46 protein-coding genes (2 of these 46 running past the window's edge) are annotated in these 57,671 nt (G+C 67.2%); 24 read left to right on the top strand and 22 right to left on the bottom strand.

Features of this window, described 5'->3' with window-relative positions; genetic code table 11:
* The 3 genes in view from ACFPUZ_RS05350 to ACFPUZ_RS05340 are tightly spaced (at most 41 nt apart) and all read right to left on the bottom strand, a layout consistent with a single transcriptional unit that may run on beyond the window.
* Positions 1-608: the 5' end (the start) of a tripartite tricarboxylate transporter permease gene (locus ACFPUZ_RS05350; RefSeq protein ID WP_377000617.1), read on the bottom strand. It extends 1,009 nt beyond the left edge of the window; 608 of the gene's 1,617 nt are visible here — the first part of the coding sequence; it begins with the start codon at positions 606-608; the stop codon falls past the left edge of the window.
* Entirely contained in the window at positions 608-1,228 is a 621-nt protein-coding gene (locus tag ACFPUZ_RS05345) for a tripartite tricarboxylate transporter TctB family protein (RefSeq protein ID WP_377000615.1), read from the bottom strand. Before ACFPUZ_RS05345 ends, ACFPUZ_RS05350 begins: the two co-directional genes overlap by 1 nt.
* Before the next feature lie 41 nt (positions 1,229-1,269).
* Positions 1,270-2,250, bottom strand: coding sequence for a Bug family tripartite tricarboxylate transporter substrate binding protein (locus ACFPUZ_RS05340; RefSeq protein ID WP_377000614.1), 981 nt, complete (start codon positions 2,248-2,250; stop codon positions 1,270-1,272).
* Positions 2,251-2,485: 235 nt separating this feature from the next.
* On the opposite strand from ACFPUZ_RS05340, the gene tcuA reads away from it, so the two are divergent.
* On the top strand, positions 2,486-3,970 hold the full coding sequence (gene tcuA, locus ACFPUZ_RS05335; RefSeq protein ID WP_377000612.1) for an FAD-dependent tricarballylate dehydrogenase TcuA: 1,485 nt from the start codon (positions 2,486-2,488) through the stop codon (positions 3,968-3,970).
* A 64-nt stretch (positions 3,971-4,034) separates the two neighbouring features.
* Positions 4,035-4,700 carry a GntR family transcriptional regulator gene (locus tag ACFPUZ_RS05330; RefSeq protein ID WP_377000610.1) on the top strand — a complete coding sequence of 222 codons (666 nt, stop codon included), beginning with the start codon at positions 4,035-4,037 and terminating at the stop codon, positions 4,698-4,700.
* Between the two features lie 67 nt (positions 4,701-4,767).
* Here the strand turns inward: ACFPUZ_RS05330 and ACFPUZ_RS05325 are convergent, their stop codons facing one another.
* The 4 genes from ACFPUZ_RS05325 to ACFPUZ_RS05310 form a co-directional block, all read right to left on the bottom strand.
* Positions 4,768-12,819, bottom strand: coding sequence for an SdrD B-like domain-containing protein (locus ACFPUZ_RS05325; RefSeq protein ID WP_377000608.1), 8,052 nt, complete (start codon positions 12,817-12,819; stop codon positions 4,768-4,770).
* A gap of 347 nt (positions 12,820-13,166) precedes the next feature.
* A complete protein-coding gene (locus tag ACFPUZ_RS05320) occupies positions 13,167-14,687 on the bottom strand; it encodes a multicopper oxidase family protein (RefSeq protein ID WP_377000607.1) in 1,521 nt (506 codons plus the stop codon).
* Positions 14,684-15,685 (bottom strand): isopenicillin N synthase family dioxygenase, encoded by a 1,002-nt coding sequence (locus ACFPUZ_RS05315; RefSeq protein WP_377000605.1) that lies wholly within the window; start codon positions 15,683-15,685, stop codon positions 14,684-14,686. The genes ACFPUZ_RS05320 and ACFPUZ_RS05315 overlap by 4 nt, the downstream gene beginning before the upstream one ends.
* Positions 15,686-15,758: 73 nt before the next feature.
* Positions 15,759-16,586 (bottom strand): MetQ/NlpA family ABC transporter substrate-binding protein, encoded by an 828-nt coding sequence (locus tag ACFPUZ_RS05310; RefSeq protein ID WP_377000603.1) that lies wholly within the window; start codon positions 16,584-16,586, stop codon positions 15,759-15,761.
* A 93-nt stretch (positions 16,587-16,679) separates the two neighbouring features.
* On the opposite strand from ACFPUZ_RS05310, the gene ACFPUZ_RS05305 reads away from it, so the two are divergent.
* From ACFPUZ_RS05305 to ACFPUZ_RS05295, 3 genes are all read left to right on the top strand, one after another.
* Entirely contained in the window at positions 16,680-17,903 is a 1,224-nt protein-coding gene (locus ACFPUZ_RS05305; RefSeq protein WP_377000602.1) for an MFS transporter, read from the top strand.
* A gap of 209 nt (positions 17,904-18,112) precedes the next feature.
* Positions 18,113-19,585, top strand: coding sequence for a bifunctional UDP-N-acetylglucosamine diphosphorylase/glucosamine-1-phosphate N-acetyltransferase GlmU (glmU, locus tag ACFPUZ_RS05300; RefSeq protein WP_377000600.1), 1,473 nt, complete (start codon positions 18,113-18,115; stop codon positions 19,583-19,585).
* 10 nt (positions 19,586-19,595) lie between these two features.
* A complete protein-coding gene (locus ACFPUZ_RS05295) occupies positions 19,596-20,573 on the top strand; it encodes a ribose-phosphate diphosphokinase (protein WP_377000598.1) in 978 nt (325 codons plus the stop codon).
* 34 nt (positions 20,574-20,607) lie between these two features.
* On the opposite strand, the gene ACFPUZ_RS05290 is transcribed toward ACFPUZ_RS05295, so the two are convergent.
* Positions 20,608-21,729: an MFS transporter gene (locus ACFPUZ_RS05290; RefSeq protein WP_377000596.1), complete on the bottom strand. Its 1,122-nt coding sequence runs from the start codon at positions 21,727-21,729 to the stop codon at positions 20,608-20,610.
* Between the two features lie 18 nt (positions 21,730-21,747).
* On the opposite strand from ACFPUZ_RS05290, the gene ACFPUZ_RS05285 reads away from it, so the two are divergent.
* The 4 genes from ACFPUZ_RS05285 (at position 21,748) to pth (ACFPUZ_RS05270) (ending at position 24,171) form a co-directional block, all read left to right on the top strand.
* Entirely contained in the window at positions 21,748-22,362 is a 615-nt protein-coding gene (locus ACFPUZ_RS05285; RefSeq protein WP_377000594.1) for a DNA alkylation repair protein, read from the top strand.
* Positions 22,363-22,384: 22 nt separating this feature from the next.
* Positions 22,385-22,765, top strand: a complete 381-nt coding sequence (locus ACFPUZ_RS05280; protein WP_377000592.1) for a hypothetical protein — start codon at positions 22,385-22,387, stop codon at positions 22,763-22,765.
* Positions 22,766-22,927: 162 nt separating this feature from the next.
* Positions 22,928-23,554: a 50S ribosomal protein L25/general stress protein Ctc gene (locus tag ACFPUZ_RS05275; protein WP_377000947.1), complete on the top strand. Its 627-nt coding sequence runs from the start codon at positions 22,928-22,930 to the stop codon at positions 23,552-23,554.
* Between the two features lie 71 nt (positions 23,555-23,625).
* The gene (pth, locus tag ACFPUZ_RS05270; protein WP_377000590.1) at positions 23,626-24,171 is read left to right on the top strand and encodes an aminoacyl-tRNA hydrolase; all 546 of its coding nucleotides are present in this window, start codon (positions 23,626-23,628) and stop codon (positions 24,169-24,171) included.
* Positions 24,172-24,186: 15 nt separating this feature from the next.
* Here pth (ACFPUZ_RS05270) and ACFPUZ_RS05265 read toward each other — a convergent pair whose 3' ends face one another.
* Entirely contained in the window at positions 24,187-25,566 is a 1,380-nt protein-coding gene (locus ACFPUZ_RS05265; protein ID WP_377000588.1) for an FAD-dependent monooxygenase, read from the bottom strand.
* A gap of 18 nt (positions 25,567-25,584) precedes the next feature.
* Positions 25,585-26,931 (bottom strand): MFS transporter, encoded by a 1,347-nt coding sequence (locus tag ACFPUZ_RS05260; protein ID WP_377000586.1) that lies wholly within the window; start codon positions 26,929-26,931, stop codon positions 25,585-25,587.
* A gap of 118 nt (positions 26,932-27,049) precedes the next feature.
* On the opposite strand from ACFPUZ_RS05260, the gene ACFPUZ_RS05255 reads away from it, so the two are divergent.
* The 4 genes from ACFPUZ_RS05255 (at position 27,050) to ACFPUZ_RS05240 (ending at position 30,613) form a co-directional block, all read left to right on the top strand.
* Entirely contained in the window at positions 27,050-27,781 is a 732-nt protein-coding gene (locus ACFPUZ_RS05255) for an IclR family transcriptional regulator (RefSeq protein ID WP_377000584.1), read from the top strand.
* A 156-nt stretch (positions 27,782-27,937) separates the two neighbouring features.
* Positions 27,938-29,059 (top strand): cupin domain-containing protein, encoded by a 1,122-nt coding sequence (locus tag ACFPUZ_RS05250; protein WP_377000582.1) that lies wholly within the window; start codon positions 27,938-27,940, stop codon positions 29,057-29,059.
* A gap of 7 nt (positions 29,060-29,066) precedes the next feature.
* Entirely contained in the window at positions 29,067-29,894 is an 828-nt protein-coding gene (locus tag ACFPUZ_RS05245; protein ID WP_377000580.1) for a fumarylacetoacetate hydrolase family protein, read from the top strand.
* On the top strand, positions 29,894-30,613 hold the full coding sequence (locus ACFPUZ_RS05240; protein WP_377000578.1) for a maleylpyruvate isomerase family mycothiol-dependent enzyme: 720 nt from the start codon (positions 29,894-29,896) through the stop codon (positions 30,611-30,613). The genes ACFPUZ_RS05245 and ACFPUZ_RS05240 overlap by 1 nt, the downstream gene beginning before the upstream one ends.
* Before the next feature lie 233 nt (positions 30,614-30,846).
* On the opposite strand, the gene ACFPUZ_RS05235 is transcribed toward ACFPUZ_RS05240, so the two are convergent.
* On the bottom strand, positions 30,847-32,301 hold the full coding sequence (locus ACFPUZ_RS05235; protein ID WP_377000576.1) for a glyceraldehyde-3-phosphate dehydrogenase: 1,455 nt from the start codon (positions 32,299-32,301) through the stop codon (positions 30,847-30,849).
* A gap of 43 nt (positions 32,302-32,344) precedes the next feature.
* Positions 32,345-33,307: a nitronate monooxygenase gene (locus ACFPUZ_RS05230; RefSeq protein WP_377000574.1), complete on the bottom strand. Its 963-nt coding sequence runs from the start codon at positions 33,305-33,307 to the stop codon at positions 32,345-32,347.
* Here ACFPUZ_RS05230 and pth (ACFPUZ_RS05225) point away from each other — a divergent pair.
* The gene (pth, locus tag ACFPUZ_RS05225) at positions 33,306-33,911 is read left to right on the top strand and encodes an aminoacyl-tRNA hydrolase (protein WP_377000572.1); all 606 of its coding nucleotides are present in this window, start codon (positions 33,306-33,308) and stop codon (positions 33,909-33,911) included. The two genes, ACFPUZ_RS05230 and pth (ACFPUZ_RS05225), sit on opposite strands and share 2 nt — an antisense overlap.
* Positions 33,912-33,914: 3 nt before the next feature.
* Here the strand turns inward: pth (ACFPUZ_RS05225) and ACFPUZ_RS05220 are convergent, their stop codons facing one another.
* Entirely contained in the window at positions 33,915-34,463 is a 549-nt protein-coding gene (locus ACFPUZ_RS05220; protein ID WP_377000570.1) for an NADPH-dependent FMN reductase, read from the bottom strand.
* A 62-nt stretch (positions 34,464-34,525) separates the two neighbouring features.
* Between ACFPUZ_RS05220 and ACFPUZ_RS05215 the strand changes: the two genes are divergently transcribed.
* The 6 genes from ACFPUZ_RS05215 to ACFPUZ_RS05190 all read left to right on the top strand — a co-directional run bounded on the left by ACFPUZ_RS05215 (position 34,526) and on the right by ACFPUZ_RS05190 (position 40,983).
* Complete coding sequence (locus tag ACFPUZ_RS05215; RefSeq protein ID WP_377000568.1) at positions 34,526-35,371, top strand: SDR family NAD(P)-dependent oxidoreductase; 846 nt, start codon at positions 34,526-34,528, stop codon at positions 35,369-35,371.
* Between the two features lie 173 nt (positions 35,372-35,544).
* A complete protein-coding gene (locus ACFPUZ_RS05210) occupies positions 35,545-37,176 on the top strand; it encodes a peptide chain release factor 3 (RefSeq protein WP_377000566.1) in 1,632 nt (543 codons plus the stop codon).
* 1 nt (position 37,177) lies between these two features.
* Positions 37,178-37,537, top strand: a complete 360-nt coding sequence (locus ACFPUZ_RS05205) for a hypothetical protein (RefSeq protein ID WP_377000564.1) — start codon at positions 37,178-37,180, stop codon at positions 37,535-37,537.
* Between the two features lie 50 nt (positions 37,538-37,587).
* Complete coding sequence (locus ACFPUZ_RS05200; RefSeq protein WP_377000563.1) at positions 37,588-37,977, top strand: SRPBCC family protein; 390 nt, start codon at positions 37,588-37,590, stop codon at positions 37,975-37,977.
* A gap of 110 nt (positions 37,978-38,087) precedes the next feature.
* Entirely contained in the window at positions 38,088-40,406 is a 2,319-nt protein-coding gene (locus ACFPUZ_RS05195) for an MMPL family transporter (RefSeq protein ID WP_377000561.1), read from the top strand.
* On the top strand, positions 40,390-40,983 hold the full coding sequence (locus tag ACFPUZ_RS05190; protein WP_377000559.1) for a TetR family transcriptional regulator: 594 nt from the start codon (positions 40,390-40,392) through the stop codon (positions 40,981-40,983). Before ACFPUZ_RS05195 ends, ACFPUZ_RS05190 begins: the two co-directional genes overlap by 17 nt.
* Here the strand turns inward: ACFPUZ_RS05190 and ACFPUZ_RS05185 are convergent.
* The 7 genes from ACFPUZ_RS05185 to ACFPUZ_RS05155 form a co-directional block, all read right to left on the bottom strand.
* Entirely contained in the window at positions 40,980-41,540 is a 561-nt protein-coding gene (locus tag ACFPUZ_RS05185; RefSeq protein ID WP_377000557.1) for a TetR/AcrR family transcriptional regulator, read from the bottom strand. The two genes, ACFPUZ_RS05190 and ACFPUZ_RS05185, sit on opposite strands and share 4 nt — an antisense overlap.
* 10 nt (positions 41,541-41,550) lie before the next feature.
* Complete coding sequence (locus ACFPUZ_RS05180; protein ID WP_377000555.1) at positions 41,551-41,901, bottom strand: hypothetical protein; 351 nt, start codon at positions 41,899-41,901, stop codon at positions 41,551-41,553.
* A gap of 48 nt (positions 41,902-41,949) precedes the next feature.
* Positions 41,950-43,074: a Glu/Leu/Phe/Val family dehydrogenase gene (locus ACFPUZ_RS05175; protein ID WP_377000946.1), complete on the bottom strand. Its 1,125-nt coding sequence runs from the start codon at positions 43,072-43,074 to the stop codon at positions 41,950-41,952.
* A gap of 20 nt (positions 43,075-43,094) precedes the next feature.
* Positions 43,095-44,618, bottom strand: coding sequence for an L-piperidine-6-carboxylate dehydrogenase (gene amaB / locus ACFPUZ_RS05170; RefSeq protein WP_377000553.1), 1,524 nt, complete (start codon positions 44,616-44,618; stop codon positions 43,095-43,097).
* 14 nt (positions 44,619-44,632) lie between these two features.
* Positions 44,633-46,039 (bottom strand): 2-oxoadipate dioxygenase/decarboxylase, encoded by a 1,407-nt coding sequence (hglS, locus tag ACFPUZ_RS05165; protein WP_377000551.1) that lies wholly within the window; start codon positions 46,037-46,039, stop codon positions 44,633-44,635.
* A gap of 14 nt (positions 46,040-46,053) precedes the next feature.
* Complete coding sequence (locus tag ACFPUZ_RS05160; protein ID WP_377000549.1) at positions 46,054-47,244, bottom strand: NAD(P)/FAD-dependent oxidoreductase; 1,191 nt, start codon at positions 47,242-47,244, stop codon at positions 46,054-46,056.
* 176 nt (positions 47,245-47,420) lie between these two features.
* Positions 47,421-48,113, bottom strand: coding sequence for a GntR family transcriptional regulator (locus ACFPUZ_RS05155; RefSeq protein ID WP_377000547.1), 693 nt, complete (start codon positions 48,111-48,113; stop codon positions 47,421-47,423).
* A gap of 252 nt (positions 48,114-48,365) precedes the next feature.
* Between ACFPUZ_RS05155 and ACFPUZ_RS05150 the strand changes: the two genes are divergently transcribed.
* Both ACFPUZ_RS05150 and ACFPUZ_RS05145 read left to right on the top strand, forming a co-directional pair.
* Positions 48,366-49,886 (top strand): alanine/glycine:cation symporter family protein, encoded by a 1,521-nt coding sequence (locus ACFPUZ_RS05150; RefSeq protein WP_377000545.1) that lies wholly within the window; start codon positions 48,366-48,368, stop codon positions 49,884-49,886.
* 32 nt (positions 49,887-49,918) lie between these two features.
* Positions 49,919-52,714, top strand: a complete 2,796-nt coding sequence (locus ACFPUZ_RS05145) for an FAD-binding and (Fe-S)-binding domain-containing protein (RefSeq protein WP_377000543.1) — start codon at positions 49,919-49,921, stop codon at positions 52,712-52,714.
* Here ACFPUZ_RS05145 and rraA read toward each other — a convergent pair.
* A complete protein-coding gene (gene rraA, locus ACFPUZ_RS05140) occupies positions 52,711-53,205 on the bottom strand; it encodes a ribonuclease E activity regulator RraA (protein ID WP_377000541.1) in 495 nt (164 codons plus the stop codon). The genes ACFPUZ_RS05145 and rraA overlap by 4 nt on opposite strands.
* 228 nt (positions 53,206-53,433) lie before the next feature.
* Positions 53,434-54,729 carry an isocitrate lyase gene (aceA, locus tag ACFPUZ_RS05135; protein WP_377000539.1) on the bottom strand — a complete coding sequence of 432 codons (1,296 nt, stop codon included), beginning with the start codon at positions 54,727-54,729 and terminating at the stop codon, positions 53,434-53,436.
* A 465-nt stretch (positions 54,730-55,194) separates the two neighbouring features.
* Between aceA and glcB the strand changes: the two genes are divergently transcribed.
* Entirely contained in the window at positions 55,195-57,393 is a 2,199-nt protein-coding gene (gene glcB, locus ACFPUZ_RS05130) for a malate synthase G (RefSeq protein ID WP_377000537.1), read from the top strand.
* 70 nt (positions 57,394-57,463) lie between these two features.
* Positions 57,464-57,671, top strand: partial view of a DUF6882 domain-containing protein gene (locus ACFPUZ_RS05125; protein WP_377000535.1) — the 5' end (the start) only. The gene runs 899 nt beyond the window's last position; 208 of the gene's 1,107 nt are visible here — the first part of the coding sequence; its start codon is at positions 57,464-57,466; the stop codon falls past the right edge of the window.

Raw genomic sequence — 57,671 nt, 5'->3', positions numbered from 1 at the left:
CCGTCGAAAAGCTCCGGAAGCCCGAAGGTGAAGCGAGAGGTACCACTCGGCCCATCGATACCAACGAGAACCAGCGCCAGCCCGATCGCGAGGGCCGCCAGTCCACGGAACACGGACTCGGCAACCACTGCGGAGATCGCCAGGAAGGCGCCAATGGCGAGGGCGAAGTATTCTGCCGGGCCGAACAATGTGGCCAGCCGGACGAGCGTCGGAGCGAAGAATACGACGAGGACGGTGGCGATGAGTCCGCCCGTGAATGCGCCGAGAGCGGCGGTGGCAAGTGCTTTGGCGGCCTGGCCATTCCTGGCCATCCGGTGCCCCTCGAAAGTAGAGGCAATGGCCGAAGAATTACCTGGAGTGTTCAAGAGAATGCCGGCCGTTGAGTCACCGAAAAGTCCACCGAAGTACACACCAGCGAACATGATGAATGCGCCGGTGGCATCCAGGGAGAAGGTGATGGGCAGAAGCAGGGCCACGGCCATGGCCGAGCCAAGCCCAGGGAGCACGCCCACCGCAGTGCCCAGAAGAGCACCGAGGAAGACCCAGAGCAAGTTAGCGGGAGTAATGGCGTTGGCGAAGCCATCGAACAACAAGGAGAGCTGGTCCATCAGAGCAGTCCTTCCAGGAATCCGGCCGGAAGCGGCAGTCCCAGCCCGGCGTTGAATGCGAGTTGAATGACGGAAGCGAAAAGTAGGGCTACTCCGATGTCGATGAGCGGTCGGGTGGAACCAAGTGCCCAGGCGACTATCCAAAAGAGGATCGTCGCGCTGAGGATCCAGCCGAGCGGATGCAGCAGGAGGATGAACAGCACCACTCCCCCGACAACCTTGCCGACAGTCACCCAGTCCGAATAGGTCGCAAACTCATCCGTGTATTTGCTGTATCGACGACGGGTGCGCTCCCCGTCCGAGTCGGAGATATCCATGAGCAGCTCGGGAGAGAAGTTGCCCCGGCCCGGGTGCGGTTCCCCGTCAGGAAGCGTCGGCCGACTAATTACGGAGATGGTGATGGCGATCGCAGCAACGTAGAGAATGCCGGCGACGACGATGGGAAAGAACTGGGGACCGGGGCGTGACTGCCCGAGTACATCCATGCTGAACGAACCTGTGAGCAACCACGTCGCCACGACGAGAATGAGGGCTACGAAACCGAGCTCACTGCGCCCGGAGAACCAGCCCCAACGGTGGGCGCGGCCCAGCTCGGGATGTTCGTCGTTTAGGTCCGGCATCTCCGGGTCTACCGCCGTTTTTTGGGGGGTGTTTTGGTGTGTCACAGTCCGAGCTCCTTTACAACCTGGTGTGCGGTTTCCACTTCTTCATCGAGGAACTCAGTGAAGTCCTCGCCGGTCTGATAAGTGTCGATCCAGCTGTTTCTTTCGACGGCCGCCTGCCAGTCCTCGCTGTTGCGCAGCTCGTCGACAATTGCAAGCAACTCACCCTTCGCCTCGTCCGAAATTCCCGGAGGGCCGACAAAGCCCCGCCAGTTCGACATGGAGACATCCACTCCCTGCTCAATAAAGGTGGGGACATCAGAACCTTCCAGACGCTCTTCCGAGGAGATCGCCAGAGCACGCAGGTTACCTGCATCGATCTGATCCCTGACCTCGTTGTATCCGGAAATACCCGCAGCCGTGGTGTGCGAAAGGAGCGAATTCAGCGCCTCGCCTCCGCCCGAGTAGGCGACATAGTTGACACTCTTCGGGTCCATGCCAAGCTCCAATGCGAGCAGGCCACCCAGGAGGTGGTCGATGGAGCCGAGTGAACCGCCCCCAATGGAGTTGCCACCGGGATTGACGGTCCATTCAGCGAGGAAGTCGTCGAGAGAGCTGAAGGGTGAATCCGCAGGCACAACCAACACGGAGTAATCATCAGCCATGCGTGCCAGTGGTGTGACGTCATCGAATCCGGTTGAGCTGTTGGAGAGCTCGATGGCACCCACCATGACACCTCCAGTGACCATGATGAGGTCCTCCCGGCCGACCTCTTGGACAAACTGACTCAGTCCGATGGTTCCTCCGGCGCCGGGTATGTTCACCACCTGCGGATTGTTGACGATGCCGTCCGACCGCATGACGTGCTGGGCTTCTCGGGCGAACCCGTCCCAGCCACCACCCGGCGCAGCGGGCGCGATCAAGGTGAGCTTGTTTCGAGCCGTGCTTACTCCTCCACTTGATGCGGCGTTCACGAACGCAAAGGCCGCGACGACGACCACCACCACGGCGAACAAGCCCAGCTTCACCTGCTTTGCCATGTTGTACCTCCTGACTCCTTATATGCGGAAATCATGCAGATTCCCTCTTGTATACAGTCGTACACTATGACTTACGTCATAGCAATAGTCATATCGCCCGCCAGATGGCCTCATAACTCTCGACAATCCACCACGGTGCCCCACTCGAGCGAAACGAACGCACTGGTAGACAAATCTGTGTATACAGTCGTATACTCATGGATACAGTTACTCTCACCCCGACAAGGAGATCCACGTGTCCGTAGAACCCACCCACCCTCAAGACGCAGATGTCATCGTCGTCGGCGGCGGTAACGCCGGCTTCAGCGCCGTGCACGCCGCCGCGACCCGCGGCCGTAAGGTCATCCTCCTCGAGCGCGGCACGGAGGACATGGCCGGGGGAAACAGCTTCTACACCGCCGGCGCCACCCGCATCGTCCACAACGGTCTGGAGGACCTCAAGTCCCTCGTAGAAGACGACCCCCGCCACGCCGAGACAGTGGTACCTCCCTACTCCGCAGAGGAGTACCAGGCGGACCTGGAAAAGGTCACTGAGGGACGCAATGACCCGGTCCTCACTGAGGTCCTCATCAAGGAGATCACCCCGACGCTGCTGTGGTTGAAGTCTCTGGGACTCAAGTACCGGCTCATGTACGAGCGCCAGGCCTACGAGCGGGCCGACGGCAGTTACCTGTTCTGGGGTGGACTGCACGTGGGCAATGTCGGCGGTGGCGAGGGAATGATCGAAGACCACACCCGGGTCGCGCGTGAGCACGGCGTCGACATCCGCTACGGGCATCGCGCCCGTTCCCTCATCACGGATGACTCCGGCAAGGTGATCGGCGTTCGCGCCACGACCGATGACGGTGACGTCGAGCTGTATGCGGAGTCCGTGGTCCTGACCGCCGGCGGGTTCGAGTCCAACCCCGAGTGGCGCCGCAAGCATCTCGGTGAGGGTTGGGAGAACGCGAAGGTCCGTGGAACCCCGTACAACCAGGGCGACATGATCGCCGCTGCGCAGGACATCGGCGCCGCCGCGGGCGGAGACTTCCACACCTGTCACAGTGTGCAGTGGGATGCCCTGTGCCCGGACAACGAGTCGAACCGTGCATTGACCAACCGACTAACCCGGCAGAGCTACTTCCTGGGACTACTCATCAATCGGGAAGGCGAGCGATTCCTCGACGAAGGCGCGGACTTCCGAAACTACACCTACGCCAAGTACGGCAAGGAGATCCTGCAACAGCCGGGATCGATCGCCTACCAGGTGTACGACTCGACAATCCGCCCGATGCTGCGTACCGAGGAATACGACATGCCCGGTATCTCCGTCCGGCGGGCCGACACCATCGAAGAGCTGGCCGCGCAGCTAGATGTGGACCAGGATGCTTTCGTGCGGACCATCGAAGCGTACAACGCCGGCGTCGACCGGGACGTCGAGTTCGATCCCACCGTCAAGGACGGTAAGCACTCTGCCGTCTCACCGCCCAAGAGTAACTGGGCGGTGCCTGTGGAGAACGGACCCTTCTACGCCTACCCGGTGACCTGTGGCATCACCTTCACGTTTGGCGGTGTCAAGACCGATGACCACGGTCGGGTCCTCGACGAACAGGGGCAGTGGATTGAAGGGCTGTACGCCGCCGGTGAAATGCTGGGTGGGTTGTTCAGCGTGAACTACCCCGGCGGCACCGGTCTTGCGGCCGGATGTGTCTTCGGCCGGAGGGCTGGTTCCCTGGCCTGACAGGTAGAATTCGATGTTCCAGACCTCTCCGGTAGGGGTCACCGGGACGAAAGTGAGAATGCCCATGAGCGCACCCCGCGAGCGGAAGATCGATTCCGAGCAGATCTTCACCGTATTGCGCGATGAGATTCTCACCGGACAGCATCCGGCGGGCACCCCTTTCAAGGAGATCCCGCTGGCGGAGCGTTTCGGTGTGTCCCGCACCCCGATCCGTTCCGCCCTCACCCGGCTCCAGCAGGAACAGCTGCTGGTCCGCCGGGACAGGGGTCTGGAAATACCCCGGACCGATCCCGCACGCGTCATCCAGGTCTATGACCTTCGTGTGACGCTGGAGGCCACCGCCGCTGCGGAAGCCGCCCGGTCCCACCAACTCACCGAGTTGCTACGCCTGGAAGGGTTGCTGGCCCGCGACCGTGCGCTGGTCAACCCCACCGAGCACCAGATGCTGAGCACGAACCTCGAGTTCCACGAGGCGATCTGGGCGGCGACCCACAATCCAGTTCTCATCGACCTGCTCGAGCGTCTGGGAAGCCACCTCATTCATTCACCCCGTCCGACGTTGGCCGTGGACAATCGGTGGGAGTCCTCGCTCGGCGAACATGCTGAACTGTTGGCAGCCATCGAATCTCGCGATGCCGATCTCGCGCACGAACTCGCTCGGGGTCACATGGAAACTGCCAAACGAATCCGTCTACAGCTTCTCAAGGAATCGGCCATCAACTCCATTTGATGTGGAGAATCGCCACGAGGGGCCCCAGGAGTCAATTCTCCTGGGGGCCCTCGCCGTCAAGCGGCTTCTACTTCCGTCGACGCATCACCAGCAGCGTGCCCACCGCGGCCAGGATCAGCGCCGCGACCACGAGGCCGATGACGCTGGCACCCGTGTTGGCCAGCGGGCTGCGCTTCGCGGGCTGCGCCTGCGGTGCCTGCTTGCCCGGCTGCGACTTGGCCTGCTCGCCCTTCTCCGGTGTCGGCTCACTCTTCGCCGGGGCGTCGGGGGTCGGGCGGGAGGAGACGGGCTTGTCGGAGGAGACGTCCGGGGTGGACGAGGCATCCGGCACGGAGGATCCGGTGAGGGAGGAGCCGATCAGTCCGCCGATGATGAGCGGGATGATGATGGATCCACCGGAGGATCCCGGAGGGGTGACCGGGACAGGCGGGGCCGAGGGGTTGTAGAACCCGAAGTCCAGGTCGTGGACCTCGCCGCCGTCGGGGAGGATCACCTCGTAGGTGTAGGTGGCGACGGCGGGTCCGTCCGGGTCGGCGGTCTGCAGCCAGCCGGCCTTCGGGTGCACCTCGATGGTGTAGGTGCCGCCGAAGAGGGCGGTGAAGCCGTAGTTGCCGGTGGCGTCGGTACGCGTGGTGGCGATGACGTTGCCGTCTTCGTCGAGAAGGTCGACCATCCAGCCTTCCAGCCCGGCCTCACCGAGGTCGCGGAGGGCGTCCTGGTTGCGGTCGTTCCAGATGGTGCCGGTGATGTTGCCCACCGGGGGGACCTTCTGGAAGCCGTAGTCCTGGTCGGTGACTTCTTCGCCGGCCGTCACGGTGACGGAGGTGGTCAGTCCGCCCTGCGGACTGTCGACGAGGTCCCATCCGGCCGGCTGGGCGACCTCGATGGTGTAGTTGCCGGCGGGGACGTTCCCGAAGGAATAGGTCCCGTCGGGGCCGGTGGTGACGGTGCCGACTGCCTCGCCGAGCTCGTTGAGCAGCGTCACGGTGACGCCCGCCAGCGGGTTGCCGGTGCCGCGGTCCCAGATGGTGCCGCTGACGGCGCCGACCTGTCCGGCGAAGCCGAAGTTCTGGTCCTGGGTGGTCTTGCCTTCCTCCACCGTCACGCGGGCCTGCAGCTGCGGGTTCGTCGTGCCGGCCGGGTCGGAGACCAGGTCCATGTTGTCGGGGACGGTGAGGACGCGCACGGTGTAGTCACCGGCCGGGATGTCGGCGAAGGTGTAGCTGCCGTCGGGCCCGGTGGTGGCGGTGGCGACCGGGTTGCCGTCGGCGTCGACAAGCTCGAGTTCGATGCCGGGGATGCCGGCCTCGTCGGCGTCGATGACGCCGTCGCGGTTCGCGTCGTTCCAGATGACACCGGTGACCGCGCCCGGTTCCGGGTCCTCGCGATCGAGGGTGACGGTCGCTTCGGCGGTGGCGTCGGCGATCTTCGCCTCGTTGGTCCAGACCTCGGACTCCCGGTCGTCCTTGGTGAAGGTCACCTGGTAGTCGATGGTCTTCGGCGCGTCCTGGGCGTCGATCTCGAGGGGCTCGCGGACGACGTCGTCCTCGCCCTCGCTGCGCAGGACGTCCTCGAGGGTGGCCTTGGCGTTCTTGTCGGCGGCGTCGTCGTGGGTGGCCTTGGCGTCGTCGTCGCTGGCCTGGGCCTGCGCGGCGCCGACGGTGGCGGTGATCTTCAGGTCCTCGAGGGCCTGCTTGATCTCCGCCTCGGTGGTCCCCGTGACCTCCACCTCGCAGGTGAATGTCACGGTCTTCTCCTCGCCGGCACCGAGCTTATCGACGCCGTCTCCCTCGACCCGGCAGGTCTCCGGTTCGAAGGTGATGTCCCCGACGTTCACCTCGCGTCGCTCGGGGTTCTTCAGCGTGAGCTCGCCGGTGACCTTGACGGTGGCGACCTGGAGGGTCTCCTGGGCGTCGACGGTCACCTCATAGGTGACCTCCTGCTTGTCACCTTCGCGCAGCAGCGCCTGGGTCGGGTCGGCCTTCTTGGTCAGCGACCATTCGTAGGCCTTGCCGTAGGTGGCCTCGGCGTCGACGTCGAGACGCAGTTCCAGCGGCTTGAGCGGGAACACTGCGGCGTCGATGTTCGCCGGGGTGTTGTCGTTGGCGCCGCCGATGGTGAAGCGCGGCGTGCGGACGGTGGTGTCCTTGCCGTCCTCGGAGCCGGCGTCGGTGACCCCGGGCTCGCCGATACGGTCGCCGTCGGTGTTGACCTGCGGGGAGAACCCGTGGCCGTCCGGCGCGTCGAACTCAATGTAGTAGGTGCCGGCGTCGACGCCGCCGAAGTTGAACAGACCGTTGGTGGTGGTCACGGTGGCGACCTCCTCACCGGCCTCGTTCATCAGGCGGACGGTGACCTCGCCGGTGAACACCGGCTTGGTGTTGAGGTCCCGGCCGTTGCGCTCCTCGTCGAGGAAGATGTGGCCGGAGAGTCCCGCGTTACAGAACTGGTCGGAGGTGGACGCGCTGGCGGGCAGCTGCCCGGCGTGCGCCTGGTCACCGACGGCCGCCAGCTGCGCGGTGTTGACCACGGAGACACAGCGGTTGGGCATGATGCGCTGGCCGTTGCCGTCCCAGGTGAGGTCCCAGGTGTAGACCTTTGTGCCGTCGACCCAGGTGTACTCGCGGGTGTCGGTGGTGGCGTTCGGGTCGGAGACGATGACCGTCTTGTTGAACGGGATCTCCGTGCCGGTGACGGTCTCGGTGCCGGAGATGACCGGCTGACCGGAGGCGTCAGCGCGCGCGACCTCCCAGGTGAGGGTGTCGCTGAGATCCCCGGTGTAGGTGTCCGGGACGTTACAGGTGACCACGAAGCGGCTGGTGCCCTGCGGGTCGATCTGGGCGGTCTCGCCGCCGAGGACTTCGCACTTGCCGAACGCGGCCGAGGTGGCGGTGACGTTGACCAGCATCGGGGTGATACCGTCCGCATCCGGGTTGGCCACCGTGATCACCGCACCGTAGGTGTGGTTGGCCTGGGTGGCGGGGGTCTCGGTGGTGGTGATGCGGTAGTCGATGTCCACGCCGCGGTCGTTGCTGCCGTCGATCGGGACGGTGACCGCGGAGACGGTTTCCTTCTCGATGTCCCAGCCGTAGATGCGGTCGAAGGTGCCCTCGACCGTCGCGTCCGGGACGGCGGCGCCGGAGGCGCACAGGGTGTAGTCGGCCTTGTCGGTGGCGACGTCCTTGCCGCCGGCCTGCAGTGCGACCTCGTTGGTGTAGACGTCACAGCGTCCGGCCGTGGCCTTCAGCTCCGGCGCGGTGAAGGGGAACGTCTGCTCCCCCTCCTCGGCGCGGGCGGTGCCGATGGTCCGCGGATCGCCGCCGTGGAAGGTGTCCACGACGTCGACGGTGGCGTTGGAGTCACCGGCCGGGTCATGGGTGAGTTCCGGATCGGCGTCCTGACCGGTGGCCGGGGCCACGGGGGTACCGGTGCCGGCCTGGGTGGCGGTGGCCGTGAGGGTGATGCCCTTGAGCGCCTCCGTCATCTCCTCGACGGTCTTCTTGCCCTCGAGGACGGTGCCGGTGCAGGTGAAATCGACGTCCTCGGAGCCGTCGGCGAGGACGGTGACCTCGGCGACGGTGGTCGGCTCACAGGTCAGGCCCTCGCCGGTGACCTGCAGATCGGTGATGGTGACCTCGGAGGCCTCCGGGTTGGTGACAGTCACCGTGGCGGTGACCTTCTCCGAATCGGCGGTCGGGGTGAGCGCCGGGCCCTCCGGGGTGGCGGTGATGGTGAACGCCGGGGTCACGGTCGCATCGACCGCCACCTCCTCGCGCTCCTTGTCCGCCGTCTTGGTCACCTTCCAGGTGTAGCCCTCGTTGTAGGTGGCCGCGGCCTGCACCGCGACGTCGAGCCGCACCGGGTTACGCGGGCGGAAGCCGAAGTCCTGGTCGAGGTTCTCCATGGCCTCCGGGGGGAGCGTCAGCGTCCGGGACATGTCGTGCCCACTGGGGACGTAGACGACCTCGGCGGTGGGGGGATCCGCGACGCGGACGGTGTACTCCACGCCCGGGAGCAGGTTGGTGAAGCGGTACTTGCCGTCGGCGTCGGTGATCTGTTCGTCGACGGTGTTGCCCTCGGCGTCGAGAAGCGTCACGGTGACGCCCGGGATCCCGGCCTTCGAATCGTCGTCGATGAACACGGTGTCACCGATGACACCGGTGCCGCGCAGGCCGAGGTCCTGGTCCAGGTTCGAGGAGCGTCCCTCGAGCTTGACGGCGGCGGGGTTGGCGCCGACCGAGTCAGGCCCGGTCGTGGCGGCGTAGCCTGCGGGGACGTCGAAACGCACCTGGTAGGTGCCCGGGGTCAGGCCCGGGAAGGTGTACTTGCCGTCGACGTCGGTGGTCGTGGTGGCCAGCACGGCGCCGGTGGCGTCGAGCAGGCGCACGGTGACACCTTCGAGCGGCTTCTCGCCCTCCTCGAAGACACCGTTGCCGTTGACGTCGACCCACACGAAGTCGCCGATGGTGGCCGGCTGGGTGACACCGAAGTTGACGTTCTCCACCTTGCTCGTGCCCACCGTGACGGCGGCGACGTGCGGGGTGTCGGTGCCGTCGATGTCGAAGGTGTTCACCCACTCCCCTTCCGGCAGGTTCGCCGGGTCGAAGGAGACGGTGAAGTTGCCCGGCGGCACGCCGGTGAGCAGGTAGTTGCCCTGGTCGTCGGTGAGCGCGGTGATCGGCTGGCCCTGACGATCGCGGACGGGCTGGCCGGTGGCGGCGTCGAGAAGCGCGACCTTGACGTCGCCCAGGCGGGGCTCGGCATCGCCGATGTTGCCCTCGCCGGAGACGTCGTCCCAGATGGTGCCGGCGACGGTGGTGCCGACACTGATGCAGGCCTGCGAGGTGCCGGTGCCGCGGTTCGGGTCCTTCGTCTCGACGCGGACGTCGTTGCAGATTCTCTGGCCCTCAGTGCCATCGTTCACCTTGGTGGTGATGGTGAGGCGCGCTGCGGTGGGCTCGAGGGCACCGACCGCGGGGGCCGGCTCGCCCTCGGCGGGGTCACCGACGGTCGCGGCGACCTCCACGTTGAGCTGGCGCTGCGTGTCCCGGTCATTGGCCGGGCGGAGAGTGCGGTCGAGGGTGACCCGGCCGGTGGCCGGATCGTACTGGGCGGTGCCGGCTCCGGCACTGACCCAGGCACCGGCGTCGTCGTAGTAGCCGTACTCGACAGTGGAGTCCTGGTAGGTGACACCGGCGGGCAGCTTATCGGCGATGAGCAGATCCGCGGCCCAGCCCGGGCCGTGGTTGAGCGCCTCGATGTTCCAGATGACCTCGTCACCGGGGCGGTACACCCCGTTGTCGTCGGCGGTCTTGATGACATCGACGTCCACCGGCACCTGCAGGCCGACCTTGGCCGGCTCCACCGGGATGAGGGCCTGGCCGGTCTTGGCGTTCTTGCCCGTCACGGCGAAGGAGTTCCAGGCGATGCCGCCGCGGGAGGCCTCGGCGGTGATCTCCAGGTTGATGGACCAGGTCTCATTCGGCTTGAGCTGGGATCCGCCGAAGGCGATCTTGACGGCCTTGACGTTCTCCCGGCCGACGGCGCCGAGGTTGGTGTTCCAGTCGTCGGTGCAGCCGGTGTTCCCCGGCAGCACCTCCGGTCGACAGGGGTTCGAGGACGCGGAGTAGGAGATGGTCGCCCCCGGGACGGCCTGCAGGGCCTTCGCCAGGGTGGAGGACCAGTCCGAGCCGCGCTGCTGATCGGTGACCAGGACGCCGGTGTCGCCGACGTGGGGCAGGATGTCGTACAGGACGAGGTCGGTGACCTCGACGGAACCGGAGTTGTACAGGTCGAGACGGTACTGGGCGTTCTTGCCGCCCTCCACCAGGCCGGTGTTCGGGGAGGCCTGCCAGTCAGTGTCCAGCGATCCCTTGACAAACTTGGTGCCGTCGATCGAGGCCTGCTCGACGACTGTAATCTTCTGTTGCGTGCCGCAGCCGTACATGTCGCCGTGCCCGCCGTAGACGGTGCCATAGAGGCCGGAGCGGTCGTCGGTGATCTTGGTGGTCTGCACTCCGCTGGAGCAGTGTGTCTTGGCCCCGAGGGGATCGTTGCGGTTGGGCACCAGCTTGTCGAACATGTGGATCTCGTTGACATAGCTGCCGGCCGCGAGGCCCCTATCCGCCTGGATGCCCATGGTGAAGCCAAGCAGGCCCATGAGGGTCTGCTTGGGCAGGATGATCTCATCGGGCCAGGAGATACGGACCAGTTCGCGTCCGGTCCCCGCGAAGTTGGGGATCACCTCGACGATGGCGTTGGTGTGGGAGAGGCGGTAGGTGTTGTTCGGGAACCTCAGGGATTCCGGCACGTAGTGGAATCCCTTGGGCAGCAGCTCGGTGACCACGGGGTGGACGTCCATGGGCGAATACGAGGCCACGAGGCGGGCGCTGAGGGTGCCCTGGCCGCCCGGGGTGATGAGCAGTTCCTGCTTATCGATGGAATAGGTCGGGGAATCCGGGGCCACCCGGTTGTAACCGCACTTGGAGTTGCCTGCGGCGTCGGGGCCGGCGAAGGAGCTGATGCGCTTTCCGTCCCGGAAGAGGCCGGAATCATCGGTGACACAGTTCTCCAGCCACATGCCGCGGGTGGCGATCTCACCGAGAGCGGTGGGCTGGTCACCGTTGAGGAAGGGGCTCTGGTACCGGAATCCCGCGGGGCGCTCGACGGGGAAGGAGTCCAGAGCGGTGCCGTAAAGGCTCAAGCTGTAGACGGCGCCCGCCGGGAGCGTGCCCCGGACATAAACGGACGTGATGATCTCGCCGGGCTGCAGGGTGGGGGCGAAGGACTCGCTGCGGAACTGATCCAACACGAATGTCCGGCTGCCGTTGGAGGCGCCGGTGGTGGTCTCCCAGCGCAGTTCATAGGTGCCCGAGGTGTCGGCGGACCAGGCGAAGCTCGTGAGGCTCATGCCCGGTGTCTGACAACCCGGGCCCGCGGGGGAGGTGAGCGCGCACGGCAGGTGGTCATCGATGCGGACCTCCAGCGGCACCGGGGAGGTGTTGCGGCCACCGAAGGTGTTGACCACGGCGTTCAACGCGCCCCGGTTGACGGTCCGGTTACCGACAGAGCTGGTGGCCTTGGTGAAGCTGCCGCCGTAAGTTCCGGGATCCGCGATGGGCGTGGAAATGTCCCCTTCGGAGGCGGTGACCACCACATCGTCGGCGAAGATCGGGTGGGCGGTGGCGGTGGCGGTGTTCTCGATGGGCTGGCCCGCCGGGAACTTGTCCAGCGGGTAGCGGACCGTGAGCAGGTAATAGGGAGGAACACCTGCGGCGGTATCGCCCTTCGCACTCCAGGTGCCGTCGGCGCGCTGCTGGGCGTAGTCGTAGGGCGGCCACGTCACGGTGTGGGTCGCCGGATCGTAGACGCCTCCCCCGCTGGCGGAGACGAACTCGGCCCCTTCGGGGAGGGTGTCACGGATGGTGATGCCCATGAGGTTCCAGATACCGTCGCGCCGGGCACCCTGGTAGGTGTACGGGATGAGCTGGCCGTTGCCGCCGCGCCCGCGTTGCGCGTCCATGTGACGGCGGTCGCCCGCCCACACGGAATAGGTGATGTCCGCACCGGCCAGCGGCGCGGCGTTGGCGTTGGTGCGGCGCTTGTCCACGATGAAGTCGTACTGCGACCGCACGACGACAGGGTTATTGCTGTTGTCGGCCACGACGGTGTCGGAGTTGGTGGAGGTCGCCGTCGCCTCGAGGACGAGCTTCGCGCCGTTGGGCACTGTGCCCGGCGGGGTGGCGATGCGGTAGAAGAGCGAGCCCGAGGAACCTGCGGGCAGCGGGTTGTTCATCGTCCACCGCAGGGTCCGCGTGCGGGCGTCGTACACCGGGGCGCCGGAGAAGTTGCCGGAGGAGGCCACGCCGACCGGGTTACCCGTCAGGTAGATGTCCGGATAATCCACGAACTCCGGCAGAGGGGCCGTGATGACGACGTTGTCACAGGTCGTGTTGGGCGTGGAACAGGCCCAGCGGATCTCGAACTGCGCGATCTCCGTCGCGCTGATCGAATTCGCGGTGGGCTGCACGTCCAGGGTGATCTGACCGCGTCCCTGCGCGACGGCAGGCTCGCTGACCCAGACTAGGCCGGAAACAAGCAGGATAAGGACGGTGAGCACTGAGAATATCCGGGCGCTGACGGATTTCAGCAACGGTGGTGCGGACAAGGCGGTTCCTTCTGGCGGCGAAAAAACCTCGGTCCGGCGGGCTCAATGGGAGGACAGGACCGTCACTTAACACAACGGCACCGCATTCCCAGGTCGACACGACGGCCCAAGGTGGTAGACATGCCAAATTTAACAGCCGTCCAGACTTCCAGCGGATTTACAGAAACAGTCCTGAGTTGACAGGTAAGACCAATGGCCTAGGTCACAGAAATGTCTCGATATAGATAAAGGTCCAGGCTTTAACCCTGATCAGGGACGCTTATTTCGCCGGCAACATACCCACCCCCGTACCTCACCCCTTAATGGTGCGGACCATGCCCCGACAGCGGTTCCAGCGCTGCCCGCTCCCCCGGCTCGACGACCATGAACTGCCCCATCATGCCGCTGTCCTCGTGCATGAGCATGTGGCAGTGGAACATGTAGGGCACGGTGTTGTCGGGGTACCAGCCGAATTCGACGGCGAGTTCCACCGTGGCGCCCGGAGGCAGCGCGACCGTGTCCTTCCAGCCGCTGGCGGCCATCTCCGTGACATCGGTGCCGGAGAAGCCGAGCACCTGGAAACGGGCGTCGTGGACGTGGAAGTTATGCGGCCAGTCGGAATTCTCGTTGGTCACGGTCCACACCTCCGGCCCCCGATGGTCGATGAGGAAGTCGACGCGGTTCATGTCCATGACCTGGCCATTGATCTCGAAGGTGTTGAGCACGAACTCCCGGCGCGGCGCATCGGCCACCTCCGGGCTTATCGACGCCGCCGGGTCCAGCTCCCCGGGCAACGCCCGGGCCTCTGGGGCATCCTCGCCCGGGCCGGTCATATGCAGGAGGGTGAACTGGTCCGCGAAGCCGAAATCCGGGCTGTACTCGTCGGTGGGGATGCCGAAGTTGTTGTCCAGCCCGACGGATTCGAGGGCGACCTCCTCCCCCGGCTTCAGATCGACGATGATCTCCACCCTTTCGCCGGGGCTGAGCAGCACCGAGTCGACCTCCTCCGGAGCGGCGAGCAGGCCGGCATCGGAGGCGATGACGTGGAGGGGGCGGGCGTCGGCAAGCGCGAGGTGGTGGAAACGCATCGTGGAGGCGTTGAGCACCCGCAGGCGCACGCGGCGGGTGGTGGCCGCGAAAGAGCAGTGGGTGATGCCGTTGACCAGTGGGGTGTCGCCGAGGAGCCCGAAGGTGGGGTCGATCTCCTCGTCGAGCTGCCCGTCCGCGTGGAACTTGGCGTCGGCGATGATGACCGGAATGTCGTCCACCCCGTACTCATGGGGCAGGTCGAGTCGTTCGGAGACCTCGTCGTCGAGGATGAACATGCCCGCCAGGCCGCGGTAGCAGTGCAGGGCGGTGACCTCGTGCGGGTGCGGGTGATACCAGAGGGTCGCGGCCGGCTGGTCGACACTCCACTCCGGGCTCCACGTGGCGCCGGGCTCGATCGGCGAATGCGGTCCGCCGTCGGCCCAGGCGGGCAACTTCATGCCGTGCCAGTGGATGGTGGTCATCTCATCGAGCTCGTTGGTGATGTCGACGCGGACCTTCTCCCCGCGGCGCGCCCGGAAGGTGGGCCCCAGGTGGTCCCCGGAAAAACCCCACGTCGGGGTGTCCACGCCGGGGAGGATCTCGGCGGAGCCTGCCTGGGTGGTTACCTGGAAGTGACGGCGGTCGTCGATAAGCTCGCCCTCATAGAGCGGCGGGATCGGCAACGGACGGGGATCTCCGTCGAAGCCGCGCGGCGGGGCCTGCTCACTGCGGGAACAGGCCGCCGCCGCGACTCCGGCGAGGAGCACGGCGGCGCCGCGGAAGAAGGTGCGTCGTCCGAAAGTGGGGCTCATGCCCCCAGGGTAGCGGCGAGCTCTGAATGGTAACGACGCGTCGTCTCCGGGTGCGCCCGCAGGCGCGACTTGAGGGTGTTGAGCCCGGAGATGTCGAAGATCTCCTGGTCATTCATGTCGCGGCCCAGGCCGCGGGCGGCGACGGCCAGCTCCGCGGGCAGCTCGATGCGCGGGAAGCGGGCGTCGAGGTTGGGGGTGAGGAAGAAGGGGATGGAGAAGCGCGCGGTGCCGGGCGGGGACGGCAGGACGCGGTGCGGGGTGGACACGAGGTAGCCGTCGGTGGCGGCCTCGAGGAGCTCACCGATGTTGACGATGAACAGGTTCGGCAGCGCCTCCACATCGACCCACTCCCCGTCGCGCTGCACCTGCAGACCGGTGGAGCCCTCCTCCGGGAGCAGGAGGGTGAGCACGCCGGCGTCGTGGTGGGCGCCGACGCCCTGCCCGGCCTCCCCGTTCGCCGGGGCCGGGTAGTGAGCGAGCTTCATCATCGGGTGCGGATGATCGAAGATCTCGTCGAAGTAGTCGGGCGCCTGCCCGAGGGACTGCGCCCACGCGCGCAGGAGCTGCAGGCCGACCTCGGAGAGGCGCTCCTGCCAGTCGTTGATGAGCGGCTTCATCCGGGGCAGGGCGCTCGGCCACGGGTTGGGGCCCTCGAGCACCCGCCAGGGGTTCTCCGCGAGGCCCTCGGTGTAGGCGGGGCGGTCCGCGCCGTAGTCGATCTGCTCGCGCCAATCGGTCTTGCCCTGGGTGAACTCCTCGCCGAGGCGGGAGTAACCGCGGTAGTGGGGATTGTCGGTGAAGGCGATCTCCTCCTTCGCCGCCTGCGGCAGGGCGAAGAACTCCTTGGCCACGGTGAACATCTCGTCCTGCAGGTCTTCCGGGATGCCGTGGTCGGAGAGGTAGAAGAAGCCGATCTCGTGGGTGACCTGGCGGAGGCGGTCGATCTCTGCGGTGTCACCGGAGACGAGGCGGGCGAGGGAGATGATGGGCAGGGTCATGGGGTCCTCAGGGAGAGTTAATAGACTGCTTTGTCTGGATAGGCTAGGACATGGAGCTGTGGAGGGCGGATTTTTATTCAGCCACCGGGACGACGGCCGAACCGAAGCGCTCGCGGATCCACTCGGCCGTCTCCGGGGAGGTGAGCGCGTCGCGCAGGGCGATCACCCGGGGATCGTCGACGACATCAGTGGAGGCCACCAGGATATTGGCGTAAGGGTTGTCCACCGGGCTTTCTGCAATGAGCCCGTCGGCGCTCGGGTCGTAGCCGGCCTCGAGGGCGTAGTTGGAGTTGATCACCGCGGCGGCCACGGTGGGGTCGTCGAGGGTGCGGCTGACCAGCTCATCCTCGACGGGCAGGAACTCGAAGTTGTGGGGATTGCCCGTGATGGAGGCCAGGGTGATCTGGGAGACCGCCGCCGGATCGAGTTCGGAGTCGAGGGTGAGCAGGCCGTGATCCTGGAGGAGCAGCAGACCGCGGGCGAAGTTGCTGGCGCTGCGCGGCAGGGCGATCCGGGCGCCGTCGGGAATCTCGGCGATGGTGGCGTGCTGCTGCGAGTACAGCGAGATCGGCTCGATGTGCACCGGGGCGAGCACCTCGACCCCGTCGAGGCCGGTCTGGTCCTGCCAGTCGAGCAGGTAGGGCTCGTGCTGGAAGAAGTTGAGGGGGATGCTGCCGTTGCTCAGCGCCGCGTTGGCCTCGGGACCTCCGGTGACAATGGAGATGTCCAGCTCGAAGCCGTCATCGCGTTCGTCGACCCATTCGAGGATCTCCGCGTGCGGCGTGGAGGAGGCGAGGATGCCCAGCGGCGCGTCCGGATCGGAGGCGGCCGAGGTGGACGTGCAGGCGGTGAGCGTCCCGGCCCCGAGGGCGAGGGCGAGCAGGAGGGCGCGATTCTTCATGGTGATTCCTTTCATGAACCAAGGTGTGCGTTCACCATAGACCGCTTGGTCCACTTCTGGCCCCCTTTTCTTTCAGCACTACACTGACTCCCCGTGAGCATCCCCGCCAACGAAGAACATGCCGCCCGCCGTTTCATCTGGTCGAACGGCCTGCAGGGCATCGGCGACCAGGTCGTCGCCGCCAAGACGGTTCTGCCCTGGCTCCTCCAGGCCGCCGGCGCCCCCGGCTTCTTCGTCGCGCTGCTCGTCCCCGTCCGCGAGGCGGGCTCCATGCTGCCCCAGGCCGCCCTCACCCCGTGGGTGACCACGCACCGCTCCCGCAAGCGCATCTGGGTCATCGGCTCCCTCGGACAGGCTCTCGCTGCCGCGCTCATCGGCGTGGCCGCGCTGCTGCTCCAAGGGACCCCTCTCGGAATCAGCGTCGTGGCGCTGCTCTCGGTGCTCGCCGTCTTCCGCGCCCTGTGCTCGATCGCCTCGAAGGACGTGCAGGGGCGCACCATCTCCAAGGGGCGCCGCGGCCGCATCACCGGACGCGCGGCGGCCGTCGGCGGGGCGGCGGCCCTGCTCATCGGCCTGCTCCTGGAGTACCTGGGCACGCCACTCCCGACGTGGATCCTCGCCGCCCTCATCTTCGCCTCCGCGGCGGCCTGGGCGGTGGCGGGCCTGGTCTTCCACACCATCGAGGAGCCCGTCTCCGAGGCCGCACCCCGCGGACTTGAGCGCGGCTGGTGGGCCGACACGTGGGGACTGTTCACCGGGGACCGCGAGTTCCGGCAGTTCGTCATCGTGCGCTCGCTCCTGCTCGTCTCGGCGCTGTCCACGGCGTTCATCGTCACCCTCAGCCAGCAGACGGGCCACGGACTCACCGGCCTCGGCGCCTTCCTCATCGCCTCCGGCCTGGCCGCGGTGCTGGGCGGGCGACTGTCGGGCGCCTGGTCGGACGTGTCCTCCCGCAACGTCATGAGCTACGGCGCGCTGGCCTCCTCCGTGGTCATCATCGCCCTGGTCGCCGCCGCCGCATGGCTGCCCGGCGCGGCCAACGCGTGGGTGTTCCCCGCCGGCTTCTTCCTCATCAACCTCGCCCACACCGCGATCCGCGTGGCCCGCAAGACCTATGTCGTCGACATGGCCGAGGGCGACACCCGCACCCGCTACGTCGGGGCGGCCAACACCCTCATGGGCCTCATCCTGCTCCTGGTCGGTGCCATCTCCGGCGCGGTCGCCCTCCTGGGGCCCAGCGCGGCGCTGCTCTTCCTTGCCGCCATCGGCCTGGTGGGTGTGGGGGCGGCGCGCCGTCTGGCGGACGTGTCGGCCTAGGGGCGGCGCGTTCTGACGTACCCCGATCTGTGTGGGGCATCTGCGTATCCCCAGGTCGCTGAGAGCAGTCGAGCACGTAGGGGTACGTCAGAACGCCCCGCCCCGGGGCTGACCTGTCCCGCCCGAGAAACCTGCGCCGCTACACCCGCCCCGGGCCCGACAACTTATATGCTGGACCGGATACCGCGACCGCCCCCAAGGAGACAACTGTGCCCGACAACACCGACTGCGCCGTGGTGGTACTCGCCGCCGGCGCCGGCACCCGCATGAAGTCCACCAAGCAGAAGACGCTCCACGAGATCGGCGGGCGCACCCTGCTCTCCCACGCGCTGCACGCCGCGGCGGGTCTGCAGCCGCAGCACATCGTGGCCGTCGTCGGCCACCAGCGCGAGCAGGTCTCCCCCGCGGTCGAGGCCGTCGCCGCGGAACTGGGCCGCGAGGTGCTGCAGGCCGTGCAGGAGGAGCAGAACGGCACGGGCCACGCCGTGCAGTGCGGTCTGGAGCCCATCCCGGATTTCACCGGCGCCGTCCTGGTGACCAACGGTGACGTCCCGCTGCTCACCGCGGAGACCCTGAGCAGGCTGCTCGACGCCCACACCTCCTCCCCCACCGCCGTCACCGTGCTCACCATGCGCCTGGACGATCCCACCGGCTACGGGCGTATCGTCCGCAACGCCGACGGCGAGGTCACCGCCATCGTCGAGCAGAAGGACGGCACCCCGGAGCAGCTGCAGATCACCGAGGTCAACTCCGGTGTCTTCGCCTTCGACGGATCGATCCTGCGTGAGGCCCTGGGCCAGCTGGATTCCAACAACGCGCAGGGTGAGCTCTACCTCACCGACGTCCTCGGCATCGCCCGCGCCGCCGGGCATCCGGTACGCGCCCACGTCGCCGCCGACCCCCGTGAGCTGGCGGGCGTCAACGACCGGGTGCAGCTGGCCGAGGCCGGCCGCGAGCTCAACCGCCGGACCGTCGAGGCCGCTATGCGCGGGGGCGCCACCGTCATCGACCCGGCGTCCACCTTCATCGGTGTCAACGTCACCGTCGGCCAGGATGTGGTCATCCACCCGGGCACGCAGCTGTGGGGTACCACCTCCATCGGCGACAACGCGGTCATCGGCCCCGACACCACCCTCACGGACATGACCGTCGGGGCCGGGGCCTCGGTCGTGCGCACCCACGGCGAGGGCTCCTCCATCGGCGAGAACGCCACCGTCGGCCCCTTCACCTACATCCGCCCGGGCACCGTGCTCGGCGCGGAAGGCAAGCTGGGCGGCTTCGTCGAGGCGAAGAATGCGCAGATCGGACGCGGTTCCAAGGTGCCGCACCTGACCTACATCGGCGACGCCACGGTCGGCGAGGAGTCCAACATCGGGGCATCCTCCGTCTTCGTCAACTACGACGGCGTGCGCAAGCACCACACCACCATCGGCTCCCATGTGCGCACCGGCTCGGACACGATGTTCATTGCTCCGGTGACCGTTGGTGATGGGGCGTACTCCGGGGCGGGTACAGTAATCCGCGAGGACGTTCCCCCGGGAGCCCTCGCCGTGTCCGGCGGACCCCAGCGCACGATTGAGGGCTGGGTCGAGAAGAAGCGACCGGGCAGCCCTGCCGCACTCGCGGCGCAGGCCGCCCGGGAAACCCAGGACGCTGACAACGCAACCGACCAGGAAGGTTAAGCGGCACATCATGACTGCCCACTGGACCGAGAGCCACAAAAACATGATGCTGTTCTCCGGGCGTGCACACCCGGAGCTCGGCGAGGCTGTGGCCCGGGAGCTCGATTACGAGCTCACCCCGACCACCGCCCGGGACTTCGCCAACGGCGAGATTTTCATCCGATTCGAGGAGTCCGTGCGTGGCGCGGACTGCTTTGTCATCCAGTCGCACACCCAGCCGCTGAACAAGTGGCTCATGGAGCAGCTGATCATGATCGATGCGCTCAAGCGTGGCTCGGCCAAGCGCATCACCGCCATCCTGCCCTTCTACCCCTACGCCCGTCAGGACAAGAAGCACCGCGGCCGTGAGCCGATCTCGGCGCGTCTGGTCGCGGATCTCCTGGCCGCCGCGGGTGCGGACCGTATCGTCTCCGTCGATCTGCACACCGATCAGATCCAGGGTTTCTTCGACGGTCCGGTCGATCACATGCACGCCATGCCGATCCTCACCGACTACATCATGGGCAAGTACTCCCTGGAGAACCTGTGCGTGGTCTCCCCGGATGCCGGCCGCGTGAAGGTGGCGGAGAAGTGGGCCAACACCCTCGGCGGCGCGCCGATGGCGTTCGTCCACAAGACCCGCAGCGTCGATGTGGCCAACGAGGTCGTGTCCAACCGCGTCGTCGGTGACGTCGAGGGCAAGGACTGCATCCTCCTCGACGACATGATCGACACCGGCGGCACCATCGCCGGCGCGGTCCGCGTACTCAAGGAGTCCGGCGCCAAGTCGGTCGTCATCGCCTGCACCCACGGTGTCTTCTCCGATCCTGCCCGCGAGCGCCTCTCCGAGTGCGGCGCGGAGGAGGTCATCACGACCGACACCCTGCCGCAGTCCACGGAGGGCTGGAAGAACCTCACGGTCCTGTCCATCGCCCCGCTGCTGGCCAAGACGATCCACGAGATCTTCGAGAACGGTTCCGTGACCACCCTCTTCGAGGGCGAGGCCTAAACGCCGCTTATCGACGCCCTGACTGCCCCGGCAGTCAGGGCGTCGTTGTCGTCTGCGGGTTGATCCACTGGAGGGCGGCGGCCACCAGCAACGCGACCGCGGCCACCCAGAACGCCGCCGGGCCGATGGCGAGGTAGATCGGCAGGAAGAGCACGGGGGCGGTGGCCGAGCCGAAGAAGCGGAAGGCCTGCACGGTGGAGATGAGCGAAGTCCCGCCCGGCGCGTTGATCACTGCCAGGTTGACGGTGGCCTGGATGCCCTGGGCGGCGGCCACCGCGCAGGCCCACACGAGCGCCGCGACGACTGCCCACGGGGCGATCGGCAGCAGGAAGAGCGCCGCCGCCGCGAGGATCCCGCTGGCCACGAGCACCGTACGGGTGCCGTAGTGGTCGGCCATGGCCCCGATGCGGCGGGAGGCGAGGAAGGCGGCCGCACCGCCACACATGACCACCAGGCCACGGCCCACCGGTCCCAGGCCGAAGGCCTCCCCCACCTGCAGGGCGGTGAGGAACCCGAGTCCGATGATGCCGGCGCCGACGACGAAGCCGGTCACCATGTGGATGGCCGTCGGACCCCACTGCACCCGCCCGCTCACCCGTTGCGGGGAGCTCGCCGGGGGCGGCACCACAGGCAGGCGCGCGAGGAGGATGAACAGCGCGGCGGCCGCAGTGACAAGGAAAGTCAGGCGCCAGCTCACTAACGAGGACAGACCCGCCACCAGCGGGGCGGTGAGCATGCCCAGCGACTGCATCGCGGCGTAGGTGCCCATCGCCTGCCCCAATCTCTCCGGCGGCGCCAGCTCGCGGAGGATGTTCTGCAGCACCGGGGTGGTGAAGGCGTTGGCCACGCCGATGGTGGCGTAGCAGGCGAGGAACAGCGGCCACGAGGGCGTCACCAGCAACAGGAGCGCCATCGGGAGGGTGAGGGCGTAGGCCGCCCACACCACCTTGTGCGGGTGGATGCGGCGTACCAGCCGCCCGGAGACGAGCATCATCACCGAGAACGGCAGGAGGTAGGCGGAGATCGTCCACGCGGCCCGGCTCACGCTGATGCCGAAGGTCTCGGCGAACTCGGGCAGCACCACCGCCAGCGCCTGCCCGGTGAAGGGCCCGACGAAACCACCCGTCAGGATCGCCGCCGTCTGCAGTCTTCTCATGGCTCCTAAACTTAAGGGGTGAGTGTCGACCGCATTGAATCCGCGCTGCGTCCCCTGGCCGATCCTGGGCGCTCCCCCGGCATGGCGGCCTACATGCGCGAGCAGTTCCCCTTCCTCGGGATCCCCACGCCCGTGCGCCGCCGGGCCGTCAAGGGCCTGCTCCCGCGCGCCCTCGACCGGGAACTGGTCGAGGACCTGTGGGAGCTCCCCGAGCGCGAGTTCCAGTACGTCGCCTGCGATCACCTGCAGAAAGTACCTCTGGAGTCCGCAGCTGCGGACTTTCTGCGGAGCCTCGTGGTGCGAAAATCGTGGTGGGACACGGTCGACGCGCTGGCCAAACCGGTGGGTCGGGCGAGCACGCCCGCGCAGATGCGTGACTGGGCGCGCGAGGAGAATCTCTGGGTGCGGCGGGTGGCGGTGCTGCACCAGTTGGGGCGTCGAGAAGCAACAGACACCGCGCTGCTCGGCGAGATCCTGGCCGCGAACCTGGACTCCGGGGAGTTCTTCCTCGACAAGGCCGTCGGCTGGGCGCTGCGGGAGTACTCGAAGACGGATCCCGCCTGGGTGCGCGGGTTCCTCGCCGGGCACGAGGTGGCGGCGCTGACCCGGCGGGAAGGGTCGAAATATCTCTGACGGGGTGCTGGTTGTAGTACACATGCCCCCCATCTACTCGCCGCTGGACATCTACCTGGACACCGAGACCGAACGCGCCGACGTGTTCACCATGGTGTTCACCTTCAGCCTGTCCACCAACACGCCGCCGCGCTCGCTGCTGCTCTCCCGCGGGCCGGAGGATCCGGCGGGGACGGTGTGGATCCAACCCGATGACGAGGACCACGGATTCCTCGCCCGGGATGTCCGCTGGGAGACCGACGGCCTACTGCTCACCATCACGCTCAGCGGCGAGGACCGTTTCTACTGGGACGAATCGCAGGCGATGACGATCGAGCTCTTCGAGACCCGGGTCGACGGGGTGCACTCCTGTTTGTCCACGATCTTCGAGCCGCCGGTTTTGGAACCGCCTGCCCCGCGCTGATAAGATCGGCGACGTCTCGGCGAGGCCCCACGTGGGGCGTTATCGACGCGATCATCAGGATCATTTCAGCCTGCGATGACTCGACGAGGACATTTTCCCTCAGACCAGAGTCGGTCGCAGGCTTTTTGCCTGTCGGCCGTGAACAACAAGGAGCACTGCCACATGGCCAAGTACCCCACCCTGACCGCTGCCCCCCGTGACGAGTTCGGCAAGGGCTACGCCCGTCGTCTGCGCGTCGCCGGCCGCATCCCGGGCGTCATCTACTCCGCCGGTGCCGAGAACGTCCACTTCTCCGTGGACCGCATCGAGTTCACCGCCGTCGTGCGTAACCAGGGCGTCAACGCCGTCGTCGAGCTCGACGTGGACGGCGAGAAGCACCTCACCATGATCAAGCACATCGACCAGAACGTGCTCACCCTCAACATCGACCACGTCGACATGCTCGGCATCAAGCGCGGCGAGCGCGTCGAGGTCGAGATCCCGGTCATCTCCGAGGGCGAGGTCTTCTCCGGCGCCATGCTCATCCAGGAAGTCGACACCATCCTGGTCGAGGCCGACGTCCTCGAGATCCCGGAAGAGATCGTCGTCTCCGTCGAGGGCATCGAGGCCGGCAACGTCATCAACGCCGGTGACATCACCCTGCCGGAGGACGTCAAGCTCGTCGACGACGCCGAGCTGCTCGTCTTCAACATCACCTTCGAGGAGGTCGCTGACGTTCCGGAAGAGGGCGAAGAGGGCTCCGAGGACGCCGTCGGCGAGGCCGGCAAGGACGAGGGCTCCGAGGACTAGTTCCCACCCGTCGCGAAACGCCCCTGACCCCTGGTCAGGGGCGTTTCCCCGTTCTGTGCCAGACTGGTCGCGTGACTGATTCCCCCCTCCTCATCGTCGGCCTGGGAAACCCCGGCGCGCAGTACGCCGACACGCGCCACAACATCGGCGTCATGCTTCTCGACGAACTGGCCTCCCGCATCTCCCCCGTCCCCGCCACCTTCGCGGTGCACAAGCGGAGCAACACCGAGGTGGCGGAGGTCCGCCACGGGGGGCGCCGCCTCGTGCTGGCCCGCACGCGCGGGTACATGAACGTCTCCGGCGGGCCGGTCAAGGCGCTGGCCACCTTCTTCAAGATCCCCCCGGCGGACATCATCGTCGCCCACGACGAGCTCGAACTCGACTTCGGGCAGGTCCGCCTGCGCCTCGGCGGCGGCGATCACGGGCACAACGGACTGAAGTCCGTGACCAAGTCCCTGGGCACCAAGGACTATCAGCGCCTGGCCCTGGGCATCGGCCGCCCGCCGGGCCGTATGGACCCGGCGGCCTTCGTGCTCAAACCCTTCTCCCGCCAGGAGGCCGGGGAGCTGCCCTTCCTGCTGACTGACGCAGCCGATGAGGTCGAGCGGGCGCTGTGACGGGGCGTCGAGAAGCTAAATGGTGAGCTCCTCCGGGGCGGCGTCGCTGTCGCGCTCGGCGATGAGCTTGTGGATGTTGTACTCCCACTCCTGCAGCTCCGCCGGGAGCTCGCCCTTGGACGGATTCTGCAGGTATTCGCGACGCTCGGCGTCGTAGTCCCACAGCCAGTCGACGTACGGGTACCAGGAGGTACGGCCCGCCTGGCGGAAGGTCTCGTTGCGGATGAGACGGGAGACGCCGTCGACGTGCCACAGCTCGCCCCAGAAACGCCCGGTGGTCTGGATGCGGGCGCAGCGGGGCGCGCGTTCGCCGGAGACGTCGGCCAGCACCTGCCCCCAGTCGAGCTCGCCGGCCGCGGCGGCCTGGGAGGCGTAGAGCGCGAGGCACTCGGCGTCCTCCATGGCCATGACCGCACCGGAGGCCAGGTACTGCAGGGGCGGGTGCGCGGCATCGCCCATGACGATGATGCGGTCGGAGACGACCCAGTTCTCCAGCGGCTCGCGGTCGGACATCTGCCACCACGTGTCCAGCCACATGGATCCCAGGCGGCCCTGGATGAACTCGTGGGTGTGGTCGAAGGCGCCCCGGAACTCCTCGTTGTTGCCCCAGTCCTCGGGAACCTCGGATCCGGCGGTGAGCGCGGCGAGGTAACGCGGGGACTGGAACACGGCCACCTGGTTGAGCAGCTCGCCGTGGCGCAGCGGGTACTGGATGAAGTGGCAGCGCGGGCCGATGTAGCCGACGACGTCCTTGAGTCCCTGCATGTCCGCGTCGTCCGGCAGCGAGGAGGTGCCGCGGTAGGCGACGTAGGCCGAGGGCACCGGCTCGTCCTGGACGATCTCCTTGCGGAAGACGGAATGGATGCCGTCGAAGGCGACGAGGAGATCGGCCTCGACGACCTCGGTACGGCCCTCCGCACGGTGCTCGACGTGGACGGTGACGCCGTCCGCGCGGTCGTCGGCACCGAGGACCTGCACGCCGTTGTGCAGGGTGGCCCCGGCCTCCTGCGCCGCCTCCACGAGGATGGACAGCAGGTCGGAGCGGTGGATGACGAGGTAGCGGCCGCCGTAGTGGGCCTGGAACTCCTCCCCGAAGTCCATGGTGAGGATCGGCTCGGTGGTGATCGCGTCGCGGAACTGCATGCGCTCGGGCAAAAATCCCGCGGCGAAGACCCGGTCCTTGAGGCCCCACTTCTCGAGCATCTTCACGCCGTGCGGGCCGATCTGCAGGCCAGCGCCGACCTCCTTGAATTCGGGAGCCCGCTCGTAGAGGGTGACGTCGGCGCCGCGCAGGGACAACGCGAGCGCTCCGGCGGCGCCGCCGATGCCGCCACCGGCGATGATGATCTTCTGGCCGCGGAGATCGTCCGAGACGCGGAGAGTGTGCTGGGTCATGGGGTGTTGCTCCTTCAACTAGCGGGGATCAGAGTGGGAGGTGATGACGGTGACGTTGGGGTTCGGCAGCCTCCGGTGGATGAGGTAGAGCACCACCAGGGACAGCGAGGACAGCAGCGCGGAGCAGGCGAAGAGCAGGTAGTTCGAGCCGACGCCGAGGTTCCAGTTGAGCAGCAGGCCGGCCAGCTGCGGAGCGACGACCGCGCCGATGCGGCCGACGCCGAGGGCCCAGCCGAGCGCCGTGCCGCGCAGGTTGTGCGGGTAGAAGTTGGCCACCGCGGCGATGATGAGGATCTGCGTGCCGTGCGTGCCCACCCCGGCGAGCACGAGGATGAGGTAGACCGCGTACACGGAGGGCTCCGTGAGCAGGGTGAGCAGGGCCATACCCGCGACACCGGCGGCGACGGCACCGGACTTCAGCGGGCCGAAGCGGTCGCCCGCCCACGCGGTGACCACGGAGCCGAGGATGGCGCCGAGGTTGAGGGCCAGGGTGAAGTTGAGGGCGGCGCCGAAGTCGTAGCCGGCGGTCTGCATGAGGCGGGGCAGCCAGGTGCCCAGGCCGTACCAGGCCAGCAGGGTGACGAAGGTGGCGATGGAGAACCAGATGGAGATCGCCCGGTAACGCCCGCGCAGCAGGTCGGTGAAGCCGGCGGGCTCGTCGGCGCCCTCCCGCGCGGCGTGGTCCTCGCGGATCGCCTGGTCGGAGGGGATGACCTTCATGGCGATGGGCAGGCCGATGATCAGCGGGACGATGGCGACGAGGAACATGAAGCGCCACCCCCACTCCTCGTGGGAGGGGACGATGAACTGGGCGAGGATCGCGGCGAAGGAACCGCCGAGCGGCACGCCGGACATCATGACGGTCGCCCACGCTGACATGGTGCGGCGCGGGACGAGGTCGGAGGTCATCGCGTTGACCGACGGCACCAGCCCGCCGAGGCCGATGCCCGCCAGAAGACGGAAGGCCCCGAACATCCACGGGCTGATGGCGAAGGCACACAGCAGCGTGAACACGGAGAGGACGATGACCGACCCGATGACGGCGAACTTGCGCCCCACCCGGTCGGAGAGCCGACCGACCCACACCGCGCCGATGACCATGCCGAGGAAGGCGGTGGAACCCAGGGTCCCGGCCTGCGCCGAGTTGAGGTTCCACTCCTCCATGAGGTGCGTCTGGACGGTGCCGTAGACGATGAGGTCGTAGCCGTCGAAGACGACGAAGAACCATCCGATGAGCACGGCGGCGAGCCGACGCCCGCCGATGCCGAGGATGCGGAAGCCGCCGGAGCTGTCGGAGCTGTCGGAGCTGTCGGAGCTGCCGGGGGCGGTGGACCCGCTGTGCGGGGAAGCGGAGAGGGGAGCCATAGGCACATCTTGAGCGTGATGGGGGTTACAATCAAAGCTATTCCAGATAGCGGAAGGTGTGATTTTCTTGAACCTCGCCCCCACCCACGGGTCACCCCCGAGGGAGTTTCTCCAGTCCGTGGACCACTCCCTCACCCTCATCCTCATGCTCCGCGACCGGGGCACCCTCACCATCTCGAGCGCCGCCGAAGAGCTCGGCGTGAGCCCCTCGACGGTGCACCGTTCCATGGCGATGCTCGTCTACCGGGGCTTCGCCACGCGCAGCGAATCGCGCACCTACCTTCCGGGGCCCGCGCTGTCGTCCTCGAGCCTGCAGCCGGGTGTCGGTGGCGAGCTCATCACCGCCTGCCTGCCGCACATGCAGGCCATCGCCACCGAATCCGCCGAGACCACGCACCTCATGGTCCTGGTGGGCAATAAGGTGCACTTCCTCCACACCGTGGAGGGCACGCAACCGGTCCGGGTGGGCATCCGTCGAGGTCAGGTCATGCCCGCGGCACAGAATGCCGGCGGCCTGGTCATGCTGGCGGAACGCTCCCCCGCCGAGCTCCGCGCCCTGTACCCCTCGCTTCCCGACGTCGACTTCGAGTCCCTCCGCCGCCAACTCCACCGCACGCGGGGGCGCGGGTTCTCCATCAACAACGGGCTCTACGAGCACGATGTCTCGGCCGTCGGGGTGTGCTTGCGCAATGACCTCGGAGACACCCTCGGGGCCATCACGGTCGCCACCCCCACGGGCCGTTTCCGCGGGACCCACCGCCGATGCGCGGAGATCCTGCTCAAGCATTCCCGCGATCTCAACCGACGTCTGGAGAGCCTGCGCCTCAGTGCCCCGGACATCAAGGCCTGAGGCGCGGGGGGATTTTTCCCACCCCCGGAATACTTTTCCACATGACGGAAAATCTTTGAGTCACACTTTTCCTGCCCCTATGTTGGAGGTCACAATCCCCCCTTTGCGCGTTCCGGAAGCGGCCGTGCACCCCAAGACAACGCAGGAGGTTCACGCATGAGCGAGAGCACCGACTACTCCGCCAAGCACGTTGAATTTGTGGCCCCCGAGCCGACGCCTGAGGAGCAGGCCGAGCTCAACAGCATGTACGACACGATGGACTCCCTCCACATGAAGCCGCTGTGGAACCAGATCGGCGGCCTCATGCCCAACTCCCCGGAGCCGCAGGCCGTGGCCCACCGCTGGGACTGGTCCGAGCTGATCAAGCTGGCCCGCCGCTCCGGCGAACTGGTCCCCGTCGGCCGCGGCGGCGAGCGGCGCGCCATCGGCCTGGCCAACCCGGGCCTCGGCGGCCCGACCTACATCGCCCCCACCCTGTGGGCCGCGATCCAGTACCTCGCCCCGGGGGAGAACGCCCCGGAGCACCGCCACTCCCAGAACGCCTTCCGCTTCGTCATTGAGGGCGAGGGCGTGTGGACCGTGGTCAACGGCGACGCCGTCCCGATGAAGCGCGGCGATTTCCTGCTCACCCCGGGCTGGAACTTCCACGGCCACCACAACATCGCCACCGAGCCGATGACCTGGCTCGACGGCCTGGACATCCCGTTTGCGCACCAGATGGACACCGGCTTCTTCGAGTACGGCTCCGAGAAGCTCACCGACGAGTCCACCCCGGAATACTCCCGCTCCGAGCGCCTGTGGGCGCACCCGGGCCTGCGCCCCGTCGCCTTCCCCGGCGCCACCGCCTCCTCCCCCATCGGCCGCTACGCCTGGGAGCACACCGACGCCGCCCTCAACGACCAGCTGCAGCTCGAGGACGCCGGTTTCCCGGGCGTCGTCGGCCCGGGCCACGCGGCCATCCGCTACACCAACCCCACCACCGGCGGCGACGTCATGTCGACGATCCGCGCCGAGTTCCACCGCCTGCGCGCCGGCGCGACGACGACCCCCGTCAAGGAGGTCGGCAACCGCGTCTTCCAGGTTTTCGAGGGCTCCGCCACGATCACCATCGGTGAGCAGACCTTCGAGATGAACCACGGCGACGTCGTCAATGTGCCGTCCTGGCAGCTGTGGTCCATCGAGGCCGGCACCGACGGCGTCGATCTCTTCTGCTTCTCCGATCACCCGATCTTTGAGAAGCTGAACCTGGCACGTACCTACACTCCGGAAGGAATCTAGAATAATCATGCGTCTCGCAACCATCCGCTCCGCCCAGGGCACCTTCGCCGCCCGCGTCGAATCCGATACCACCGCCGTCCCGATCGACGGCTTCGCCAACGTCGGCGACCTGCTGCAGGAGGCCACCTGGCGCGAGATCGCCGAGTCCGCCGCGGCGGACACCGTCTCCTTCGAGCCGAGTGACCTCGAGGCCGTTATCCCCGCCCCGCGCAAGATCGTCTGCATCGGCCTCAACTACGCCAACCACATCAAGGAGATGGGCCGCGACCTCCCGGAGGTCCCGACCCTGTTCGTCAAGTTCCCCGACGCTCTCACCGGCCCCTACGACGACGTGCTCGTCCCCGAGTACGCCAACGCCGAGCTGGACTGGGAGGGTGAGCTGGCCGTCATCATCGGCAAGCGCGCCCGCCGCGTCAAGGAGGCCGAGGCCGCCGAGTACATCGCCGGCTACGCCGTCATGAACGACTACACCATGCGCGACTACCAGTACCGCACCCTCCAGTGGCACCAGGGCAAGTCCTTCGAGAAGTCCGCCGGTTTCGGCCCGTGGATGACCACCTCCGACTCCTTCGAGCTCGGCGGCGAACTGGCCACCTACCTCGGCGACGAGAAGATGCAGACCACCCCGACCGATGACCTGGTGTTCAACCCGGCGCAGCTCATCGAGTACATCTCGCACATCTACCCCCTCGACGCCGGCGATGTCATCGTCACCGGCACCCCCGGCGGCGTCGGCCACGCCCGCAACCCGAAGCGCTACATCGGCGACGGCGACGTCGTCAAGGTCGAGATCGACGGCCTGGGCGCCGTGGCCAACAAGACGGTGTTCGAGTAATGACCAGCTTCCACGACCTGTCCATCGCCGAGCGCCTCAACCTGACCCGCCGCGGTACCGCGCATTACTCGGGCCAGCTGGCGCTCATCGACAACGCCGAGTTCGGTCGCGAGACTCTGCTGCCGGACTGGACCGTGGCACACCTGGCCGCCCACGTGGCCTATAACGCCAACGCCCTGTGCAACCTCATGCACTGGGCGGAGACGGGCGAGGAGACCCCCATGTACTCCTCCCCGCAGGCCCGCGGCGAGGAGATCGCCTACGGCGCGACCCTCATTCCGGACGCGATCCGCAACCTGCATGATCACACCCTCGTCCGCCTCGACGTCGCCTGGCGCGATCTCCCGGAGGAGGCCTGGCAGACCGAGGTGAAGACCGCGCAGGGGCGCACCGTGCCTGCGTCGGAGACGCTGTGGATGCGCACCCGCGAAGTGTGGCTGCACGCCGTCGACCTCGACGTCAATGCCGGTTTCAGCGACATCCCGCCGGTGATCCTGCAGACCCTGGTCCCGGAGATCGCCGCCAAGTGGCGCGGCGCCGGTGACGGGGAGGGACTGGTGCTCGTGCCGGAGGAGGGCGCGCGCATCGAGGTCACCCCCGGCAACACCGTGGAGATCCACGGCGACTGGGCTGGCCTGGCCCGCTGGGCCTCCGGCCGCGGCGACCGCGGTGTCACCTCCCCGCAGGGAGAGGTCCCCGCTCCGCCGCGCTGGCTGTAGCCCGCTTTTCGACGCCCCGCTTGTCCTCTCGAGGGCCGGCGGGGCGTCGTCGCGCGCGGGATATCACCCCAGCGATATCACCCCAGCGATATCACCCCAGGCATATCGCGAGTACCACCCTCCCCCGGCACCCCGGCCACTCGCCCTATGCCTGAGGTGATATTCCTTTCGGCACGAAAGCCGAACGCCGGCCACACCCTGCGCGGGTGCGGCCGGCGTCGATAAGCGAGCTGCTACTTCAGGTCAGCAGCCTCGAGGCGGCGCGGGTAGATCTGCGGGCGGGCGCCGGCGACCTCCTCGACGATGCGGACGACCTGGTTGGAGTAACCGAACTCGTTGTCGTACCAGACGTAGAGCACCAGGTGCTTGCCGGAGGCGATGGTGGCCAGACCGTCGACGATGCCGGCGTGGGTCGTGCCGACGAAGTCGGTGGACACGACCTCCGGGGAGTGGATGTAGGAGATCTGCTGACGCAGGTCGGAGTGCAGGGACACCTTGCGGAGGAAGTTGTTCACCTCGTCGCGGTCGACCTCTTTCTCCAGGGTCAGGTTGAGCACGGCCATGGAGACGTTCGGGGTGGGAACGCGGATGGCGTTGCCGGTGAGCTTGCCCTCGAACTCGGGCAGGGCCTTGGAGACGGCCTTGGCGGCACCGGTCTCGGTGAGCACCATGTTGAGGCCGGCGGCGCGGCCGCGGCGGGTGCCCTTGTGGAAGTTATCGATGAGGTTCTGGTCGTTGGTGAAGGAGTGGACCGTCTCCACGTGACCGTGCTCGACGCCGTAGCGGTCGTTGATGACCTTGAGCACCGGGGTGATGCCGTTGGTGGTGCAGGATGCGGCGGTGATGATCTCGTTGTCGCCGATCATGTCGTGGTTGATGCCGTACACGACGTTGACCAGGTCACCCTTGCCCGGGGCGGTGAGAATGACGCGGGAGACACCCTTGGACTCCAGGTGCTGGGACAGACCTTCGCGGTCGCGCCAGCGGCCGGTGTTGTCGACGACGATGGCGTCGTTGATGCCGTAGGAGGTGTAGTCGACCTCGGCCGGGGAGTTGGAGTAGATGACCTGGATCCGGGTGCCGTTGGCCCAGATGACGTTGTTCTCGTGGTCGACGGTGATCGTGCCGTCGAAAGCGCCGTGGACGGAGTCGCGGCGCAGGAGGGACGCGCGCTTGGCCAGGTCATCGTCGGAGTTCTTGCGTACCACGATCGCGCGGAGGCGGACACCGCCGTGGATGGCCTCGCGGGCGATGAGGATGCGGGCCAGGAGGCGGCCGATGCGACCGAAACCGTAGAGCACGACGTCGCGCGGCTCCGTCTCGGACTTCTGGCCGACGATCTCGGCGAGCTCCTCGTCGAGGTAGGCCCGCAGGTCGGTGGCGCCGGACTTCTCGAAGCCGGTGGCCAGGCGGCCGAGGTCGATGGAGGCGGTGCCGAGGTTCATGTCGACGAGCTCACGCAGGACAGGGATGGTCTGGGACAGCTTCATTTCCCGGTCGGCGACGCGTCGCGCGTAGCGGTGCGCCTTGATGATGTCGATGTCGGTGGCGCCGACGAGCAGTCGTCCGAAGATGGAGACGACGACATCGTTGTTGCGGTGGAGCTGGCCGATCAGCGGCAGCATCTCCTGAGCAAGGGCAATCTTCTCGTTCCAGTCGTTCTGCTCGGGCTGCGCGTGGGCGGTCACTGCTGTTCTACCTCCGTGGGTGTGGGGATACGTCCCCCCGACTTTAGCGTGAAATCGCCTGTTCAGGCGCGAGTCTGCCCAGAATCGATACGGTCGAGCCACCCCCGAGCTTCTCGACGCCCACCCCCACCAGGCAGTAAGCCAGCTCCCGCGGGCGTTCCGCCCGCTCGGCCGCCTGCAGCGGTACGAGATAGGGGTAGACCGGAGGCATGTCCGGATGCTTCCGGCTGAAGTCCGTTTCCAGGCCCCGGGCGACGCGCCCGCTGAAGGCGCGGGAGGCCACGGAAGTACCTCCCCCGGCCAGAAGTTCGCGGTTGAGGGGCGAGGTGCCGGCCTCGTCGGCGAGCAGGAAAGCGGAACCGCAGGACACGGCCACCACGCCGGGCAGTGCCAGGGCGGCGGCGACGTCGGCTGCGTCACGGATGCCGCCGGCGGCGATGAGCGGGACGTCGATACGTTCGGCGACGGAACGGACCAGGTCGGGCAAGGGGCGCGCGTCGGGTTCCTCGGCGATGGACCAGGTCCCGCGGTGCCCACCGGCCTCGGGCCCCTGAACGACGAGGGCGTCGGCGCCGGCCTCCGCAGCCGCGCGCGCGTCGGCGGGAGTGGTCACCGTCACCCACGCGGCGATCCCCCGGGCGTGGAGTGCATCGATCTGCGCCGGCGTGAAGGTACCGAACGTGGCGGAGACGACCACCGGCGGGCGCTCAGCCGCCAGCACGGCGGCGAACTTCTCCGCGAAGCCGTTGTTGAGGTCGACCTCCGGGAGGGGGCGTCCGGCGGCGACCGCCAGGACGTCGGCAAGCGAGTCGAAGGGGGCCTGCGGCAGGAAGAGATTGACACCGTAAGGGCCGGTGACCTGGGACATCTGCTCGATCAGCGCGGCGGCGGGAGCACCCCCGGTGGCGAGGAATCCGAGCGATCCGGCGGCCGCGGCGGCGTCGACAAGCGCGGGCGTGGAGGGCCCGCCGGCCATGGGCGCGACGATGATCTGCGGGATATTCATGTGTGAGAGACTAGCGGGCGTGTTCAAGATCTTCGACCTCTTCCGCCGCACCCCGAGCCCGGATCTCAGTGCCGACTGGGTCATCATCGGGCTGGGAAATCCCGGCCCGAAGTACGCCGCGACCAGGCACAACGTCGGCTACATGGCCGTCGACGAGCTTCTCGACGCCCAACCGCTCACCCCCGTGCCCGGCGCCAAGGCCCAGCACGCGCGGCTGCGCATCGCCGGACAGGACGTGCTCGTGCTGCGCTCGACGACGTTCATGAACCTCTCCGGCGAGGCCCTGGCCGGCATTGACGTGCCCGTGGAGCGGATCATCGCCGTCCACGACGAACTCGACCTGCCGGTGGGCACCGTGCGGGTGAAGAAGGGCGGCAACGAGAACGGCCATAACGGCCTGAAATCAATGACCGAACACCTGGGCACCCGCGACTACCTGCGCGTACGCATCGGCATCTCCCGCCCCCCGGAGGGAGTAGCCGTACCTGATTACGTACTGGGCCCCATCGAGGGCGGGGAAAATGTGCCGCTTGCTGCCGAGGCAGCGCGTCTCATCATCGAGCAGGGGCTGAGTAAAGCGCAGAACGCGATTCACTCCCGGTGACGGTTACTTCGCCAGCTGGGTGATGATGCCCTCGAGGTCAGTGAGCATGGTCTCCAGCTCCGCGAGGCGGCGCTCCTGCGGTGCGAAGCCGTTGTCGTCCTTGTCGGTGAAGGTGGACAGGTAGACCTGGTTGCGCACGTCATACTGCTGGAAGTTGCCGATGATCTGACGCCAGCTCTCCACTGCGCGCACACCCTCGGCGGCACCGTAGCCGACGAAACCGACCGGCTTGCCGTACCACTCCAGGCCCAGGATGTCGTGGGCGTTCTTCATGGCACCGGGGACGCCGTGGTTGTACTCCGGGGTGATGAACACGAAACCATCGCAGGCGTCGACGGCCTGCGACCAGGCGGTGACGCGCGGATCGTCGTACTGCTTGTTCGCGGCGCCGGGGATGGTGGCGGAGGTGAACATCGGAAGGTCGAACTCCTTGAGGTCGAGGACCTCGTAGGTGGCGCCCGGGCGCTCCTGCGCGATACCCGCGACCCATTCGCCGACGCCCGCGCCGAAACGACCGTCGCGGATGGATCCGATGATGATGCCGATTTTCATGCTTCTCCCATTTCCAGATAGTTGATATAGACCCAAACAAGCGTACCCGGGTTCCAGGCACAATGGACACTGTGACTGCTCCCACGATCGTCATCACCGGCGCCTCCGACGGCATCGGCGCCGCCGCCGCGCGCCTGCTCCGCGCCGCGCTCCCTGACTCCCGCCTTGTCCTCGTCGGTCGCAACCCGGGCAAGACCGCCGCCATCGCCGCCGAGACCGGCGCGGAACATCACGTCGCCGACTACGCCCGCCTCGACGAGGTGCGCGATCTCGCTGCCACTCTCCGGGGGCTCGAGCGTATCGACGTCCTGGCCAACAACGCCGGGAGCATGTTCGACGGGCCGATCCGCACCGCCGACGGATTCGAGCTGACCTGGCAAGTCAACCAGCTGGCCCCCTACCTGCTGACCAACCTGCTGCTCCCGACCCTGCTGTCGTCGCGGGCTTCGGTCGTGGCGACCTCCTCGGTGGCCTCTGCGTTCCTCTCCCGTTTCGACCCCACCGACCCGGAGACCCAGCGCAACTTCTCCCCGGCGCGCGCGTACGGCAACTCCAAGTTGGGCAACGTGCTGTTCACCCGGGAACTGCACACCCGCTACCACGCGCGGGGGCTGAACACGGTGGCGTTTCACCCCGGGGTCATCGCGACGAACTTCGGCGCCGAGACGTCCGGGGTCATCCACTACGGCTACCAGACGGCCATCGCGCGGATGTTTCGCCCGGCTCCTGATGGCGGACGGAACCTCGCGTACTTCGTCGCCGGCGTGCCGGGCATCCACTGGGAATCGGGCAGCTACTACAACGACCGGCGTCGGCCGGGCATCCAGAAGCGGGCGGGCCGGGACCCGGAGCTGGCGGCGCGCGTGTTCGAGGACACGGCGGATGCGCTCGGTGTGAGCTGGGAGTAGGGCTGAGTACCGGAACGACGGGGAGCCGCGGAGCAGGATGCTCGTTTTTGGCGAATTGGCGGCCCCAATTCGCCAAAAACGAGCATTCCTCCCACGGCATGTCCCCCGCTCAACGTCGCCGCCACCCGAGCAGTGTGACCTGGGAGTAGGGCAGCGACTACGCTCAAGGACTTATGAGCACCACCGCCGAAGCCGCCCGCCGCCGCACGTTCGCCGTCATCGCCCACCCCGATGCCGGTAAGTCCACCCTCACCGAGGCACTGGCGCTGCACGCGCACATCATCTCCGAGGCAGGTGCTACCCACGGCAAGGCCGGCCGCAAGGCCACCGTCTCCGACTGGATGGAGATGGAGAAGGACCGCGGCATCTCCATTGCCTCGTCCGCCCTGCAGTTCGAGTACGCGCCCGAGGGCCACGAGGGTGACCCCTACATGATCAACCTCGTCGACACCCCGGGTCACGCCGACTTCTCCGAGGACACCTACCGTGTGCTCACCGCCGTCGATGCCGCAGTCATGCTCATCGACGCCGCCAAGGGCCTCGAGCCGCAGACCCTCAAGCTCTTCCGCGTGTGTAAGGCCCGCGGTCTGCCGATCATCACGGTGATCAACAAGTGGGACCGCGTCGGCCGTGAGCCTCTGGAGCTGGTCGATGAGATCGTCCAGGAGATCGGCCTGCAGCCCACTCCCCTGTTCTGGCCCGTCGGCATCGCCGGTGATTTCCGGGGCCTGGCCCGTGTCGGAGAGGAGGGCGAGGTGGAGGAGTACATCCACTTCATCCGTACCGCCGGTGGTTCCACCATCGCCCCCGAGGAGCACTATTCCCCGTCCGAGGCTGAGGAGCGCGAAGAGGACGTCTGGGAGACCGCGGTCGAGGAGGCCGAGCTGCTGGCCGCCGACGGCGCCCTCCACGACCAGGCTCTTTTCGAGCAGTGCGTCACCTCCCCCCTCATCTTCGCCTCCGCGATGCTCAACTTCGGCGTCCACCAGATCCTGGACACCCTGTGCGCCATCGCGCCGTCCCCGCGTTCCCGCGATTCCGATCCGAAGGCCGTGGAGGCCTCCACCACCGCCATCGACTCCGTGCGTGAGCTGGACGATCCCTTCGCCGGTGTCGTGTTTAAGGTGCAGGCGGGCATGGACAAGAACCACCGCGACACCCTCGCCTTCATGCGTATCGTCTCCGGCGAATTCGACCGCGGCATGCAGGTGACCCACGCGCAGTCGGGCCGGTCCTTCTCCACCAAGTACGCCCTCACCGTCTTCGGCCGCACCCGCGAGACCGTCGAGACGGCCTTCCCGGGCGACATCGTCGGCCTGGTCAACGCCGGTTCCCTCGCCCCGGGCGACACCATCTATTCCGGCCGCAAGGTGCAGTTCCCGCCGATGCCGCAGTTCGCGCCCGAGCATTTCCGCACCCTGCGTGCGAAGTCCCTGGGCAAGTACAAGCAGTTCCGCAAGGCGCTCGAGCAGCTTGATTCCGAGGGCGTCGTGCAGATCCTGCGCAACGATGCCCGTGGCGAGGCCAACCCCGTCATGGCCGCCGTCGGCCCCATGCAGTTCGAGGTCATGCAGGCCCGCATGGAGGTCGAGTACAACGTCGAGACCGTCACCGACCCGGTCCCCTACTCCGTCGCCCGCCGCACGGACGCCGAGTCCGCCGCGGAGCTGGGTCGCCAGCGCGGCGTCGAGGTGTTCACGCGCACTGACGGCGAGCTCATCGCGCTGTTCGGCGACAAGTGGAAGCTCGCCTTCATCGAGAAGGAGCACCCGCACCTCACCATGGACCCGCTGGTGGCCGATTAAGGTGGCGCTCTTCCGCCGTAAGGAACTCGTCGACGTCCCCGCCGACTCTGAGCGCCACGCCCTCCCCGGCATGTCCGTGCACACCGCGGAGTCCATCGTCGTGCTCACTGTTCCGCTCGACGGTGCTGCGGTGCTTATCGACGCCGTCTCCTCCCGCCGCCCCGCCGCCCTCGTCGACGGCGACCTGGTGGCCCACCTGGTGCCGGTGAAGGATGAGCGCCTCGTCCCCGCCTTTGATCCCAAGCGGGGTTGGATCATCCCCCTGGTGCCGCCAGTGGCGGAGGATCTGGTGGCGCAGGTGTCCGAAGGAGCCGGCGCCTACGAGATCGCGGGGCTGAATCTGGGCATCGTGGTGGAGTAGCGGTACCACCCCCGTTGACGCCGGATTCCTCCCATGTGATCGTGGGGAGCATGAAAAGTCGGCACCTCAGCTGCGTGATTTCCGCCAGCCCCCAGTCCGTCTACGCTTTTGCCGCCGACCCGGACAACCTATCGGCCTGGGCAGCGGGCCTCGCCACGGCGGACCTTCGCCGGGACGGCGACGACCTCATCGCGGATTCCCCGATGGGTGAGGTGCGGGTCCGCTTCGCGCCACGCAACGACCTCGGAGTGCTGGACCATGATGTCCGCCTGCCGTCGGGCACCACAGTCACCAACCCGATGCGGGTCGTGGCCCATCCAGACGGTGCCGAGGTGATTTTCACGGTCCGCCAGATCGAGGTGGATGACGAGGAGTTCGAGCGTGACTGCCGGATGGTGGCCCGCGATCTGGCCACGTTGAAGCAGATCATCGAGGGCTGACACACCTTGCAGAGTCCGCAGCTGCGGACTTGTCCCACCGGGCCTACCAGGAAGTATGCACCCCAAACGCAAACTTGCATTCTTAATGCACGTTTTTCTAGCCTGAGGGCATGGCATCCTTCCTCTACCGCCTGGGTAGCACCGCCTACCGCAGGTCCTGGCCCTTTCTGGCCTTCTGGCTCATCCTGTTGCTCGCGGTCGGCGGTCTCGCGGGCGCCTTCGCGCAGAAGCCTTCCTCGACGTTCACCATTCCGGGTCTCGATTCCGTGGTCACCATGGAGAAGATGCAGGAGCTGTTTCCCGCCGCGGAGGACCCGACGAACGCCCCCACCGGCACCATCGTCATCCGGGCCCCGGAGGGCACCACCCTCAGCGACCCGGACGTCAGCGCCGAGGTCGACGAGATGCTCGCAGAAGTCCGCAGCAGCGGACTCATGAGCAACCCGGAAGCAATCGTCGACCCGGTCATGGCGGCCCAGGGCATCCGGGCGCAGATGGCGCCCGAGATGGAGGCCCAGGGCATGCCTCCGGAGAAGATTGAGGCTGACCTCGCCACCGTCAGTCCGCTGAGCCGGGACGAGACGACCGGCCTCGTCACCGTGCGCTTCGACGAAGCCTCCATGATGGACGTGCCCGCCCAGGACATCGCGACGATCACCGACATCCTCGACCGCTACAACGAGGGTGAGCTCACCGTCATGTACAACGGCAACACCTTCGGTGCGACCTCCGGCGAGATCAACATGACCTCGGAGATCATCGGACTGGGAGTGGCGGCGCTGGTGCTCATCATCACCTTCGGTTCCATCGTGGCGGCGGGCATGCCGCTCATCTCCGCCATCATCGGCGTGGCCATCGGGTTCCTCGGCATTCAGCTGACCACCGCCGTCAGCGATGACATCTCCGACATGACCCCGGTCCTGGCCACGATGATCGGCCTGGCGGTGGGCATCGATTACGCCCTGTTCATCGTCTCCCGATTCCGCACCGAGCTCATCAAGGCTACCGGCGCGAATGACCTGGAGCCGAAGGATCTGGCGCAGCGGCTGCGCAGCATGGACCGCGAGACCCGCGCCCACGCCATGGGTATGGCCGTGGGAACCGCCGGCTCCGCCGTCATCTTCGCGGGCCTCACGGTGCTCATCGCACTGGCGGCGCTGTCCATCATCAACATCCCCTTCCTCACCGCCATGGCGCTCGGCGCCGCCGCCACCGTGGCCCTCGCGGTGCTCATCGCGCTGACGTTCCTGCCGGCGCTCGTCGGCCTGCTCGGGACCCGGGTGTTCGCCACCCGCGTGCCCGGAGTCACGGCCCCGGACCCGGAGGACGATCACCCGACGATGGGCCTGCGGTGGGTCCGCCGCGTGCGCCAGCGCCCCGTCGCCCACCTGCTCGTCGGCGTGCTCCTCCTCGGCCTGCTGGCCATTCCGGCGGCGAACATGCGACTGGCCATGCCCACCGACGGCAGCGCCACCCCGGGCACCCCGCCGCGCATCGCCCACGAGATCACGGCGGACGCTTTCGGGCCGGGCCGGGACGCACCCCTCATCGCCCTGCTCGACCTCGCCGAGGTCGAGCCGCAGGAGCGGCCGGCGGTGATGGGCGCGGGCGTCGAGAAGCTGCTGTCGACGGACGGCGTCGTCAACGCGCAGGCCATCGGCACGACCGAGGACTTCGGCGCAGCGCAGGTCCTCATCACCCCGCAGTTCGGGGCAACGCACCCGCGCGCCACGGAGACGCTGCAGGCGCTGCGCGGGACGGATCTCGGAGTGCCGTTCGGCATCACCGGCGCCAGCGCCATCTTCGATGACATCTCCACGCGTCTGCAGAGCGTGCTGCTCCCCTACATCGGCATTGTCCTGGCGCTCGCGTTCCTCGTGCTGCTGCTCGTCTTCCGCTCGATCTGGGTGCCGCTCATCGCCGCGCTCGGCTTCGGGCTCTCCGTCGCCGCGACCTTCGGCATCACTGTCGCGATCTTCCAGGAGGGGTGGCTGGGCATCATCGGCGACCCGCAACCGCTGCTCAGTTTCCTGCCGATCATGCTCATCGGGCTCGTCTTCGGCCTCGCCATGGACTACCAGGTCTTCCTGGTCACCCGCATGCGCGAAGGGTGGACGCACGGCAAGACCGCCGGTAACGCCACATCCAACGGCTTCAAGCACGGCGCGCGCGTGGTCACCGCGGCGGCGCTCATCATGATCTCCGTGTTCGCGGCGTTCATGGCGCAGGACATGGTGTTCATCAAGACGATGGGCTTCGCGCTGGCTGTCGCCGTGGCCCTCGACGCCTTCGTCGTGCGCATGATGATCATCCCGGCGACGATGTTCCTGCTCGACGAGCGCGCCTGGTGGATCCCCCGCTGGCTCGACCGCCTCCTGCCGACCGTCGACTTCGAGGGCGAAGGGCTGCGCGATGTCCGGACTGCGTGAGTCGAAGAAGGCCGCGACCCGCGCGGAGATCTCCCGCGCGGCCGCCCGCCTGGCCCTGGATCACGGCGCCGAGGAGCTGACCGTCGCTGCCGTCTCCGCGGCCGCGGGCGTGTCCACGCGCACCTTCCACAACTACTTTGCTGCCATGGACGAGGCCCTCGTGGAGTTCATGGTCACCCGCGTCAGCGCGCTCCTGGACCGCCTGCGGGAGGCCCCCGCCGAGGCCGGGCTTTTCGACGCAGTCGAATGGGTGATTCTTGACGGACTGCGGGGGGACGGGGGCGTCGATACGCATCTGGATTCCTTCGCCACCCTGTTCCGCGTCTCTGACCTGTTGCTGACCATGCGCGGCGCGGCGGCGGTCCACGAGCTGGACGCACAGCTGCGGCCCCTGTTCGAGGGGCTGCACTCCCGCACGCCCCACCTCGATTGTTTCGCAGCGGAGGTGGCCGTCCGCGCCGCTGCCGCAGTCGCCCAGACCGCCCTCGAGCACTACGTCGCCCTGCCGGAGCCGCGGGACGCGGCGGCTGCGGAGGATCTGGTCCGCCGGGCCTTCGCGGTGGTGCGGCTGTCTTAGCCGCTCAGGTGCCCCCACAGGAGCCCCGCGAGGTCGGAGGTCCACGTGGGCGGCACCTCGCCGTGGCGTGTATCGGCGATGAACAGGCCCCCGATCACCAGGTCGATGATGAGGTCCAGGTTGTAACCGGCCCCGAACACCTGCTTCTCGACGCCCCCCTCCAGGTACTCCCCCAACCGCTCGGCGAGCGGGGTGACCAGGCCCTCCCGCCACGCCTCCACATCGGCCCCGGGTTCCGCCATGATCGTGCCCACCGCCGCCAGGCCGACCCGCTCCTCGAAGACGGTGCGGATGTCCTCCACCAGCTCCCGCATCCCCGCGGCGGTGTGCGCGTGCGTGCGCTCCGGCGGCGGGGTGAGGGAGGTCGCCACCCCACGGAGCAGTTCTGTGCGATCCGCGTAACGGCGGTAGATGGTGGTCTTGGCCACGCCGGTCTCCGCCACCACCGCATCGATCGTCACCGCGCCCAACCCCTCCCGCCGGATGATCGCCAGGACGCCGTCGGCGATCTTCTCGTCGGTGGCGGCGCGGCGGATCATTCTGCGGGCGGTGGTCATGGTGTCGAGATTAGCGACGCCCCGCCACATCAATGGCGAGCATCGCCGTGGCAAAGATGAGCACCCCGCTGAACCAGGCGTGCCAGGTGGCCAGGGTGTTGCCGTAGAGGCCGAGGAACGGGGAGAAGAAGGTGGCGATCGCCACCGCGACCATCACCTTCTCCACCCCGACCGCGGACCCCGTGACCACGGCCCACAGGCCGACGACGATGGTGAAGATGCCGAGCGGGATCTGCCACGCGGGATGCCCCTCGGGCATCCACACGGGGGCGAGCAGCATGATCACACCGAGCACGATGTTGAACACATCGGGGGTGCGCCAGGTGAACGTGGGCGGGGACTCTACGGTGCGCGTTGTCATGCTACCCAATAGTAGCGCTACTTTTCCGTATCGTCTAGCGGGGATGCATCACACTGAGGCGTAGCTCGGGACTCCTCCGCGCAATGCCATGGCATCCCGCACCCGCTGCTGGGCGAGATGGCGGGCCGCTTCATGGGTGTTGCGACCGCTGTGCGCCGACTCCGCGAGGACCTCGTGGGCGTTGGAGCGCAGCTTCTCCGAGACCATGGTGAAGATCTCATCGGTCGGCGGACGGAAGGGGGAGAAGCGATGCTCCATGGCGAAGGCGGCGCTCACCACTCCGCCGGCGTTGGCGATGAAGTCCGGGACCACCAGCACCCCGCGTTCATGGAGGATGTCCTGAGCGGCCGCGTCGGTCGGCAGGTTCGCACCCTCCACCACGAGAGAAGCGGTGATCCGCTGCGCGCTGTCGCCGTCGATGACGTCCTGCAGCGCGGCGGGGACGACGATCTCGGCGTCCACGAACAACTCCGTCCCGGGGTCGATGACGGTCCCGTCGGCGTGGAAGACCAGGTCATCGCCGTGTTCCTCGCGCAGTCTCAAAAGTTCGGGCACGTCGAGCCCGGCATCATCGTGCAACGCCCCGCGGGCCGTGGAGACCGCCACGACCGTGTACCCGAGATCGTGCAGCCGCGCGGCAACGGCGTGGCCCACGGCGCCGAAGCCCTGGACGGCCACCCGCGAACCGCTCAATCCCCGCAAGGTTGCCACCTCGTCGACGACCTCGGCGACACCGAACCCTGTGACGCCGAGCTTGTCGTAGGGAATGCCGTTGAGTTCATAAGGGGTGCCCACCGCGCAACCTCGGCCGAGTTCATCGTTGATGATCGCGGCATCCATCTCATTGAGGCCCATGTCGAGCCCGAAGACGTACTCCTCCGGCACCTCATTCCGCAGGCGGCGGACAAAGGAACGCAGTGCCGCCTCCTTGTGAGGTGACGCCGGATCAAACTGAATGCCGGCCTTGGCGCCGCCGTAGAAGAGGTCGACTGCGGCCCACTTCCATGTCATCACGCGTGCCAGACGGGCGATTTCGGGAACAGACACGCCCGGCTGCATGCGTGTTCCGCCCTTCCCGATCCCGCGCGCGGTGTTGTCGATGACCAGGACCCCCTTCATTCCGAGGCGGCTGTCGCTCACCGCCACGATCTTCTCGGGCCCCCACTCATCCATGAGGTCGAAAAGGTTCGTCGTCACAGGAACTTCACCCCCTGCGCCAGGGGCAGCTGGCCCGAGTAGTTGATGGTGTTGGTGGCACGGCGCATGTAGGTCTGCCAGGAGTCGGAGCCGGATTCGCGTCCGCCACCGGTCTCCTTCTCGCCTCCGAAGGCACCGCCGATCTCGGCCCCGGAAGTGCCGATGTTGACGTTGGCGATACCGCAGTCTGAACCCGCGCCCGACAGGAAGATCTCGGCTTCGGCCTGGTCGGTGGTGAAGATCGCGGAGGACAGGCCCTGCGGGACGTCGTTGTGGAGGGTGATGGCCTCGTCGAGATCCGAGTACGTCATGACGTAGAGGATCGGGGCGAACGTCTCCTCCCGCACGACCTCCGACTGGGTCGGCATACGGATGATGGTGGGTTCCATGTAGTAGGCGTCCGGCATCTCCGCGGCGAGAACTCGGTTCCCCCCGACCAGCACCTCGCCGCCCTGGGCGACGGCGGCCTCGATGGCATCCACCATGGCGCGGTACGAACCCTCGTTGATCAGCGGGCCGACGAGGACCGACTCATCGCGCGGGTCGCCGATGGTGAGGGTGCGATAGGCCGCGACGAGACGCTCCGTGAGCGTATCGACGACCGACTCGTGCACGATGAGGCGGCGCATCGTGGTGCAACGCTGCCCGGCCGTGCCGGCCGCGGCGAAGACGATTCCCCGCAGGGCGAGATCAAGATCCGCGCTCGGGGTGACGATGGCGGCGTTGTTTCCGCCCAGTTCCAGCAGGCAGCGCCCGAAACGCTGGGCCACCTGCGGGCCGATTTCCCGACCCATGCGGGTGGATCCGGTGGCCGAGACCAAGGCGACGCGGGGGTCCTCCACGAGGATGGCGCCGACGTCGCGGCCCGCCAACACGAGCTGGTGGATGTCCTCCGGCGCTCCGGACTCCGCCACGGCCCGCGCCAGCAGCTGATGCGCCCCGAGCGCGCTGAGGGCGCACATCTCCGAGGGCTTCCACACCACGGTGTCGCCGCAGACCAGCGCGAGTGCGGTGTTCCACGAGTACACCGCGACGGGGAAGTTGAACGCGGAGATGACGCCGACGACACCCAGCGGGTGCCAGGTCTCCATGAGTCGGTGCCCGGGGCGCTCGGAGGGCATGGTCTTGCCGTAGAGCATGCGGGACTGTCCGACGGCGAAGTCGCAGATGTCGATCATCTCCTGCACCTCGCCCTCCGCCTCGGACATGGACTTGCCTGCCTCCGCCTGGACGAGGATCGCGAGGTCCCGCTTGTGCTCGGTGAGCAGCTCTCCCCACCGCTTCACCACGCGGCCGCGCTCGGGGGCGGGCACGTCCCGCCACTCGAGGAATGCCTCGTGGGCGCGCGCCACCGCATCCTCGGCCTCCGCCAGCGTGGTGCGGGTGAGGGGGACCAGGGCCTCGCCGGTGAGCGGCGAGCGGGTGAGCAGTTCTCCGGACCCGTCCGGGGTGGGTACGCCGCAGGCCTCGAGGGCGGCGAGAACGCGGTCCTGCAGCTGGGTGATGGTGCTGACGGTCATGATGTGCTCCTTAATTAAGAGTTGATGGTGGCTTCGATGTGGACGGGATGGCCGAGGTCGATCTCGAGCTGATGCAGGGACGCCGCCTCCTGGCGCGCGTAGAGCTCATAGGGATCGGCGATGGGGTGCCCGATGATCTCGGAGAGTGTCTCCAGGCTGTAGTCGGTGCCCTGCTGAGCGTTGTCCCGCGTGCCTTCGTCGGTGAGGTTCGACTGGAAGATTCCGGCGGCGGATCGCGGCAGGAAGTCCTCGTAGACGATCGGGGTGGCCTTGACGACACCGTGGGCGATGAGGGAATCCAGGTCAGTGGGTGTCTCCCCCACCGCCGGCGCGCTCACGGAGTACGTGAAATAGGCCAGCCCGGCGCGCCGCAGCCCCTCCTCCGTGTCGGGCAGATTCTCCCGCCACACGAGTTCCGCGACGACGGTGCGCACTCCCCCGCCTTCTCCGGCGGCCAGCCGGCGGTCGGTCTCCGCCAGCATGTGGTCGTAGAGCTCCCGGCCCTGCGGGGTGAGAGCGATGCCGCGCTGCTCCACTTCCCCGAACCGCACGCGCAGCGAGCCTTCGCCGACGGTGCCGTCCTCGAAACGGAAGACACGCTTTTCCTCGAGAGCGCGGAAGGAGGTCTGCCGGAGGAGGATGTCCGGGCCTTCCCAGGCCGGCGGCCCCTGCACCTCGTCGATCATGGCGATGCCCCTCTCCTCCATCCGGTGATAGAGGTCATCGATATCGAGGACCCGGGGGGTCAGGTGGTTGATGTGGGTGCTGGGCACCCCGCCGATGTCGGCCGCCACGGCCGAGATCTCCTCCAGACGTCGGTACCAGGCATGGTCCACGGGTGTCTCGGTCAACTCGAAGGCGGCGGTGGCCATGTCGACGAGCCGGCGGGCGAAACGGTCCTCCAGGCCGCCGTCCCTTGACGCTCGATCGGCGAGGGCGAGGAGCGGCTCGTCGAAAAGCACCCGCGAGGAGATGAACTCCTGGAGTTCCTCCTGCAGATCGGCGGAGAAGAAGCGCGGGTCATCGGTGGTGAGCATCGAGGTGAACACGCGGAAGGGGTTACGCGCCAACTCTTCGGCGTCGACGGGGCGGAATGCGGTGGAGACGACCGGAACGGAAGACTTCGCAGCTTCCCGCAGGTCGTAGAAGCCGACCGGGAACATTCCGAAGGCGGCGAACACCCGCGCCGCCTGCGCCAGCTCCCGCGGGGAGCCGACCCGGATGGCCCCGTGCCGCTCGGCGGTGACTCGCTCAATGGAACCGAGCCGCTCCGCATCCGCGCCCTGCGCGGCCACGAAATCAGAGTTGACGGAGGTGGAGACCTCCACCAGGGTGTCGTAGGCGGGGACCTCGGTGCCGTACATGCGTGACAGTTCTGCGGCGAAGTCACGCCGCAGCTCCCATGTGGGTTGGAAAACCATGATGTGTGCCTTTCCTAGATGATGTTCACTTCACGGAGACAGGAGCCTGCCTCCGCAAAACGCTCGACGGAGAAGGGGCGGGGATCCATGAAGGACTCGCGGCCCTGGTAGATGTCGGCCAGCAGCTCCCCCGCAGCCGGGGCCTGGAGGAAGCCGTGGCCGGAAAAGCCGGTGAGGTAGTAGAAGCCGGGCAGGTCACAGGCCTCGCCGATGAGGGCGTTGTGGTCGGGCGTGTTCTCGTAGTAGCCCGCCCAGCCGGCCTGCAGATCGGGATTCTCCAGGGCGGGGGCGCATATCGACGCCGCCGCATTGAACTCCCGCAGCCACTCGTAGGAGTACTCCCGGCAGAATTCAGACTTCTCCAGATGGGAGATCCCGACGAGGAGGCCGTTGCGGAAATTATGGAAGTACATGGTGGTGGACAGGTCCAGGGTGAAGGGGACCGTCGGGTGAGGGGCGGACATCTGCCTGGTGAGGCCGATCATCCGGCGGACGGGCTCCACCGGAAGCTGCACCCCGACCATGTCGCCGATACCGGCACTCCAGGCACCTGCCGCGCAGATGACGGAGTTGGTGCGGATTCCACCCCGATTGGTGATGACCTCCGTGATGGTGTCCGCACTGCGCTGAATGTCGAGGACCTGAGTGCGTTCCAGGATGCACACTCCGAGATCGAGGCAGGCCCGGGTGTAGCCCTCCACCACCTTGGCGGGCGCCGCGTGGCCGTCATCGGGCGTGAAGGAGGCCCCGGTCAAGGAGGAGGCCTCGAGGAAGGGGTTGAGCTCCACGGCCTCCGCAGGGGTGAGGATGTGGGTGCGGATTCCCAACGCCGCCTGCGTCACGGCGGAGGAATGCAGCTGATCGAGCTCCTCGTCGGTGCGGGCCAGGAACAGGTAGCCGACGCGACTGAGTTCGATGTCGACGCCGAAGTCGCGGGAGAAGCGCCGATAGGCGTCCAGCGAGCGCTTCCCCAGGACAACATTCCCGGGATCCGAGAAATTCGCCCGGATCCCTCCCAGCGGCTTGGCGGAGGATCCGCTGCCGAGGGTGGCCTGCTCTACGACGACGATGTTCCTGACGCCGCGTGCGGCGAGGTGCCAGGCGACGCTCATGCCCATCACTCCACCGCCGATGATGACAACCTCAGCCGCCTCAGGTTGTGATGCCGAGTAGGTGAGGTCCAGTGGGACCATGATGTGAGCCACAGTCTTCCCTCCTTTCGCGAAGAAATTCTCTAACCGCTTAGCGGTTATCGATAACCATAAGTGACGCAGGGCACTTTTGCCAGAGATTCTCTGAAATCAACCCGACCCTCGCCCATCACAAAGCCCCCACCAGCAGTGCTGCTCGTGGGGGCTGCGCCCAGATTCCGGTGCTGCGCCTACTCGGCCGGCGGCACCGGCCGCGCATACTCGAGATGGCGGTCCATCACTTCGGCGGCACGTTGGACATCGCGGGAGATGATGGCGTCGGCGAGCGCCAGGTGCTCCTCGGCCGTCCGCTTCACCATGCCGGCTTCGCGCAGGTGCATGTAGAAGCCGTTGATTCGCGACTGATCCCGCAGCCGCTCGACCATGTCACTCCAGCGCCGGTTGCCCAGCAGGTCGACGATGTACATGTGGAACTGGTGATCCGCCTCCAGATACTCCGAGATCAACCCCTCCCCACCTTCGCCGAAGGCGACGATGGTCATGTCCGCCAGCCGCCGCAGTTCAGTGGCCACGGATTCAGAAAGTCGCAGGCCAGCCACCCTACGCACGGCCTCGACCTCGATGAGGCGACGCAGCTCGTAGACCTCCAGGCGGTCCTCGAGGGTCATCTCGACAACGCGGAACCCCCGGTTACGCACGAGTTCGAGCAGCCCCCTCTCGGCGAGGGTCATCATTGCCTCGCGGACGGGGCTATTGGAGATCTCCAGCGTCCGGGCGAGCGAATTGGCCGAGTACACCTCTCCCGGCTTCATCACCCCGTCCAGCAGCGCCCGCCGAATGAGGGCCTCCGCAGAATCCTTGAGGGTCCTCTTGGACAGACGCACAGTCTCCAGGTCGCCCATCGCGCGGCCTCCGTCAACCATCTCGCCCCTCCTCCCCTCACCTTGAGGTTTTCCCGGGAGTATAGCGGGTACGCCACCCGTTCCGGCAGTTACCCCTATGGCCGCGCCGCCAATTATCCAGAATTGTTTTCAACCAAACCCTGGCCTTAGCGGTTATATATAACCTATAGTGAGCCCCAGGTCACATTCCTTGGTGCTTTTCGGGCCACATCACTCGCTAACCTCGCCTTTGCCCTCGCCGCGTCCTCCACGGACGAATCAGAAGGAGCTCCCTTGAACCCCACGATCCTCGCACAGTCAGGTTCCATCGACGGAACCATCCAGAAAGTATTCGGCCCCGCCGTCGACCTCCTGGAGACCCTGGTCTTCTACTCCGTGCCCCTCGCCGGCGCCCAGATACCCCTGGTCGTTCTGTGGCTGTTCGCCGCGGGGGTGTTCCTCACCTTCTACCTCCGCGTCCGCCCCATCGGGGACGCCGTACAGACCGCCCGCGTCATCCGCGGCCAGCTCACTCGGCGCTCGGATCCGGGGGAGGTGACCTCATTCCAGGCGCTGGCCACCGAGCTCTCCGGCACCATCGGGCTCGGCAACATCGCCGGTGTCGCCGTCGCCATCTCCATCGGCGGTCCCGGAGCCGCGCTGTGGATCATCATCGCCGGCATTCTGGGCATGGCCGTCAAGCTCGCCGAGGCCACCCTCTCCCAGATGTACCGCCGCATCGACGCCAACGGCAAGGTCTCCGGCGGCCCCATGTACTACCTCAAGGACGGACTGGCCTCGATCGGACGCCCGAAGCTGGGCTCCTCCCTCGCCTTCGTCTACGCCTTCTGCTTCATGTTCGCCTCCCTGGGGGCAGGAAACATCTTCCAGTCGAACCAGCTGGCAGCCCACATCGTGGACTCCACGGGCGGCGACGCCAGCATCTTCGCCGGTCGCACGTGGATCATCGGCCTGGTGCTCGCGGTCGTCACCGGCCTGGTGATCATCGGCGGCATCAAGACCATCGCCAAGTGGACCAGCCGCATGGTCCCGGCGATGTCGAGCCTCTACGCGCTGTGCGTCATCATCATCCTCGCGGTCAACATCGAAGCCGTGCCCTCCGCCTTCGCCCTCATCGTCACCGGCGCCTTCAACCCGGAGGGTGTGTCGGGCGGCATCGTCGGCGTGGCCATCATCGGTATCCAGCGCGCGCTGTTCTCCAACGTCGCCGGCGTCGGCACCGCCGGGCTCGCGCACTCGGTGAGCAAGAACCGTCGTCCCACGGAGGAAGGACTCGTGGCGGCCTGGGAGCCGTTCATCGACTCGGTCATCGTGTGCACCATGACCGCGCTCGCCATCATCGTCACCGGCCAGTACCTCAACACCGAGGCCAATGGTGTCGTCCTCACCTCGAACGCCTTCTCCACGGTCCACGCACTGTTCCCGCTCCTGCTCTCGGTGTGCATCATCCTCTTCGCCTTCTCCACCATCCTCAGCTACTCCTACTATGGACAGAAGGCTGCGGGTTACCTGTTCAACGGCAGCCGCACCGCAGAGATGGGTTACAACGTGCTCTACCTGGTTATGGTGGTCGTCGGTGCGGCAGTGTCGCTGGAGACCGTCGTCCGCTTCTCCGACGCCATGTTCTTCCTCGTCGCCATCCCGAACCTGCTCGGCATCTATCTCCTCGCCGGGCCGCTGAAGCGGGAGGTGGAGGGCTATCGCCAGGCAGCACGCCAGGGCCTCATCCCGATCGTCGATAAGCATGAACGAGCGCCCCTGCTCGGCGAGCCCTCCGAGCAGCGCGTCCGCTGACCCCCGCCCCTGAGACCTGGAGGTAGACACGCATGACGCCCCCGTCGCGCACCACGTCCGTGCCCCGAAATCTGCGCACCGACATGCCCACCCGGGCGGCCTATTCCTCGGATGCCTCCATCTACCGGCGGGTGCCCGCCGCCGTGCAGGAACCCCGCACCGTCGACGACATCCGGGACGCGCTGGCTTTCGCGCGAGAACGCGGCTGGCCAGTGGTGGCCCGGGGCGGGGGTTCCTCTGTCGCGGGCAACGCCATCGGTGACGGGCTCATCATCGACACCTCCCGCCACTTCAATCGGATCATCAGCATCGATCCCGCGGCGCGCACGGCGGTCATCGAACCGGGCGTCGTCTGCGATCAGCTGCGCGCGGCCGCCGCCCTCCACGGGCTGACCTACGGCCCCGATCCCTCCACCCACTCCCGCTGCACCGTCGGCGGCATGGTGGCGAACAACGCCTGTGGCTCCCATTCCGTCGCCTACGGCACCGCCGCGGACAACCTCGTGGACGTCACGCTCATGCTTGCCGACGGCCGCGAGGTCCTCATCACCGAGCAGGGCTGCTCCGATCCGGACCTTCATCACGCACTCACCGCGCTGCAGGCGGAGAACGCCGAGCTCATCGCCGCCGAGCTCGGGCGTTTCCCCCGGCAGGTCTCGGGATACGGGCTGCACTATCTGGCGTCGAACATGGCCCAGGCCGTCGCCGGCAGCGAGGGCACCTTGGGCATCATCACGCGGCTCACCGTGCGGCTGGTGACCCAGCCCGCGCACACCGCGCTGGCGGTCCTCTCCTTTGACTCGGTGTTCGACGCCGCGCGCGCCGCCGTCCACGCCCGGCTCCCCGGGGTGGGCACCATCGAGGGCATGGGAGGCGATCTTCTCGACGCCCTCCGTACCCGCCACGGCCAGGAAAACGCTGGCCGGGAGCTCCCCGGGGGCACCGCCGCGGGCGGCTGGCTCTACTGCGAGACCGGGGGCGCCACCCCGGAGGAGGCGCGGGCGCTGGCCGCGGATGTCATCGCCCGCACCTCCCCCACCGACGCCGTCATCGTCGAGGATCCCGCCCGCGTCCGCGCGCTGTGGTCCATTCGGGAGGCCGCCGCCGGCCTGGTGACCCGGCTTCCCGACGGCAGCGAGGCCTGGCCCAACTGGGAGGACTCCGCCGTACCCCCCGAGCATCTGGCGGACTACCTCCGCGACCTCTACGCCCTCATGGCCCGCCACGGGCTCCGCGGCATTCCCTTCGGGCACTTCGGGGAAGGGTGCGTCCACGTGCGCATCAGTTTCGACTTCGCCACGCAGAAAGGCGTGGCCACCTTCCACCGCTTCATGGAGGAGGCCGCCACCCTCGTCAGCTCCTACGGCGGCTCCCTGTCCGGGGAACACGGCGACGGCCGCGCCCGCTCAGCGCTGCTCGGCCACATGTACTCCCCCGCCATGCGCGCCCTGTTCGAGCAGTTCAAGCTCATCTTCGACGCGGAGCGCCTCTTCAACCCGGGCGTCCTCGTGTGGGCCGACCCCGTCACCGAGGGACTGCGGATGGACGCGGGACAACGGTCCCTGGCGATCACCCCGGTCCACCGCTTCAGCGACGACGGCAGCCTCATCAACGCCGTCAACCGCTGCGTGGGCGTCTCCGCCTGCCGCTCCATGGACAACGCCATGTGCCCCACCTTCCAGCTCACCGGCGACGAGGTCCACTCGACCCGCGGACGGGCACGCATCCTCTCCGAGATGTTCCGCGGCGAAACAGTCTCCGTGTCCGACGCCGCCGACGCCCTCGACCTGTGCCTGTCGTGCAAGGCGTGCGCCTCCGAATGCCCCGTCAACGTCGACATGGCCACCCACAAGGCGGAGGTGCTGCACCACCGCTACCAGGGCAGACTCCGCCCCCGCTCCCACTACGTCATGGGGTGGCTGCCCCTGGCCGGCCATCTCCTGCACCGGATCCCGGGCCTGCCCCGGCTGCTCAACACCCTGCTCAACCTGCCGGGGATGTCCCGGCTCGTGGCGCGCATGGGAGGCCTCGACCCCGCCCGACCCCTCATCCGCTTCGCCCCTCAATCACTGCGGAAGTGGGATGCTGGCCGTGCCCGGGCCCGGGACGGCGACACCGTCGTCCTGTGGCCGGACTCCTTCAACGCCACCTTGGACACCAGCCCCGCCCGCGCCGCCGTGGAGGTCCTGGAGCGGCTCGGCTTCCAGATAATCATCCCCCGAGAGTTCGTCTGCTGCGGGTTGACCTGGCATTCCACCGGACAGCTGAACACCGCCCGGCGGGTGCTCGAACGCTCCGCCCGCGTGCTACGCCCATATCTGGACCAGGGACTCACGGTCGTCGGACTCGAGCCCTCCTGCACCGTCATGCTCTCCCACGAGGCAACGGAACTGAGCGCAGACCCCGATGTCGCGCGCCTGGCGGAACTCATCACGCCCTTCGCCGAGGTGGTCAGCCCGCGGCTCACCGAGATGAGCGCCACCCTCCCGCGCTCCCCCCTCCACGTTCTCACGCAGGTCCACTGCCATGAGCGTTCCCTCGGCCACCCCGGGATCGCCCGGGAGCTTCTCGACGCCCTCGGTATCACCGAAGAACAGATCTCCACCGGCTGCTGCGGCCTCGCCGGCAACTGGGGCTTCGAGGACGGACACGCCGACATGTCTTACCAACTCGGAGAGCGCGAACTGTTCCCCCGCGTGCGGGAGACCCAGGGAACGGTCGTCGCCGACGGATTCTCCTGCCGGACCCAGATTGAGCAGGGCACCGACACGAGGGCGAGGCACATCGCGGAAGTGCTCCGCGACATCCTCGCCGATCCTGCCTCTTAGGCCTGCACCGGCTCCTCGGTGACGACGATGCCGTCCGCATCCGCGTAGAGGATGTGCCCCGGAACGAAGTCCACGCCGCCGAAGCTCACGGTGATGTCCTTTTCACCGGCGGCATCCTTGGCGGACTTGCGCGGGTTGGTGCCCAGGGCCTTCGTGCCGAACTGCATCTCCCCGACCACCGCCGAGTCACGGATCGCACCGAGGATGACCACGCCGGCCCAGCCGTTGTCGACACCGGCCTGGGCGATCATGTCACCCATGAGAGCGGTGTGCACCGAGGAGTCACCGTCGACGACCAGCACGCCACCGTTGCCGGGGCTGTTGAGGGTCTGCTTCACCAGGCCGTTGTCCTGGAAGCACTTGATGGTGGTGATGGGGCCGCAGTACTCGGTGACGCCGCCGAAGTTCTGGAACTGGGTGTCGCAGGAGCGAACGACGTCCTCGCCGATGATGTCGACCAGGTCGGCGGTGGGGATGAAGGTGATGGTCATGGGGTTATGCCTTTCGTTGGGGGTGGGGTGGTGCGGCAGGGCCTGCCTCAGCCTCGTCGAATTCACACGGTCGAATGGAGTGCTCCGGGCAACTGCTGGGCACCGGTATCGACGGGGCGATTTCGACGGAGCGGAGCGCGGAAAGCACGAAGCGGCGTGCGCCGTGATTTCTCACGAGGCACGCCGCTTGCGTTTACACCTGGTTGAGCCGGTGGCTCAGGTCAGTTCCTAGTGGAACTGGCCCTCCTCGGTGGAGCCCTTGAGGGCGGTGGTGGAGGACTCCGGGTCAACGGTGGTGGCGATGGTGTCGAAGTAGCCGGCACCAACCTCACGCTGGTGCTTGACGGCGGTGAAGCCGCGCTCCTCGGCTGCTGCGAACTCGCGGTTCTGCAGGTCGACGAAGGCGGTCATGCCCTCGCGAGCGTAGCCGTAGGCCAGGTCGAACATGCCGTAGTTGAGGGCGTGGAAGCCGGCCAGGGTGATGAACTGGAAGGTGAAGCCCATCGCGCCCAGCTCCTTCTGGAACTTGGCGATCTCGTCGGCATCCAGGTGTGCGGACCAGTTGAAGGACGGGGAGCAGTTGTAGGACAGCAGCTGGTCCGGGAACTCCTCGTGAACGCCGTCGGCGAACTTCTTGGCGAGCTCGAGGTCCGGGGTGCCGGTCTCCATCCAGATGAGGTCAGCGTACGGAGCGTAGGACTTCGCACGGGAGATGCAGGGCTCGAGGCCGTTCTTGATCTTGTAGAAGCCCTCAGCGGTGCGCTCGCCGGTGATGAACGGCTTGTCGCGCTCGTCAACGTCGGAGGTGATGAGGGTTGCGGCCTCAGCGTCGGTACGGGCGATGACGACGGTCGGGGTGTTGGCGACGTCGGCAGCCAGGCGAGCGGAGGTCAGGGTGCGGATGTGCTGCTGGGTCGGGATGAGGACCTTGCCGCCGAGGTGGCCACACTTCTTCTCGGAAGCGAGCTGATCCTCCCAGTGGGTGCCAGCGGCGCCAGCGGCGATCATGGCCTTCTGGAGCTCGTAGACGTTGAGGGCGCCACCGAAGCCGGCCTCGCCGTCAGCGACGATCGGGAGCAGCCAATCCTCGACGGTGTCGTCGCCCTCGACGCGGGCGATCTCGTCGGCGCGCAGCAGAGCGTTGTTGATGCGGCGGACGACGTTCGGCACGGAGTTGGCCGGGTACAGGGACTGGTCCGGGTAGGTGTGGCCGGAGAGGTTGGCGTCACCGGCGACCTGCCAGCCGGAGAGGTAGACAGCCTGCAGGCCGGCGCGGGCCTGCTGGACAGCCATGTTGCCGGTGAGGGCACCGAGGGAGTTGATGTAGGAGCCGTCGCGCTTGGAGACCTTGTCCCAAAGGATCTCAGCACCGCGACGTGCGAGGGTGTGCTCCTCGATGACGTGGCCCTGGAGCTGCTCCACCTGCTCTGCGGTGTAGTCGCGGGTGATACCTTCCCAGCGGGGGTTCTCGTCCCAATCCTTCTGGATCTCAGCTGCAGTACGTGCCTGGCCGGTAGTGGTCATAGAGAGGACTCACTTTCCTGTCTTAAATCGCCGGACTTCCTGATCGGATCTCCGGCGGGGGGATGGAGGAGGATCCACCTTCGGGCGTTAAACACCGTAATCGGTGGCGTGACTCACAGAGTGCCTGGAAAAGTGCCTGCCGTCAATGGGTCGGGGGGGCCAAATTGTGTGCGGGGGTAGCGGGGGTTTTAGCTAATTTTGCAAATGCCACAAGTAAAGCCGCGTTGATGCCCGATTTACCCCCAACGCTGTGGCCTGCACAAACGAAAGGAAAACAAAAGCGCAGGTACCGGGTACCGCGTCCCGAAACTCCCCCGAATACCGCAATGAGACGCCTGCCACCGCAGGGGTAGCGCGCGGCGAAATCCGCGAAACCATTTACCCCGTGACTGGAATCACCTAGGTTAGAGGCATCGCCCAGCCGCGACTGATTCCGCATTCCCTCACCATCCAAGGAGCATTCAGATGACCCAGACTGAGCCGAAGGACTACACCGAGCGCATTGACGTTGCCGGCCTCCAGGTCGCCAAGGTCCTGCACGACTTCCTCGCCAATGACGTCCTTCCGGTCGTGGGTGTCGACGCCGACGAGTTCTGGACCGGTTTCGCACAGATCGTCAAGGATTTCACCCCGCGGAACAAGGAGCTCCTGGCCCGTCGTGACGAGCTGCAGGCGCAGCTCGACGAGCACTTCAAGGCGAACCCGGGCCAGCCCGATCCGGCCGAGCACGAGGCTTTCCTCCGCGAGATCGGCTACCTGGTCGACGCTCCGGAGGAGGGCGAGATCCGCACCCGCGGCATCGACGATGAGATCGCCGTCACCGCCGGCCCGCAGCTGGTCGTCCCGATCCTCAACGCCCGCTTCGCCCTCAACGCCGCGAACGCCCGCTGGGGTTCCCTCTACGACGCGCTCTACGGCACCAACGCCATCTCCGAGGAGGACGGCGCCGAGAAGGGCCGCGGCTACAACCCGGTCCGCGGCAAGAAGGTCATCGAGTGGGGCCGTGATTTCCTGGACAAGGCCGTCCCGCTGGAGGGCGCCTCCCACGCCGACGTCGACCGTTACTCGGTCATCGACGGCTACCTCGCCGCCCACGTCGGTGACGAGGAGTTCCGCCTGCAGGACAAGACCGCCTACCGCGGTTTCTCCGGCACCCTCGAGGATCCGGCCTCCATCCTGCTGCGCAACAACGGTCTGCACATCGAGATCCAGATCGACCCCTCCAACCAGGTGGGCAAGGACGACAAGGCCGGCGTCAAGGACATCGTCCTCGAGGCCGCCGTCTCCACCATCATGGACTTCGAGGATTCCGTCGCCGCTGTCGACGCCGAGGACAAGGTCGTCGGCTACCGCAACTGGTACGGCCTCAACACCGGTGAGCTGAGCGAGCAGGTGTTCAAGGGCGAGAAGTCCTTCACCCGTACCCTCAACCAGGACCGGGAGTTCATCGGCCGCAACGGCACCGACATCCGCCTGCACGGCCGTTCCCTGCTCTTCGTCCGCAACGTCGGTCACCTGATGCAGAACCCGGCGATCCTGATCGACGGCGAGGAGATCTTCGAGGGCATCATGGATGCCGTCATCACCGTCGTCTGCGCCATCCCGGGCCTCAACGTCCGTAACCCGCTGCGCAACTCCCGCACCGGTTCGATCTACATCGTCAAGCCGAAGCAGCACGGTCCGGAGGAGGTCGCCTTCACCAACGAGCTCTTCGGTCGCGTCGAGGACCTGCTCGGCCTGCCGCGCTACACCCTCAAGGTCGGCGTCATGGACGAGGAGCGTCGCACCTCCGTCAACCTGGACGCCTGCATCATGGCTGTCGCCGACCGCCTGGCCTTCATCAACACCGGCTTCCTCGACCGCACCGGCGATGAGATCCACACCTCCATGCAGGCCGGCCCGATGGTCCGCAAGGCCGCCATGCAGAAGGAGACCTGGAAGCAGTCCTACGAGGACTCCAACGTCGACGCCGGTCTGGCCCGCGGCCTGTCCGGCAAGTCCCAGATCGGTAAGGGCATGTGGGCCATGACCGAGCTCATGGGCGAGATGCTCGAGGCCAAGATCGGCCAGCCGCGCGAGGGTGCGAACACCGCCTGGGTTCCCTCCCCGACCGGTGCCGTTCTCCACGCCACCCACTACCACGAGGTGGATGTCTTCCAGGTCCAGGAGGAGCTCAAGGCCGCCGGCCGTCGCGACACCTTCCACGGCCTGCTCACCGTCCCGGTCTCCCCGTCGACCGACTGGACCCCGGAGGAGATCCAGGAGGAGCTGGACAACAACTGCCAGTCCATCCTGGGCTACGTCGTCCGCTGGGTCGAGCAGGGCGTCGGCTGCTCCAAGGTTCCGGACATCCACGACACCGACCTCATGGAGGACCGCGCCACCCTGCGTATCTCCTCCCAGCTGCTGTGCAACTGGCTGGTCCACGGTGTCGTCACCGAGGAGCAGGTCATGGACTCCCTCCAGCGTATGGCCGAGGTCGTCGACCGTCAGAACGAGGGCGACGCGTCCTACCTCCCGATGGCGATCGACTTCGAGCAGTCCATCGGTTTCCAGTCGGCGAAGGACCTGATCTTCAAGGGCACCGAGTCCCCGTCCGGCTACACCGAGCCGATCCTGCACGCCAAGCGTCGTGAGTTCAAGAAGAGCCAGGGCATCGTGTAAGCCCCGGCACCCTGAGAGAGCCCCGGTCACCGTTCGCGGTGGCCGGGGCCCTCCGTCTATCCTGGTGGCCATGCATCTTCCCGCCCCCACGTCCCTGGATGACCTGCGCGCCGACGGTGCCCTCCTCCAGGCCGACGTCGACGCCACGTGGGTGGGCGTCATGGGTCGGGTCGAGGGCCTCGAGTACACGGAGGACACCGCGCGGGTGCACACGCGCGGGGGTCACCGTGATCTCGCCACCACCGAGGTGGCCCGCATTATCGACGCCCAGTGGGTCT

It is taken from the genome of Corynebacterium nasicanis, from assembly GCF_042658165.1.
In the GTDB taxonomy this organism is placed as follows: Bacteria; Actinomycetota; Actinomycetes; order Mycobacteriales; family Mycobacteriaceae; genus Corynebacterium; species Corynebacterium nasicanis.
Note: the sequence above shows the minus strand (reverse complement) of the source record. Positions and strands in the feature narration are given on the sequence as shown.

Bases quoted from the DNA above. Each gene is read 5' to 3' on its own strand.
- ACFPUZ_RS05240 (WP_377000578.1), top strand. From the start codon at position 29,894: ATGACCAGCTTCCACGACCTGTCCATCGCCGAGCGCCTCAACCTGACC.
- ACFPUZ_RS05200 (WP_377000563.1), top strand. From the start codon at position 37,588: ATGAAAAGTCGGCACCTCAGCTGCGTGATTTCCGCCAGCCCCCAGTCC.
- ACFPUZ_RS05175 (WP_377000946.1), bottom strand. From the start codon at position 43,074: ATGGATGAGTGGGGGCCCGAGAAGATCGTGGCGGTGAGCGACAGCCGC.
- hglS (WP_377000551.1), bottom strand. From the start codon at position 46,039: ATGGTTTTCCAACCCACATGGGAGCTGCGGCGTGACTTCGCCGCAGAA.
- ACFPUZ_RS05195 (WP_377000561.1), top strand. From the start codon at position 38,088: ATGGCATCCTTCCTCTACCGCCTGGGTAGCACCGCCTACCGCAGGTCC.
- ACFPUZ_RS05280 (WP_377000592.1), top strand. From the start codon at position 22,385: ATGCCCCCCATCTACTCGCCGCTGGACATCTACCTGGACACCGAGACC.
- ACFPUZ_RS05320 (WP_377000607.1), bottom strand. From the start codon at position 14,687: ATGAGCCCCACTTTCGGACGACGCACCTTCTTCCGCGGCGCCGCCGTG.
- pth (WP_377000572.1), top strand. From the start codon at position 33,306: ATGTGTGAGAGACTAGCGGGCGTGTTCAAGATCTTCGACCTCTTCCGC.
- ACFPUZ_RS05215 (WP_377000568.1), top strand. From the start codon at position 34,526: ATGGACACTGTGACTGCTCCCACGATCGTCATCACCGGCGCCTCCGAC.
- ACFPUZ_RS05275 (WP_377000947.1), top strand. From the start codon at position 22,928: ATGGCCAAGTACCCCACCCTGACCGCTGCCCCCCGTGACGAGTTCGGC.
- glcB (WP_377000537.1), top strand. From the start codon at position 55,195: ATGACCCAGACTGAGCCGAAGGACTACACCGAGCGCATTGACGTTGCC.
- ACFPUZ_RS05230 (WP_377000574.1), bottom strand. From the start codon at position 33,307: ATGAATATCCCGCAGATCATCGTCGCGCCCATGGCCGGCGGGCCCTCC.
- ACFPUZ_RS05245 (WP_377000580.1), top strand. From the start codon at position 29,067: ATGCGTCTCGCAACCATCCGCTCCGCCCAGGGCACCTTCGCCGCCCGC.
- ACFPUZ_RS05310 (WP_377000603.1), bottom strand. From the start codon at position 16,586: ATGAAGAATCGCGCCCTCCTGCTCGCCCTCGCCCTCGGGGCCGGGACG.
- ACFPUZ_RS05315 (WP_377000605.1), bottom strand. From the start codon at position 15,685: ATGACCCTGCCCATCATCTCCCTCGCCCGCCTCGTCTCCGGTGACACC.
- ACFPUZ_RS05265 (WP_377000588.1), bottom strand. From the start codon at position 25,566: ATGACCCAGCACACTCTCCGCGTCTCGGACGATCTCCGCGGCCAGAAG.
- amaB (WP_377000553.1), bottom strand. From the start codon at position 44,618: ATGACCGTCAGCACCATCACCCAGCTGCAGGACCGCGTTCTCGCCGCC.
- ACFPUZ_RS05260 (WP_377000586.1), bottom strand. From the start codon at position 26,931: ATGGCTCCCCTCTCCGCTTCCCCGCACAGCGGGTCCACCGCCCCCGGC.
- ACFPUZ_RS05345 (WP_377000615.1), bottom strand. From the start codon at position 1,228: ATGCCGGACCTAAACGACGAACATCCCGAGCTGGGCCGCGCCCACCGT.
- ACFPUZ_RS05145 (WP_377000543.1), top strand. From the start codon at position 49,919: ATGACGCCCCCGTCGCGCACCACGTCCGTGCCCCGAAATCTGCGCACC.
- ACFPUZ_RS05295 (WP_377000598.1), top strand. From the start codon at position 19,596: ATGACTGCCCACTGGACCGAGAGCCACAAAAACATGATGCTGTTCTCC.
- ACFPUZ_RS05185 (WP_377000557.1), bottom strand. From the start codon at position 41,540: ATGACCACCGCCCGCAGAATGATCCGCCGCGCCGCCACCGACGAGAAG.
- ACFPUZ_RS05340 (WP_377000614.1), bottom strand. From the start codon at position 2,250: ATGGCAAAGCAGGTGAAGCTGGGCTTGTTCGCCGTGGTGGTGGTCGTC.
- ACFPUZ_RS05190 (WP_377000559.1), top strand. From the start codon at position 40,390: ATGTCCGGACTGCGTGAGTCGAAGAAGGCCGCGACCCGCGCGGAGATC.
- ACFPUZ_RS05220 (WP_377000570.1), bottom strand. From the start codon at position 34,463: ATGAAAATCGGCATCATCATCGGATCCATCCGCGACGGTCGTTTCGGC.
- ACFPUZ_RS05250 (WP_377000582.1), top strand. From the start codon at position 27,938: ATGAGCGAGAGCACCGACTACTCCGCCAAGCACGTTGAATTTGTGGCC.
- ACFPUZ_RS05330 (WP_377000610.1), top strand. From the start codon at position 4,035: ATGAGCGCACCCCGCGAGCGGAAGATCGATTCCGAGCAGATCTTCACC.
- ACFPUZ_RS05155 (WP_377000547.1), bottom strand. From the start codon at position 48,113: ATGGTTGACGGAGGCCGCGCGATGGGCGACCTGGAGACTGTGCGTCTG.
- ACFPUZ_RS05290 (WP_377000596.1), bottom strand. From the start codon at position 21,729: ATGAGAAGACTGCAGACGGCGGCGATCCTGACGGGTGGTTTCGTCGGG.
- rraA (WP_377000541.1), bottom strand. From the start codon at position 53,205: ATGACCATCACCTTCATCCCCACCGCCGACCTGGTCGACATCATCGGC.
- aceA (WP_377000539.1), bottom strand. From the start codon at position 54,729: ATGACCACTACCGGCCAGGCACGTACTGCAGCTGAGATCCAGAAGGAT.
- ACFPUZ_RS05180 (WP_377000555.1), bottom strand. From the start codon at position 41,901: ATGACAACGCGCACCGTAGAGTCCCCGCCCACGTTCACCTGGCGCACC.
- ACFPUZ_RS05210 (WP_377000566.1), top strand. From the start codon at position 35,545: ATGAGCACCACCGCCGAAGCCGCCCGCCGCCGCACGTTCGCCGTCATC.